Genomic DNA, 56,819 nt, shown 5'->3' on the forward strand with positions numbered 1-56,819 from the left:
ACTGAGGTTTCTAGCCCTTACCATGAATCTCACAGCCAGCAACAAGCATCTGAACCGCTGTATGAGGTCAAAGAATATATTTATGAGCCAGACGGTGCTTTAATTCGTGCGCATCTTCTCAGCGAAATTATTCGTACCACCGACGCAGAACTTATTGACGAACATATTGCGTATCTGACAAGTTCACATCCTCTGCAGATACGAGGCGTTAAAGGATACCGTGTAGAACAGATACTCCCGATTAACGACAAACATCTCAAACGCTGGGTACGTGAAAATAGCATCACGACACTCACCATTAAAAAACGGGGAGTAGATATTTCTCCTGAACAGCTACGTATCAAACTCCTTGGAGCCCAAAAAAATACCAAAAAATCGGGGAAAGGGCACCATGGAACACTCATTTTAACGCGTATTGGAGAAGGTAAAACTTCTCGACGATTAGCGTTGGCTGTCTCACCTTTATGACGTCATAAGTACGTAATCCGTCTTTTCTGACCTACCATGGAAAAACACCATCACAGGTAGGAGAACGATGATTCCCTTCGCGCCGTCCGCACCATCCACATTAGGGGTAGAGTGGGAGCTTGCCCTTGTCGACGCTCAAACACAAGAGCTATGCTCTCGAGCGCAAGAAGTGCTAGCACTAGTACAGCAAAAAAACCCCGAATTATTGGACAGTGCTCAGGGCCCTCACCTCACGGGAGAGTTCCTCGATAATACGCTAGAACTTGTCACCGGAGTTTGCACAACCGTGGCAGAAGCCATAGAACAGTTACGTCAAGGAGCATTGGCTCTTCAACAGATAACTGACGAGTTAGGGATAGAGTTCTTCTCTGCCGGAACACACCCATTCTCACGTAGTCTTGACCAGCCAGTAGCTTCCAAAGAACGCTATCTCAAGATGCTAGACCGTACCCAATATTGGGGGCGACAGATGGTTATTTATGGTGTTCATGTACATGTTGGCGTCAATTCTCGAGACAAAGCATTACCTATTATCGACGGGCTCACCACCTATTACCCTCATCTACTTGCCTTATCAGCTTCTTCCCCTTTTTGGGAAGGAGTAGATACTGGTTATGCCAGCCAAAGAGCTTTAATGTTTCAGCAGCTTCCAACAGCAGGACTCCCTTTCCACTTCGAGAGTTGGGAAGATTATGAAGATTACCTACAAGATATGCTCCATACAGGGGTCATCGATGATCCGAGCGAAAACCGTTGGGATATTCGCCCAGTACCACATTATGGCACCGTGGAGATGCGTATTTGCGATGGGTTGTCTTCGCTCAAAGATATTGCTGCTATCGCAGCGTTAACCCAATGTCTTGTTGAATCTTTCTCACGAAAGCTTGATAAGGGAGAAAGAATAGAAGCCCTCAAGCCTTGGCATGTTCAAGAGAACAAATGGCGTGCGGCACGCTATGGTTTGGACGCTATTATTATTCAAAATAATCGCAATGATGAACGCCATATACAAGAAGACCTACAAGAGCTCATCGATAGGCTCTACCCTATTGCGCACGATTTAGGGTGCACTGAAGAACTAAAGCATCTTGAGACGATTATAAGTTCTGGAGGAAATAGTGCCAGACAACGTCATGTTGCTCAGTCTTCAGGGGGTAATTTACGTGCAGTAGTCAAAGATTTAGTAGCTCAACGAATACGGGATTCTGCATCGGGTGGCATTCAAGCATAGATTCTTACACTGAAATGATCTGCACAGGTAAGGAGGAGTCTGTCTCGAACTCTAGAGGAGAAGGTTTTATCCCCTCCGCAACGAGACGTGCCCCTAATGCCGCTACCATCGCCCCGTTATCAGTGCATAAAGACAGTTCAGGAACGATTAGTTCTACCGAATGTTCGGCGCAACGTTGAGCAAGAAGTTCTCGTAGCTGTGAGTTTGCAGCAACTCCACCGCCTAAGAGCAATGTTTCTAGCCCTTGTTCAGTACATGCTAATAAAGCTTTGTGGGTGATGACGTCTACTACTGATTCTTGGAAAGAAGCAGCAATGTCGGCAACAGGGACGCTTTCTTCGCGTGCTTGATATCCTTCAATAACTCGCGCAACGGCTGTTTTGAGACCGGAGAAAGAAAAATCGTAACGGTGGGGTCCAGGCGCCTCGGCTGTCCCCATAAATTTTCGAGCAGAAAGTCCACGTGGGAATCGGAAAGCCTGAGGATTGCCAGAACGACTAGCTTGGTCAATAGCGGGACCGCCAGGATAGTTAAGACCTAAAAGTCTGGCTACTTTATCGTAGGCTTCCCCCGCCGCGTCATCGAGGGTAGCGCCGAGAAGACGAACATTCGAGGTGATGTTGTGTACAGCAAGAATTTCGGTGTGCCCGCCAGAGACAAGGAGCGCTCCAAGACCGCGTTCACAGAGCTGTTCGAGCTGGAGTGTGCCGGTTGGTTGGTCAAGCAGTCCGACACCAACATGAGCGACGAGGTGGTTAATACCGTATAGGGGTTTACCGATAGCAGCAGCTAACGCTTTAGCGGCACAGACCCCCACGATAAGAGCCCCAGCAAGACCTGGCCCTGCAGTAACAGCAATAGCGTCTATTTCGTCTAAACCCACTTGAGCTTCGTCAAGAGCTTGCTGTATTGCTGGAATCATTGCTTCGAGGTGGGCGCGAGAGGCAATTTCTGGAATGACTCCCCCGAAGCGGACATGTTCTTCCATGGATGAAGAAACCGTATTGCTCAGGAGAGTTGTTCCTCGTACAATACCAATTCCTGTTTCGTCACAGGATGATTCAATTCCTAGTACAAGAGGTTCTATGCTATTGGTCATGATGCTTTTCTTCTTGGAGAGGTTCGACGGCTTCGAGGTCTTTCATCATTATCAGAGCGTCTACGCCATCGTTATAGTATCGTTCGCGACGGTGTACGGGTAAATACCCTTGAGCTACATATAAGTTTTGAGCAGCAGGATTGTCGGCTCGTACTTCTAACATGACACGTTGTGCCCCCCGAGCGCAGGCTTGTTCATGCAAGGTTTCTAAAAGCCAGGCGCCGTAACCGCAACGTCTTTTGGACGGACAAATAGCTAAGGTCTGGATGTCAGCAGTATCAGCTACGGTCATAACTCCGGCATACCCAATAATTTTGTGGTCTTGTTCTAACACGATGTAGTAACGAGTCGGATGTTGTACTTCTGCTAAGAACATTTCTATCGGCCAAGCATCTACGGGGAAGAGTTCGCACTCTAACCGATGTATTTGTTCGATATCAACAAGTTCTAATTCTCTTAGTACCACAGCTGAGCCATCTGAGGCGGTTCTCGTCTGGTTCATTAGGCGGTTCCTAACGCCACCATAGACTGAGGAACTTTTGCATCAGATTCACGTAAATAGAGTGCACTCGTTTCTGTTTCTAGACGCTGTTCTCCCAGACGCCATGCAGCTTGTAGTAAGTCAATAGCGTCGGGCTGAGATTGAGTAAACTCAGGAACAGCGTTAAGAAGGTTAGAGTATAGTCCGGCACCAGCACCGTAGACTGGCAGATTTTTAAGGTTTTGAGCAGACCCCACCGTTGGTTCACCGCATAGCTGATACCCGCAAGCGGTCAGTTCAAATTCTGCTGAATAGACTTCTCTACGTCGGGCATCAGTAGCGACGAAAAAGCGATGATATTGGTGTTTTTGGGCATGTTCATATGCTGATTCTGCGATAGCGTACAGGCTCATGAGACCGTAGCACCGAATATGGTGAGCGAAGCTGAGTACTCGAGCTGTCATGATTCCAGCACGTAACCCCGTAAAAGGTCCCGGTCCTCTGCCGACGAGCACAGCATCAAGGTTTTCAGCTTTGACGTGAGCTTGTTCTAAGGTTTGGTGCACATATGGAGCCATGACTTCAGCATGTGAACGAGTATCTGAGGTTTTACGCTGGGCTAAGAGCTTGACCCCATCGGCAGTCCATTGGCCGAGGGCGACAGATGCGGTAGCGGATGAATCTAAAGCAAGTACAAACACGTTATCTAGTCTAGCGGTTTCCTTGGCAAAGATTATTGTTGAGCGTTCAAGACAGCCGAGAGTGCTTGCATTATAGCGTTCCAGTTCGTGCTGTCCCACCGAGGCCCGTATCCACGAATCATCATAGTACGTGGCTCTGAGCTGTGTTCATCGGCGTCATCGTCGCTAGAGGTCTGTTGGAACGGGATTTCTCCGTCTCCTCCGGTTGCCCGAATGATGTCTATTTCTAGGCGAGAATCACTGAGGTGTTCGACTTTATGTTCTCCCCACTCAACAACCGTCACCGAACGTTCTAGAGAATATTCGAGGTCAAGGTCATCAATTTCTTCGGCACTGCTCAGACGGTAAGCATCTACGTGGACGAGGTCAGGCCCACCTGGGCGAATACCGTCAGGAAGGTTAGGATGCACTCGAGAAAGGACAAAGGTCGGAGAAATGATTCCGTCACGTACGCCGAGCCCCTGCCCAAGGCAACGTGTAAAAGTCGTTTTTCCGGCTCCTAATTCGCCGTTGAGTAAGATGAGGTCTGCTGGTTGTAGTAGTGGTGCTAAGGCTTCTGCAATCTTTTGGGTGTCTTCTATAGAAGACAGTTCGAAAGTTACGGTCTGGTTCATCATATTCTTTGTTCTGTGTTTTTTAGGGACGGTAGACTCGTGGAACTCGAGCAGAAATACGAGTGACAATCTCATAGTTGATAGTCTGAGCAGCGTCAGCCCAAGCTTCTACAGGCGGGTTTTCACCATCTCCGAAGATGACAACGCGAGCGCCTAAGTATCCGTGCTTATCCTCTGATAATCCGGCTTGGCCAAGATCTATCACCATCTGGTCCATGGCAATTCTTCCAACGACAGTATGGTTTTGTGCTGGATAGCCTTCTCGGTAGATACGCACTGGTGCGTTCTGTGCGATACGAGGAATACCGTCTGCGTATCCCATGGGGATGAGTGCCAATGTTGTCGGTTGTGAGGTGCGGTAGTTGAGCCCGTAAGAGACTCCTTGTCCGGCGGGGACTTCTTTGACTGCACTAATGTATGTTTGCAGTGTCATTGCTGGTTGCAAACCCAGTTCTTGTGAGGTTTTACCCTCAATAGGACTCAGCCCGTAAAGTCCAAGACCGACTCGCACGGTGTTACCGAGTAGTTCTTGTTCGTAGAGTCCTTCTCCTGCGCATAAGGTTCCGGGTGTATTGGCCAAGTGGATGTATTTGGGGTGTAGTCCTAGTGTTTGGGCTTGTTGTATGGCGGCAGAGAAGTTTGTTAGTTGTTGTTGTGTTTCAGTGATACGTTGAGGTTCATCTGCTACAGCGAGGTGTGAGAAGATACCGCAGACGTTGATAAGACCTTGGTCTTGATATTTTTTGGCGCGGACGAAGAATGTTTCCCATTGGTCGGGGGTGCATCCGTTACGCCCTAAACCGGTATCTATTTTGAGGTGGACGTGAGCAGTTTTATTCAGTTGTTCTGCAGCTTGTGCAATGTACTCGAGGTCCCACCCAGAGCTGCCTAGTTGGACGTTATGTGCTATGGCAGCTTTGAAAGGTGTACGGGGTGTGTGGAGCCATGCAATCAGGGGCGCTTCAATCCCAGCTTCTCGGAGTTTGAGAGCTTCGCTAACGTGTACCACTCCAAGAATGTCAGCGCCAGATTCTAACACTGTTTTTGCTACGGGGACTGCGCCGTGTCCGTAGGCGTCTGCTTTGATAATGGCGATTAGTGTTCGGTTTCCAATATTTTTTCGGATGGTTTGAACGTTGTGTCCGATAGCGTGGGTATTGATGATGGCTAGACGTTCGAGGTCGTTTTCATCTGGGTGATATTTTGAGGGTGTTTGTTGCATGGTTGGACTCCTGAGGTTTGTGGTTTTTAGTATCTCATGTTCCTCTGTTGGTGGTGTAGTGCATCCCATTCGTGACGTATCTTAAGGATAAATAGGTGCGTCTGTGTTTATTGTGCAATACAGTAAAAAGGTGCAGCACGATACTACAAAGTTTTTTTCTCAGCTTAGTTTTTCTAACTCTTCTAGGATGCATCTTCATATTATGTCGATGCATACTTCTCCGTTAGATCAGCCTGGCACCGCGGATGCTGGTGGAATGAATGTGTATATTCTTCGTTCTCTTCAGGCGTTGTTGAAGCTGCATCCGGACTTGTCGGTGGAGGTTTTTACGTTAGATACTTCTTCTTCTCCTTCAGAGTCAGTGCAGGTATCTGAATTTTTACCTCGGACACTTATACATAACGTTCGTGTGGATTCTGCTGTAGGCGCAGCAAAAGAACAGCTTCCATTAATCGTCGATGATTTTGCAATGGCTGTATCTCGTTCAGCGGTAAAAAAACCTGATGTGGTGCATTCTCATTATTGGCTCTCAGGTATGTGTGTTCTTTCTTTGCGAGAGATTGCATGGAAGGATTATTCTGTGCCGTGGGTACACACCATGCACACAACCGCCGCCGCTAAGGATGCTCGTTCTGGGCAGGGTGAAGATCGTGAGCCTCAGGCGCGGTACGAGGGTGAGCAGAAGATATGTCGAGAAGTTACATCTTTGGTGGTTAACACTGTTGATGAAGCTCAGCAGATGGTGCGTTGGTATGGGGTGCAGAAAGAGAAGGTTGTCGTCATCCCTCCGGGTGTTGATACTCATGTTTTTCATGACGTAGTACCATCTCGCCGTGCTCATGAGGGTTCTTCTTCTCAATGTTTTCTGGTCTTTGCAGGACGTCCTCAACCGTTAAAGGGTGTGCATATTTTGGTGGAGGCGCTTGCTCTTTTACCTCCTGATATATCTATAAGGTGTGCTTTTATCGGGCAGGGTAGCCCTGAGTATCATCGACAGCTTGTCTCTCGTGCCCAAGAGCTAGGTGTGGATGAGTGTATTGATTTTTATCCTTCATTTCCTCCAGAAAAGTTGGCGGAGTTTTTCCGTCAGGCGGATATTGTAGCGGTTCCTTCCTCTTCTGAGACTTTCGGTTTGGTGGCGTTAGAGGCTCAAGCCTGTGGTGCTGCGGTTTTAGCAAGTGATGTTGATGGTCTCAGAAGCGCTGTTGCAGATGGTGTTAGTGGAGTGTTGGTTGCTTCGCGCACTCCTGAGGCGTGGGCGTTTGCTTTAGAGCGGATGGTTCGTTCGCCACAACGTAGGCGTTTATTGGGGCACAATGGTGTTCAACGTGCGAGGGTGAAAACATGGGAGCATAGTGCAGAAGATATGCTTAGCTTGTATAGAACTCTTATGAGTTTGGCGTAGAAAAGTTTCTGTTTTGTCGAAGGAGCGCAATATGTATCCTCAGGGTGTTGGTGTTCAACATTTTACGATGTCTGATGATGAGTTTATGGCGTATTTAGATGCCTCTAAAATTACGGGTGAGGTTGCGACTCCTCGAGAGAATAATCTCAGCCATGTTCAGGGGTTTATTGACGGTAATGAACATTTAGAGTTTGGGGTGAAATGGACTCGCTCTTGGACGTATGACGATGTTTTTGAGGTGATGACTCGTCGAGTAGGCATCGTAGATGACCCGCAGTATCGTACAGGTCAAGATACTATTAGCGCTCGTTTGTGTGTTGAGGCGTTGCGCCGTTATGCTCGTATTTTTGGTGCTGCGGTCCGTGAGAAGAAGTCGCTTCTTTTTGCGACGGGGCACCCAGCTGGGCTGTTTCCGATTTATGCGCAGATGGCATATGCGGCTCGTTCTCGTGGGGCGCAGGTTCTGAGTATTCGCGAGGGTGAACGGTTTTTAGATGGGGATCTTCGCCAGATTTTTGATGTCGTTGTTTTTGAGCAGTATGGGGGGCTTCAGCATACGCATTTTCCTGGGCCTATGTCTCTTGTGTTGTCTCAATTATCTGAGCGTGGTGTTGTGCCTGATTTGGTCATTGCAGATCACGGTTTAGCAGGTTTTGCGGCTTCTGCTGGTATTGACACTATTGGTATTGCTGATTGTAATGATCCGGGGCTTTTCGTTTCTGCTGAACAAGGTCATATTTTGGAGGTTGTTCCAATGGATGACAATGTTACTCCACATTTATATACCCCTGTTATAGAGTTTATTCTCACAGAAGCAGGGCTTAGCTAAGCGTCAGTTCATCATGTTTGTGTCTATTTACCTTAATAAGATTCATTCTTTAAGGAAATTTTGTCCACATTTATCCTTCTTCTTGATGTGATGCGCCTGTTTACTGCACCTATAGGATTATCATGGGGGAAGCGCAATAACGTCAGATAGCGTATTATTCACATACTGATGTTTTACTAGGAGATACAAATTTTTAGGGGTGTCTCTTAGGTCTTTATGTTAGGGAAATATTCGGGGGAATCTTCAGGTGGCTAGCAATACCATCATTAAACAACGTTGGTCAGAAAACCACGGTCTTAAAACCTGGCAACCTAAAGTTGTTGCGGCCTTATATCTCTGCGATGCTCTGGTGATTACGTTCACCATCATTTTTTCACATATTGTGAGTTTTGGTTTCAATAACGCTGAAGTGCTCGGTCGTTTTGATGCGTCGTGGAATTATACTGCTACGGGTTTTGTTCTTGCCATTTTATGGTTTATCACACTTGATATCTCTAATTCTCGCAATATCCGGTATCTAGGACAAGGAACCGATGAGTATCGTCTAGTTTTCAAAGCTACTACCTATTTCTTCTGCGGCTTAGCTATTTTTTCGTACATGACGAAGGTAGATTTTGCCCGCACCTATATTTTTATAGCCTATCCTCTAGGGGTCGGACTACTATTAGCTGCTCGATGGAGTCTACGTCGCTACCTCGTTCATTGGCGTCGACGCGGACGTGCTCTCACCCGTGTTTTGGTGATTTCGGATACCGAGTCTGGTAAACATCTTTACGATATTTTGACAGAAGCTCAACTTTCAGGTTTAAATCCGGTTGCTTTTTATCTACCTGGATATTCCGAAGGAAAAGTCATCTCCGATGTTGAAGCTCCAATTCTTGGTTATAGCACGGACTCCCAAGAAATTCTTAGAGTATGCGTGGAGAATAATATTCAAGCCGTTGCAGTATCTTCAGGGCATAGGCTCACCCCAAAGCAGTTGAGAACTTTGGGATGGGATCTTGCGGCTTCCCATATTAAGCTTATTCTGGCCCCAGCCATGACTGATATCGCTGGACCGCGTATCCACACCCAGCCGCTTAACGGCGTTCCTCTGATTCACGTATCAACCCCTCGTATGGAGGGTTTCTCTGCCCTTGTTAAACGCACTATTGACATTGTGTGTTCTGCGTTAGGCCTTATTATTTTGGCTCCTTTACTGATTGTTGTCGGTATCATTATCAAGCTAGATGGAGGACCAATATTTTTCTTCCAAGAGCGAGTAGGATACCGTGGTGAGACGTTCAAGATGGCAAAGTTCCGTTCCATGGTGACCAACGCTGAGGAACTCAAAAAAGAGCTAGAAGGTCAGAATCAAGGAAATGGTGTCCTCTTCAAGATGGCAGACGATCCTCGTGTGACCAAAGTTGGAAAGTTCATCCGGAAATATTCCATCGACGAATTACCTCAACTATGGAATGTGCTTGTTGGTGACATGTCCTTGGTGGGGCCTCGTCCTCCATTGGAAACTGAGGTCAATCAGTATGAGGAAGAAGCATATCGCCGTCTACTAGTCAAACCAGGTATTACTGGTCTATGGCAGGTTTCTGGACGATCTGACCTCTCATGGGAAGAATCTATTCGCCTAGACCTATACTATGTTGAGAATTGGTCGATTATTGGTGACTTTATTATTCTCTTCCGCACCGTACGTGCAGTCTTTGCGAAAAAAGGCGCCTATTAGCATTCTTAATATCTTTAAAAAATTGGTGGGTTTCCAGAGCTGGAAACCCACCAATTTTTATTACCATCACAGAGGTATCACAGGAATGTCTCTGAAATAGCCTGCGCTATATATTCTGTCACTAGGCTAGGTGGTGTTGGACCCCCGTATTCGCTACTATGAACCTTCTGCGCTGCCTGATGATGAATTGCTACAGCGCTTGCGGTAACACGCAAAAAATCTACAGCTGACAACGATAATTCTTGTTCTCTGGCATGAGCCTGGTGTGTGGCAAGAAACGAACCGATAATTCCGCTTAGGGTGTCTCCACTTCCTGCTGTGGCTAGCCAACTATGGGGCGCTTGAAGAGCATAACCATGCTCATATTCGGAGTTAGCGATATAGCTAGTATGCCCTTTGAGAAGTACCGTTGCACCCGTTAGCTGAGCAGTGTGCCTAGCCCAGTATCCGGGGTTTTTGAGAATCTCTTGTTGTGGTGGGACTTCTTGTGAGCTGTGCTGATTCCACAACGTTGGGTTAAGCGAAGCAATCCAAGTAAGCATTTGATGCAGTTCGCCAGCGTGAGGAGTCACAATACGAGGAGCCTGAGATGTACCGTTCAGGGCAATAGCTTGAGCAAAATAGGGTAACGCTTGAGCATCTAATACTGCCGGAGTCGGTTCAGCAATGATTCGTTCGAGAAGTTCTTGTCGTTCTTCTCCTGTGGCGCCAGAACCTACACACCACGCGTCAGGGGTAGGCGTCTTGTCACGGTCTGTAGTACATACAGCTTCTGGAACGTGTATATGTATAAGGACGTTGAGGGCTTCAGCCCCAAGGAAGCGCACCATACCCACCCCGCTGTATACCGCAGCTTTTGTGGTCAGCAATCCAGCACCAGGATATTCTGAGCTGCCTGCGACAATACCTAAAACTCCACGAGTGTATTTATGGTCAGAGGGGGTGGGCAGAAGTATATCGCTTTGGAGGTTTTCACGAGAATATGTTTTGTAGTATTCGTCTATGCCTGTTAAATAATCCATATCGACCGTCCATCCTTGAGATCTTTTGAAGTTACTCGGCGCTAGTTACTCTTTTTAAGATGTTCTATGGTTCTGAGAAGTTTTAGTTCTTCGGCGCTAAGATGTTCTGCTATCACCATAGCAGTGGCTATTGGTTCATCGTGGCTTAGCGTTATATGCCAGTGGTTGATAGATAATTTTTCGGCATAGGATTTGACCGTCCCCGACAGAAGCAGTTGAGGCTCTCCGCTAACGTTATTTACGATAGAGCAGTCTTTCCATGACAGCCCTGATGGTGCCCCTAGAGCTTTTGCAACAGCTTCTTTAACAGCAAAACGTGCTGCCAGTGAGCGTATCGGTTTTTGCTGTTCTTCTTCGCTGAAGAGTCGCTGGCGTAATGCCGGTGTTTTATGGATTATTTTTTCGAATCGGTCGATATTGACAACGTCAATGCCTGTCCCAATAATCATCTACTACTCCCCCATGCTTCACCCTAATAAGTCAGGGGGTGGAGAACCATTATTCATGGTTCTCCACCCCCTGAAGAATTCACCTCAACGGTACTACAAGGATTTTGTCCCGTTGATGGTTTGCGATTCTATTCCACTGTCACAGATTTTGCCAAGTTACGTGGCTGGTCAACGTCTAAGCCTTTAGCTCCGGCAAGTGCACATGCAAAGATTTGCAGTGGCACAGTTGCCAGTAGAGGCTGAAGGAGAGCTGGGCACTGAGGGTAGGTGATGACATGGTCAGAGTATGGGAGAACTGCGTCATCGCCTTCCTCTGCAATCACCAAGGTTACTGCGCCACGTGCTCGTACTTCTTGGATGTTAGAGACAACTTTAGAGTGCAGAGAGTCTCGTCCACGAGGTGAAGGAACAACAACGAAAATAGGTTGTCCTTCTTCGACAAGAGCAATAGGTCCGTGTTTCAGCTCGCCGGCTGCGAAGCCTTCTGCATGGATGTAAGCAATCTCTTTGAGTTTAAGAGCGCCTTCAAGTGCCACGGGGAACCCGACGTGACGGCCGAGGAACAACACAGACTTAGCATCTTTCATGGAGATACCAAGGTCTTTGATTTGTTGTTCTTTAGTGAGAAGTTCTTGAATTTTCTCGGGCATCGCTTGCAACTCGCTCAAGACCTGCTGAATCTCATCTTTGTACATATTGCCACGAAGCTGAGCAAGGTAAAGACCTAGCAGGTAGGCTGCTGCAATTTGTGACAAGAACGCTTTCGTTGAAGCTACAGCAATTTCTGGCCCGGCGTGGGTATATAGTGCCGCGTCAGATTCACGTGGCAAGGTTGAGCCGGTGGTGTTGCAGATAGAGACAACTTTTGCGCCTTGTTCTTGTGCGTGTCGTACTGCCATCAGAGTATCCATCGTTTCCCCTGATTGTGAGAGAGAAACAACAAGGGTTTTCTCATTAACGATGGGGTCACGGTAACGGAACTCGTGTGCTAGTTCAACTTCTGTGGGGATACGGCACCAGTGTTCGATTGCGTAACGTGCCACCTGTCCAGCGTATGCAGCGGTACCGCATGCTACAACGATAATTTTATCGATAGAGCGAAGGATACTGTCATCAATCTTTAGTTCGTCGAGAGTAAGGTTTCCGTTTTCGTCAAAACGCCCCATAAGGGTGTCTCGTACAGCAGCTGGCTGTTCATGGATTTCTTTTTCCATGAAGGATTCGTATCCGCCTTTTTCTGCTGCGGCAGCATCCCACTCAATATCGAAAGGTTTACCTTCTGCGGGGTTTCCTTCGAAGTCGATAATAGAGTAATCATTTCCCGTGATGGTTACGATTTGGTCCTGTCCCATTTCGACGGCACGCTTGGTGTAGTCGATAAAACCAGAGACGTCAGAGCCGAGGAAGTTTTCGTTTTCGCCGAGTCCAATGACCAATGGTGAGTTACGACGAGTCGCTACTACGCGGTCAGGGAAGTCCGCGTGGATAGCAAGAATGGTGAAGGCACCTTCAAGCCTATTAGAGGCTTGGCGAATAGCTTCGGTGAGATCTTTTTCTTCGAGGTTGTTATAGATATCAGCAATGAGGTTTGCTGCGATTTCGGTGTCTGTTTCAGATAGGAACTGAACGCCTTTAGCGCTGAGTTCTCCACGAAGTTCTGCGAAGTTTTCGATAATGCCGTTGTGAACGATGGCTAAACGGTTGTTATCAACGACATGAGGGTGAGCGTTAGAGTCATTGGGTCCGCCGTGGGTTGCCCAACGAGTGTGTCCAATGCCGATATGAGAATCTGCAATGGGGTTTTCTTCGACCTCTTGGATGAGGTTAACTAGTTTTCCTGCTTTTTTACGGAACTCGATGCCTGCATCGCCGATAACAGCAACACCGGCGGAGTCGTATCCGCGGTATTCTTGGCGACGGAGCCCTTCAAGGACAACATCATATGAGTTGTGATCAAATTTTTTACCGTCTGGGGTAGAACCCAGACCAACATATCCTACAATTCCACACATACAGCTAATACTACCTGAGAACCGTGAAAATTTTAGGTGTGTGCCACGCGCAGTGTTGGACACTCATTGTTCTTTTATCTTCTGACACGTTCTTGCTAAAGCCCTTATATTGGAGTTTTTCTAGGTGAAGAGAACTAAAATATGTTCAATGAGCTCAGCCCCTTTATTATCGCGACACTCACCGTTTATGGAATTAGATCGTGCCACGTGGTCGCGTCTTTCCTCAGAAATTGAGGTTCCACTTAGCGAATCTGAAATTGAACAATTACGCGGGTTGGGAGAAACTCTCGATGTCGAAGAAGTGCGTAATGTGTATCTTCCGTTGTCTCGCTTATTGAATCTGTATGCCAATTCCACCGCATCTATTAATCGTATGACCAATGATTTTCTTGGGTTATCACAGCGTCGTGTTCCTTTTATTATCGGGGTTGCAGGTTCTGTAGCAGCTGGTAAGTCAACCACCGCACGCCTACTTCAAGCATTGCTTAGCCGTTGGCCTTCTACACCAGATGTTCAGCTTATTACAACAGATGGATTCCTCTATCCCAATGCTGAACTTGAACGCCGTGGAATTATGGCGCGTAAAGGTTTTCCAGAATCTTATGACCGTCGGGCACTTTTGCGTTTTATTGCTGATGTAAAGTCTGGTGTTCCTCAAGTGAGTGCACCAAAGTATTCACATCTGTTCTACGACATCATTCCTGATGAAAAAATTGAGGTAACCTCACCTGACGTTTTAATCGTGGAGGGGCTTAACGTCTTGGCTCCACCTAAATTACGAGGTCAAAGCCAAGCAGCATTGTCATTGAGCGATTTCTTTGATTTTTCTATTTATGTTGATGCTCGAACAAGCGACATTGAACGCTGGTATATTGATCGTTTTTTATCGTTGCGTGATCATGCTTTTCAAAATCCAGATTCATATTTTAATCGTTATGCAGACCTTTCAGATGATGAAGCAATAAAAATTGCAACATCAATTTGGAGGAGCATTAATGAACCTAACCTCTTAGAAAATGTTCGTCCGACAAGAGCACGTGCAAAGCTGATTCTTTCTAAAGGAGCAGATCATAGTATTTCTCGTGTGCTCTTGAGAAAGAATTAATGTTGATGACAGGCTCTCGTTCTTTTGACCGTCGATGGTTTTTATCGGCTGCGGCAGCTCTTCCTTTATGCTCATGTACCTCTCATATTGAACAGGCTCAAGAGCATAAAGAATCATCTCAACGGGGTCAATTGAGGCAAAAACCCACGGTAGGTTCAGACCCGGTAGAGTCGCCACAGGTGGAGGAGCCTTCGTTGAAGGCAGAGTCTTCAGACGATCATTTTCAGTCCGATTCTTTATCTGTTCTCGTGAACAAGCACCACCCGCTTGAACCGATTCACTATCATCCACAGGATTTGGTATCTTTTGGGCCAGTACTACTACGTGCAGAAGCTGCTGAACACGCTCAGGCGCTGTTTCTCGAGGCAACACGGCAGGGGCTATCCCCTACAGCGTTGAGTGGCTACCGATCATATGAAGACCAAGTTAACACCTACAAGCATTGGGTCAACACATACGGTAAGGAACAAGCTGATACTGCCTCTGCTCGTCCTGGGTATTCAGAACATCAAACAGGTTTGGCTCTTGATATTGGTTCAGCCTCAGGAGGCTGCAATCTTGCAGTGTGTTTTTCTCAAACTCCCGAAGCTCAATGGTTTGCTCGTCAAGCTCACCGTTTTGGCTTTATTCTGCGTTTTCCGTATTGGAAGCATGAGTTTACTGGCTATTTCTATGAGTCATGGCATTTTCGATATATCGGGGCTGCTGAGGCTCAACGATACTATCAATCTCACGCTGATTGTTTAGAAACATTTTGGGGTTTTGGTCCGGCTCCTACATACCTCTAAATGAACAAAACTAATATTTTTTTCAAAAAGTAGGATAGGTCAATATCCCATGTCACACCATGTGATGAAATACACCATTTTCAAGAGAAAATATCTTTTCTAAACGTTCAAATTAGTTCAGGACAAAGATACTCTTATATACATGCTTAATGGATTTAAAGATTTTATTACCCGTGGCAATGTCGTCGACCTCGCAGTAGGTCTTATCATCGGCACCGCCTTCACCGCAGTTATCACCGCACTAGTTGAATCTGTCATCATGCCTGCAATCGCAATGCTTGTTGGCTCCCCCAGCTTCGACGATTTCCTCGTATTCGGCGAAATCAAGATTGGTGTATTCCTCACCGCAGTCGTGAACTTCCTCCTCATCGCAGCAGCTGTTTACTTCGCAATCGTTACCCCCATCAACAAGATGAACGAACGTCGCGCAGCTAAAATTGCAGCTGGTGAAGAAGAAGCAGAAGAAGTTGATCCTCAGATCGTTCTTCTCAAGGAAATCCGCGACGCTCTTTCCAAGTAACCTTTATTGAACTAACACAATAAAATACTTAAAAGTTACTCCCCATATCTTGTACAAGATATGGGGAGTAACTTTTTCCCTTTTTCCTTTTGTGCATCAGAACCGTCTGAGGTTCTAATGCATATAGGGGATTCTTATCTATGATGTGTTAGAGAAGAATCCCCTTGCCACTTACAAACCCAGTTCTCGTTTGACGATATCAGCTAAATAGGCTGCTAAACGATCAGCAGTCTCTTGCTCCGAGGCTTCTACCATGACACGAACCAAAGGTTCCGTTCCCGATGCGCGGAGCAAGACACGGCCAGTTTCACCGAGCTCCGCTTCAACCTCTGCAATAGCTTGTTGAAGCTTCTCACAGGTTGCAACACCATCACGGTCGACTCCCGGAACATTAATCAGGCATTGAGGAGTTGCCTTCATGCGGCTAGCCAGTTCTGAGAGAGGAAGGCCTGTACGAACAATTTCTGCGGCAAGTTGCAGACCGGTGAGCACACCGTCACCGGTAGTTGCATAATCACTCATAATGACATGCCCAGATTGTTCGCCGCCAAGGTTGTATCCTTGAGCGTTCATCGTCTCAAGAACGTATCGGTCACCTACAGAAGTACGCTCCAATTTGATACCTTGTTCTCGGAGATATAGTTCAAGTCCCAAAGAACTCATCACTGTTGCAACGAGGGTGCTATCTTTAAGCTTTCCAGCCTCATTCATCGCTACCGCAATGATTGACATGATTTTATCGCCGTCAACAAGGTTGCCTTGTTCGTCTACTGCGATGCAACGATCAGCGTCACCATCATGGGCAACACCAAAATCCGCTCCATGTTTAACGACCATCTCCTGAAGCTTTTCTGGGTGAGTAGAACCAACACCATTGTTGATGTTAGTTCCGTCAGGAGCGGCAGCAACAACCTCGATATCAGCACCTAATATGCGGAAAGCATCTGGCGAAACACCTGAGGCTGCACCGTTTGCGCAGTCGAGGACAACTTTCAGACCGTTGAGGCGTTGATGGCCAGGAATGGTCGAAAGCAAGTGCGTCACGTACCGGTCTTCACCATCGGTGAGAGGACGAATACGCCCCACTTCCCCACCGGTGGGGTACCTGAACTCTTTGGAGCGGTATAGCGCTTCAATCTCATCTTCGATGGCATCATCGAGCTTCTTACCGCCTCGAGCAAGGAATTTAATCCCATTATCTTCAGCAGGATTATGTGAAGCTGAAATCATCACACCAAAGTCTGAACCTGTAGCCCCAACCAAATATGCTGCTGCTGGCGTGGGAACTAAACCAGCATCCCACACATCAACACCAGAGGCAGCAAAACCAGCCATCATCGCAGATCCGATGAACTCACCGCTAATACGGGAATCATGGGCGATAAGTGCCTTGGGTCGGGTACCTTTTTCTACCGTATTGAACCCTAATACGATGGAGGCAGCCTGCGCGAGCTCTAGAGCCATACTTGGCGTAATGAGCTCATTCGCTAGACCGCGTACACCGTCGGTTCCAAATAATCTTTTCGACATCACTGGCTATTCTACGCCTTTTAGTCTAATTATCCTCGTCTTTGAGAATTGGAAATCCTTCTGGATTTTCAGGGTCTTCATCGTCAAAGACTGCAGAAGCAGGACCAATAATCAAAGAATCAACGTTACCAACAACATCTTTATCTTTATTGGGGTAATCAAATTGGCTCAAGACATGACGCATTGCCTCAAGTCGGGCACGTTTTTTATCATTAGATTTAATAACGGTCCATGGAGCATCACCGGTGTCTGTATAGAAGAACATTGCTTCTTTTGCTTCAGTGTAGGCATCCCATTTGTCCAAAGAGGCTAAATCTGTAGGTGAGAGTTTCCACTGACGGACCGGATCGGTACGACGAGAGTTGAAGCGAGCTAGCTGTTCTGCACGAGTCACTGAGAACCAGAATTTGATGAGTTTAATACCAGAGTTCACAAGCATACGCTCTAAATCTGGTACTTCACGCATAAATTCGTAGTACTGCTGCGAGCTACAGTAGCCCATAACGCGTTCGACTCCTGCACGGTTGTACCAGGAGCGGTCCATCATCACGATTTCTCCACCGGCAGGAAGGTGGGCAATATAGCGTTGGAAATACCATTGGGTTTGTTCTATTTCGGTGGGTTTCTCTAGCGCCACAACCCGTGACCCGCGAGGGTTAAGATGTTCGGTAAAACGCTTAATGGATCCACCTTTACCGGCAGCATCTCGGCCTTCAAAGATGATGAGGATTTTTTGTCCGGTTTCTTTAACCCACAATTGTAATTTCAAAAGCTCAATTTGCAGGGCTCTCTTCTCACGTTCGTATTCTTTACGTGAAAGTTTTTTATCGTAAGGGTAACCCTTTTTCCATGCATCAGAGTCACTACTTTGACCTGAAAGTTTCTTCGTCAATGAAGCAATTTCATCTAGCTCAGCTGAATAGTCTTCAACGACAGAAACGCGACGTACCTCTTTTTTCAAAGCAGCTTTAATAGCTTCTTTCTGGTGAGTATCGCTTCCTGAAACTGAAGGTTTTTCAACCTTAGCTTCGGTATTCTCGTTGTTTCCATTGGTAGCTACCATAGCTGCCCTCTCCGTTGAGTTTCTTTTGGTTCCATTCATATTCTAAAGAGCTTTAGAACCAAGACACAGTGTTACTGGCATATACACCCTAATTAGCGGGTGTGTTGGATGAACCAGCACACCCTTTCCATCCTACTCTGCTATCTTGAGGCAGAGGATTTTTTGCTCATAGAATGAAATCAATGGTGAAGAACAATTCCGATACCAGAAAATATATGCTTTGAATACGCCAAAGGCAGGATCTCCTCTTTGGGAGATCCTGCCTTTGAATGGTGTAGCGCTCGAATGCTCTCGTTGCGAAGATTAACGCTTGGAGAACTGTGAAGCTTTACGTGCCTTCTTAAGACCTGCCTTCTTACGTTCGATAACGCGTGCGTCACGGGTAAGGAAGCCAGCCTTCTTCAAGGTAGGACGGTTGTTCTCAACATCGATTTCGTTCAATGCACGTGAGATACCTAGACGCAAAGCACCTGCCTGACCGGAAGGTCCACCACCGTGGATACGTGCGATGACATCGTATGCGCCTTCAAGTTCAAGAATCTTGAAAGGTTCGTTAACCTCTTGCTGGTGCAATTTGTTAGGGAAGTAGTTCTCGAGTGCGCGACCGTTAATGGTCCACTGGCCGGTGCCAGGTACAACGCGAACACGAGCAACTGCTGCCTTACGGCGACCAACTGCTGCACCTGCAACGGTAAGCGCTGGGCGGGATGCTTTTGCCTCTTCTGCTACGGGAGCGGAAGATTCAGAAGTGTAGCTGGTTAGCTCTTCTTCTACTACGATCTGCTCTTCATTCTGAGCCACGATTTCTCCTAATGTTCTTTCGTTGGCCCGAATTACTGGGCGACCTGAGTGATTTCGAAGGTCTTAGGCTGCTGTGCAGCATGCGGGTGCTCTGCACCTGCATAAACCTTAAGATTTTTCAGTTGCTGTGCTGCAAGCTTATTTTTAGGAAGCATGCCTTTAACAGCTTTCTCTACAGCACGAACTGGATTTGATTCCAAAAGTTCTGCGTAAGAAACTGACTTCAGTCCACCCGGGTAACCGGAGTGACGGTAAGCACGCTTTTGTTCTAGTTTTGCACCGGTTAGTGCAACTTTGCTTGCGTTAACGATGATGACAGAATCGCCAGTATCAACGTGAGGAGCAAAAGTCGGCTTGTGCTTTCCGCGCAGCAGTGTTGCGGTCTGGCTGGCAAGACGACCCAGGATTACGTCAGTAGCGTCAATGACGTGCCACTGGCGTTCTACTTCACCGGGTTTCGGAGTGTAAGTGCGCAAAATTTCGCCTTTGTCTCGTTTGAACAGTTGGCGCTTAGTTGGGTATCGCGCCTAATTACTTATATGCGGTCAACAGGGTTTGGGTGAGGACCAAACGCATCTGCTGTTCTTATATCCTGTACGCTTCACAAATACTTGCTCTGCAACTGAGCTATTTCTGAAGGTATTTCAACCAGGACAGAACACGCACAATATATAAAACTATACATGAGCACAGCCAGTTAATCCACAGGAATCTCTTTTAATTTCGAGTTCCCCATCACATCAAAGCTCTCGACGAGCTCTAGCCTGACGAGCTTGCGTTTCAAAAGCTGCTTCTTCAGGATAGGTAATCTCAGATAAGGCCAGCCCCCATGGTGGCGCAAGACGTATCTGAGAGTCTCGCAACGGGTTTTTGACTCTATCCCCTAGCCACTCACCATCGTGAGCACCAGAACCGACCAAAACTGCTGCAGCAATCAACGAACGAACCATATGATGACAAAAAGCATCAGCTCTAATATCAGCACGAATCAGGCCTTGTTCTGTGCGATGAAAGCTCAACTCACGTAGTTGCCGAATAGTTGTTGCCCCCTCACGAGGCTTACAAAATGACAAAAAATCATGAAGACCCAATAACCTCTCACACGATTCATTCATCAAGGCAACGTCCAACGGAGTATCTACCTGCCACGCTAAACGACGATACAAAGCAGAATCCCCAAAACAACTACTCCCATCGTCAATTAGGTAACGATAAGAGCGCCCAGTAGCAGAAAAACGAGCATCAAACGTGTGGCAGATAGCAGACACCGCAAGAATGCGGATACTTCCGTGCAAAAAACCGTTAAAACGAGCAGGCAGTCCCAGCTCTTTTTCAGCCTCAGTGAGCACCCTTCCCAGCACTCCCCTAAGACGACGATTCAACGCCTCAGCCGGCAAGCTTTGGCTCCGCCCAGGAAGACTCTCCCAGCGATTACGCTCAATATCACAATGAACAACCTGATGCGTAGCGTGAACGCCAGCATCTGTCCTACCGCCGACAACCAGACGAACAGGAGTGCGAATAATCATCTCAAGAGCTTGCTCAAGACAGCCCTCAACCGTCACAAGCCCAGGCTGCTTTGCCCAGCCTGCGAAGGGAGTGCCATCATATGCTAAATCGATACGAACACGCTGGTAGTTATCTTCTGCCATATCCACGTATGTCATGATTCTCCTGCACATAGAAAAACTCTGCCGTCCATAGTCTAGCTACGGACGGCAGAGTTTAGCTAAAAGCTATTTGAGGTGAATTATTCAGAAACCTTCTGAGCTGCTTCGCCACCTGCAGGTGCGTAACCTGCAGCTTTAGCGGACTCAGGGGAATCGAACCAGATTTCAGCCTTAGTGCTGGTGTACCAGCGTGAGCCAGGAACGTGATACTTCATGGAATCAGCGTTTCCTTTAACTTCAAAGCCTTCAGGAGCTTCGCCGTTTTCCAAAGGAGCATGTGCGCCAGCAGGAAGAGCGCCGTTATCTGTTGCCGCTTCAGGCGCAGCAGTTTCGGTCTCAACCGGTGCAGATGCTTCTTCAGCAACAGCAGCAGAGTTCTTTGCAACTGTGGTTGCTTCGGCTACAGCAGAAGCAGCGGCTACGGGCTCCATTACCAATTCGATAACAGCCATAGGAGCGTTGTCGCCCTTACGGTTACCGATTTTGGTGATACGAGTGTATCCACCAGGACGCTCTGCCATAGCAGGAGCGATTACGGTGAATAGTTCGTGAACCACGGATTTGTCGCTGAGGGAACGTAGAACACGACGGCGTGCAGCCAAATCGCCTTTCTTCGCGAAAGTAATCAAACGTTCTGCAACAGGACGCATACGCTTTGCTTTAGTAACAGTGGTGGTAATGCGCTTGTGCTCAAAAAGCTGCTGAGACAGGTTGTTGAGCATGAGGCGCTCGTGTGTAGGGCTTCCGCCGAGGCGAGGACCCTTAGTGGGAGTAGGCATAATTATTTCTCCATGGAATTACTGTTCCATCGCTCCTTTGCGAAGAGTGTGGAACCAAGTTTGTGACCTGAGGTTCGTCTCACCGTAGTGAGGGTATCCGAACCGGGATTAGAAATCGCCGTAAGCGTCGTCGTCGTGCAAACGTGAAGCGAGCTCGAAACCGGGAGGTGAGTCTTTCAACGCAAGACCAAGCTCAGTGAGCTTCGCCTTGACTTCATCGATAGACTTTGCACCGAAGTTACGAATGTCCATAAGGTCAGCTTCACTGCGAGCAACAAGTTCACCCACGGTGTGGATGCCCTCACGCTTGAGGCAGTTATATGAACGAACAGACATTTCCAAATCTTCAATCGGAAGAGCAAGATCAGCTGCCATTGATTCGTCTGCAGGAGACGGACCAACCTCAATACCTTCTGCAGCAGTATTAAGTTCGCGGGCTAGGCCGAAGAGCTCTACCAAAGTGCTACCTGCCGATGCCACAGCATCACGAGGAACGATAGCTTCCTTGGTTTCGACGTCCAAAATTAGGGAGTCGAAGTCGGTACGCTGCTCAACACGAGTTGCGTTAACGCGGAAAGTAACCTTCAACACAGGAGAGTAGATGGAATCGACCGGAATACGACCGATTTCGCCATCACCGGTTTTGTTCTGAGCTGCAGAAACATAGCCACGGCCACGTTCAATAATGAGCTCAGCATCAAAGTTTGCGCTGGAGTTTAAGGTTGCAATGTGCAACTGTGGGTTGTGAATTTCCACGCCGGCTGGAACCTCAATATCGCCTGCAGTGAGTTCGCCTTCACCTTGCTTACGCAAATAAGCGACTACAGGCTCGTCATTCTCAGAAGAGATTGAAAGCTTTTTGATGTTGAGGATAATCTCGGTGACATCTTCGGTAACACCAGGCACGGTGCTGAATTCATGCAAAACACCATCGATGCGGATGCTGGTTACAGCTGCACCTGGAATTGATGAAAGCAACGTCCGGCGAAGGGAGTTACCAAGGGTGTATCCGAAACCCGGTTCAAGGGGTTCGATGGTGAAGCGTGAGCGATTTTCCGCTACGACCTCTTCACTCAGAGTGGGGCGCTGTGCAATGAGCACGATGTTTCCTTTCAGTGAGCATCCGCTATATGAGCTCACAGGTTGGGGAAAACAGGGAATAAGGAAGCAGACGAAGCAGTCTGTCCGGTGATCGGTCTATATCTTTTAGGATGAGAAACCGACCGCCCGAGCACTAGAACTCGGGAGAACCGCATCTTCTAAAAATTAGACGCGACGACGCTTCGGCGGACGGCAGCCGTTGTGAGCGACAGGGGTAACGTCCTGAATCGAACCAACTTCAAGACCAGTTGCCTGAAGTGAACGAATTGCAGTTTCGCGACCGGATCCTGGACCCTTAACGAAAACGTCTACCTTACGAACGCCATGCTCTTGAGCTCGCTTTGCAGCAGTTTCAGCAGCCATCTGAGCTGCGTATGGGGTGGACTTACGTGAGCCCTTGAATCCCATTTCGCCAGCAGACGACCATGAAATGACTGCACCAGAGGGATCAGTAATAGAAACAATGGTGTTGTTAAAAGTGGATTTAATATGTGCCTGACCGGCAACAATATTCTTGCTTACCTTGCGGCGGCTAGTTTTACGTGCCGCTGCACGAGTCTTGGGAGGCATTTTTGATTCTCCTACAAAGGTTTGGTGAATACGTTGGTCCAACAAGATGTGATGGACTGAAACAACGTGTTATTACTTCTTCTTACCAGCAACGGTACGCTTAGGACCCTTACGGGTACGAGCGTTAGTTTTGGTGCGCTGACCATGTACGGGCAGACCGCGGCGGTGACGCAGACCCTGGTAGCTACCAATCTCAACCTTGCGGCGAATATCTGCAGCAACCTCACGGCGGAGGTCACCTTCAACCTTGTAGTTACCTTCGATGAAGTCACGAAGCGAAACGAGCTGAGCGTCGCTCAGGTCCTTAACGCGCACGTCAGGGCTAATTCCAGTAGCCTCGAGTGTTTCGTGTGCACGGGTTTTACCCACGCCGTAAATGTATGTAAGAGCTACTTCCACGCGCTTTTCGCGGGGAAGATCGACTCCAGCGAGACGTGCCATATTGGCTGTTCTCCTTATTGATATCAGAGGTCTATGGCATCACTGCCTGGAGGTTATCTCCAGTCCCCGGCCTCTGTGTCCGGAGGTATTCTAAAAACCGATATCTTCAGTTTTCAGAAGCGGTGCCTATTTCATGAACCCGTTTTGAAACGGATGAGCATTCCTCAGAGCTATTAAGTGATTAGCCCTGACGCTGCTTGTGGCGCGGATTTTCGCAGATCACCATGACTTTGCCATTACGGCGAATCACTTTGCACTTATCGCAGATCGGCTTAACGCTCGGCTTGACCTTCATCGCATTCCTTTGCGTTGATTGCAATTATTTGCAGTTACAGTTGGGCGGAATAAGAGGTTTCCCTACATACGTAGAGAACGTTATCCCCTATTTAACGCACGTTAAACGCCGCACGAAGCGACGTTTACTATGCTGTTTATTTATAGCGGTAGACAATACGACCGCGTGAGAGGTCGTAAGGGGACAATTCCACAATAACTCGATCCTCAGGCAGGATTCGAATGTAGTGCTGACGCATCTTGCCTGAGATGTGAGCTAGTACTTTGTGTCCGTTGTCCAACTCAACACGAAACATCGCGTTGGGTAGAGCTTCGACCACAGAACCTTCAATCTCAATGACGCCGTCTTTCTTGGCCATATCCTCCGCTAACGTCGGTGTCTGATGAATCCACATCAGACATTGAACTTATCTTGTGATTTATCTCCACACAGAACACGAGGAACGGTAGAGACAACCAACAATCCAGTGTACGGGATATCTGCTCAAAAGTTAACCCATTTGAGCAATCTTCACGTGATATTGCACTCATTGAGTATATTGCATGGCACAAACTATTCCTGAGCAGCTAGCTGTCCGCATGCTCCGTCAATATCCGACCCGCGAGTATCACGAATCGTCGTTGGAATACCATGAGCACGTAAACGCTCCACAAAATTCTGCTCCACACCTTTACGAGAGGCTGTCCACTTTGAGCCCGGAGTCGGATTCAGCGGAATAGGATTCACATGAACCCAGCCACGTCCTCGCTGGGCGAGCTTCTTCCCCAATAAATCAGCACGCCATCCTTGATCATTAATATCTCGAATTAACGCATACTCAATAGAGATTCGGCGCCCGGTAGTCCGATAATAGCTGTACGCGGCGTCCAACGCCTCATCAACCTTCCAATGAGTGTTAATAGGAATCAGCTCATCGCGTAGTTCATCATCAGGAGCGTGCAAAGATAATGCAAGAGTAATCGGAAGCTTCTCCATCTCAAATTTACGCATACCTGGCACAAGCCCCACGGTAGACATTGTAATACCGCGAGCAGAAATACCAAGACCTTCTGGAGAAGGATCGATTAAACGATGCACCGCACCCATCGTACGTTTATAGTTTGCAAGAGCTTCGCCCATACCCATAAACACGATATTCGACACTCGTAAGGGGCGAGTATCCTCAGCACCATCACCAGCTTGTTCAAGGCCTTTCATCTCTTTGAGGTAACGAGCACCAGCAACCACCTGTTCAACAATTTCTGCAGTTGAAAGATTGCGAGTTAACCCTTGCTGCCCTGTAGCACAGAATGGACAGTTCATACCGCAACCAGCCTGCGAAGAAATACACATCGTCACACGATTCTCGTATCGCATAATGACAGATTCGACCATCGCCCCGTCGAAAAGACGATGAACCACTTTAAGCGTATTACCCCGATCGGCTTCAAGAGTGCGTACCGGAGTTAGAAGCTGTGGCATTGCTTCCGAAACCATTTTTTCACGATTAGCAGCAGGTAAATCCGTCATCAAAGCAGGATCGCTCACCAAACGTTCAAAATAATGTTTTGACAATTGTGCTGCACGAAATGGTTGATAACCAAGTTCCTCTAAAAAAGCGCGACGGCCTTTCATATCAAAATCAGCAATATGACGAGGAGGTTGCTCACGACGTGGGGCACGTAAAGCAATGGTTCCAGGAGCAGGGCGGACATTTGAAATCTCCACCAGAGTTTTTGTGTGAGTTGTACTCATAATATCTTTCTTCATATCTCACCGTATATGGCAGATGAGATTCAATGTGTGATGCGTTCTTCTCTCAAGCAAGCTAAGCGGGGATAGGTTTGACGGTAACACCAAGTTTGGAAAGTTCTTCAGCACCGCCGTCTTCTGCAGTCAAAACCCAAATGCCTTCAGAGTGAAGAGCTACGCTGTGCTCCCATTGACAAGCATCGCCGCCATCAGCGGTAACAATGGTCCACTCATCAGCAAGAGTTCGAGTATCAATTCCACCGGTGACAAGCATCGGTTCAATAGCCAACGCCATCCCCTTCTTCAAGCGGGGGCCTAGATCTCGTGCAGCATAGTTCAGTACTTCGGGAGCCATATGCATTTGGGTTCCGATACCATGTCCAACAAAGTCTTCAATAATTCCGTATTTGTCGCCTGTCTCTGAACGAACAAAATTTTCGATGGCTAAACCGATTTCTCCCACTTTGCGTGCTGTTGCCATCGCAGCGATACCGTGCCACATTGCGGCACGAGTTACTTCAGATAGTTCCCGACGTTCTTGGCTAACTTCTCCGATTAGAGAAGTTCGAGCAGAATCACCATTCCATTTTTTACCGTACGGATCAACGACGATAGCGCCGCCGTCAATAGAAATCATGTCACCAGAAGCTAAGACCCTATCTCCTGGGATACCGTGAACAACCTCATCGTTGACTGAAGTACAAATAGTTGCAGGGTAATCGTAATACCCTAAAAAGTTTGACGTAGCGTTATGTTCTTTCAACACATTCCGAAAAACGACGTCAAGTTCAGCAGTACTTACTCCAGCTTTTGCAGCCTGAACAGCAGCATCTAGTGCACGAGAGGTAACCACTCCAGCTTGAGCCATCCAACGAAGTTGTTGGTCTGTTTTATATTCAATGCGTCCCATCAGAACATCCTTTCCTCAACACTGTGTCAGCACACAACACAGGTACTTATGATTCTTTTAAGCTGTTGTGCCCCCGGAACATGTCGGGGGCACAACAACGTATCAGAATGTTATTTCTTCAAGGCCTCAAGAATACGAGTCGTTACGTCGTCAATTTCGCCAAGACCATCTACTTCTTGAATCAAGGAACGCTCACGGTAGACAGAAAGCAAGGGTGCAGTCTGTTCCTCATATACCTTAAGACGGTGACGAATGACTTCTTCCGTATCGTCGGTGCGTCCTTGTTCAGCAGCGCGCCCAAGAAGACGTTCTACGAGTTCATCGTTATCAGCAATGAGCAAAAGTACCTGGTCAATTTCTTGCCCAAGTTCTTTGAGAATATCATCGAGTTCAGTCACCTGAGCAGTATTGCGAGGGTATCCGTCGAGAAGGAAACCATCTCGAGCATCTTCTTCAGATAGACGAGCACGCACCATGTTGTTGGTGACGGAGTCTGGTACGAGGTTTCCAGCGTCGATATAGCTTTTTGCTTCTTTTCCAAGAGGAGTTTCTTCCTTAATGTTTTTACGGAAGATGTCACCGGTTGAGATAGCAGGAATATTGAGCTTTTCTGCAATGCGAGCAGCTTGGGTTCCTTTACCTGCACCGGGAGGTCCAATGATGAGCAAACGATTCATCGTAGCAATCCTTTGTAATTGTGTTGTTGTAGCTGAGCGTCAATCTGTTTCACGGTATCCAAACCAACGCCAATAACAATGAGCAATGAGGTACCGCCAAATGGGAAGTTCTGGTTTGCGTTAAACAGTACCAACGCAGTAAGCGGAATCATCGCGATAGTTGCCAAGTACAAGGCACCTGGCAAAGTAATACGGTTTAGAACATATGAAAGATATTCTTGGGTGTCTCGTCCTGCACGAACTCCAGGGATAAAGCCACCGTATTTCTTCATATTTCCGGCAACTTCTTCGGTGTTGAAGGTGATAGAAACATAGAAATATGCGAAGCCTAGAATCATGAAGAAGTAGAGAATCATGTAAAGAGGGTGATCTCCTCGAACAAGATAGGTGTTAATCCAGTTGACCCATTCTGGAGGAGCAGTACCGTCACGAGGAGTGTTGAAATTCGCAATCAAACCAGGAACAAGAAGCATAGACGAAGCGAAAATCAGCGGGATAACGCCGGCCATATTCACTTTCAAGGGGATATACGTTGAACGAGTTTGTACCGTCCGACGACCAACCATGCGCTTTGCATATTGGACGGGGATACGGCGCTGTGATTGTTCAACGAAAACAACGGCGATAATGACGACGAATCCTATAGCACAGATGGCGGCAAAGACCCCCCACCCTTGAGATTTAGCGATGCTACCCAAGGAAGTCGGAAATTGCGCTGCAATAGAGGTGAAAATCAGCAAGGACATGCCGTTACCGACGCCTTTTTCGGTGATTTGCTCACCTAGCCACATGATAACGCCTGTTCCTGCGGTAAGAACGATGATAATCAGAAGGATATGCGCCAGGCTCTCATCAGGAATAATAGGAAGTGGACACTCCCCTAGCAAAGTTCCAGTACGAGCCAAAGTAACAATTGTGGTTGCGTTCAATAGGGCAAGACCAATTGTCAGATAACGGGTGTACTGGGTCAGTTTGGTTTGTCCCTGTGGCCCTTCTTGATGGAGTTGTTCAAAGCGTGGAATAACGACCCTCAACAACTGCACAATAATAGAAGCAGTAATATAAGGCATCACGCCAAGAGCAAAAATTGACAGCTGCAGCAATGCGCCACCGCTAAAGAGGTTCACCACATCATAAACGCCTCCGGTAGTATTACCGAGCGCTAGACATTGCTGAACGTTGCCGTAAGAGATACCTGGTGCTGGAATGAAAACACCAAAACGGTACACTACGATAATGCCCAGGGTGAACAGCAGCTTACGCCGCAAATCGCGGGTTTTAAAAGCCCGACCGAACGCGCTAAGCACATGTCCTCCTGTAAATATAAGTTGGGTCAATGCACCGTTTTATTCTGAGCTTTAAACTCATCATGGCACGATGCTGTACACAGTCTCATTTAGTCTAGCTTGTTTAGAGGGTGAACGACATAATCTCAAGACTTAACTTGCCCTAATATCAGCGAAAATGTGGCGAAGAATAACTTTAAAGAGCGAACGGCCTCGCATGCTGTAGCGCGTGCTACATCATGCGAGGCCGTTCGTGTTTTGAGCTAAGCTATATTACTTAACAGTAACGGTGCCGCCAGCTGCTTCAATCTTTTCGATAGCAGACTTGGAAGCTTTATCAACGGTGATGTTGATTTTAACGTTAAGTTCGCCGTCGCCGAGAACCTTAACCAATTCGTTTTTACGAACTGCTCCCTTAGCTACGAGTGCGTCAACGGTAACGTCGCCACCCTCGGGGAAGAGTTCCGCAAGACGATCCAAGTTAACAACCTGGTATTCGGTGCGGAAAGGGTTCTTGAAGCCACGAAGCTTTGGAAGGCGCATATGCAATGGAAGCTGTCCACCTTCAAAGCCAGGACGAACCTGGTAACGTGCCTTAGTACCTTTGGTACCACGACCTGCAGTTTTACCCTTTGAGCCTTCACCGCGGCCTACGCGGGTCTTTGCTTTGTGAGCACCCGGTGCGGGGCGCAGATCGTGAATTTTAATAGCGTCTTGTGCCATCTTTATTTGACCTCCTGAACCTTCACCAAGTGAGCAACGGTGTTAACCATGCCGCAGGTGACGGGGTCTGCAGTGCGAACAACTTTGTTGCCTGGGCGCTTAAGACCTAGGGAACGAAGGGTATCGCGCATGTTCTGCTTCTGTCCGACGTAAGACTTAATCTGAGTAATCTCAAGTTTAGCGTCGCTGGGCTGAATTCGCTTACCGGCCATTACGCACCTGCCTTATCAGACTTGGACTTGAGCAAGAAGTTAGGAATAACTTCATCCTGAGCAAGACCACGGCGTGCAGCAACAGCTGCAGGCTCTTCAAGCTGCTTGAGCGCTGCGACAGTTGCGTGAACAATGTTAATCTGGTTTGAGGAGCCCAAAGACTTGGAAAGCACATCGTGAACGCCAGCTGCTTCAAGAACGAGGCGTACAGGACCACCAGCGATGATACCGGTACCTGCTGTTGCAGGGCGAAGCATAACAACGCCAGCTGCTGCCTCACCTTGAACACGGTGAGGGATGGTGCGACCATCAACGCGAGGAATGCGGAAGAAATTCTTCTTTGCTTCCTCAACGGCTTTAATAATCGCTGCAGGAACTTCTTTAGCCTTACCGTAACCGATACCGACCATGCCGTTACCGTCACCGACGACCATCAAAGCGGTGAAGCTAAAGCGACGACCACCCTTGACGACCTTAGAAACACGGTTAAGGGTTACGAGACGCTCGATGTATTTCTCGCGTTCCTCTTCACGACCACGGTTTCCGCGGCGTTCACCACGGTTGCCACGACGCTCGCCACGGTTGCCGCGGCGCTCTTCACGTGCAGAGGAGTTCTCGGTGGTTTCAACTGCTTCAGCGGTTGTTTCAGTCACCTGAGTTTCCTTTTCATTTACTGTCTGTTCGCTCATTAGAGTGCCAGACCTCCTTCGCGTGCGCCTTCAGCCACTGCTGCTACACGACCGTGGTATTTGTTACCACCGCGGTCGAAGACAACGGCTTCGATGCCAGCTGCTTTCGCACGTTCGGCAACGAGTTCGCCAACGCGCTTAGCTTTTGCAGTTTTATCCATTTCAGCGTTACGCAATTCAGTTTCCATGGTGGAAGCTGATGCAAGAGTGTGACCCTTAACATCGTCAATGATTTGCACGAACATGTGACGGGTGGAACGGGTGACGCTCAGACGAGGACGTACAGCGGTGCCAGATACATACTTGCGAACGCGTACGTGACGACGCTTGCGCGCAGCTGCCTTTGACTTGATAGCCATTATTACTTACCAGCCTTTCCGACCTTGCGGCGGATTTGCTCGCCTTCGTAGCGAACACCTTTGCCTTTGTAAGGATCAGGCTTACGGAGACCGCGGATGTTAGCGGCGACCTGACCAACCTGTTGCTTGTTAATACCAGAAACGGTCAGCTTGTTCGCGCCCTCAACGGTGAAAGTAATTCCTTCAGGAGCTTTCACAGAAATCGGGTGGGAGTATCCCAAAGCGAATTCTAGGTCGGAGCCCTTTGCCATTACGCGGTAACCGGTACCAACGATTTCGAGCTTCTTTGCATAGCCTTCAGTTACACCGACAATCATGTTATTGATGAGGGTGCGGGAAAGACCATGGAGAGCGCGAGAAGTGCGCTCGTCATTCGGACGGGAAACAGTGATTACACCGTCTTCCAAAGCAACAGTGATAGGTGCAGAGATCTCGCGGGACAATTCGCCCTTAGAGCCCTTTACGGTAACCAAGTTGCCATCAATCTTTACCTCAACGCCGGCAGGAACCGAGATGGGGAGACGTCCAATACGTGACATTCTTCTTCCTTTCTCTTCTTACCGACTACCAGATGTAAGCGACGACTTCGCCGCCAACACCCTTCTTCGCTGCCTGCTTGTCAGTAAGCAGACCTGAAGAGGTGGACAGGATTGCGATACCGAGTCCACCGTGAACCTGAGGAAGGTTGGTGGATTTTGCGTATACACGCAAACCCGGCTTGGAAATACGGCGAACGCCTACGATGGAACGTTCACGCGAGGGGCCAAATTTGAGGTTAAGAGTAAGGGTCTTACCGACCTTTGCATCTTCTACCTGGAATTCAGCGATGTAGCCTTCAGCTTTAAGAATTTCCGCAATGCGGCCTTTGAGCTTGGAGTAAGGCATAGATACGGTGTCGTGGTATGCCGAGTTTGCGTTACGCAAACGGGTCAGCATATCTGCGACAGGATCTGTCATAGTCATGGTGGGCTCTTGCCCTTCCTCGTTATGGTTTCCTCTCCCCTACAAGTTTGTAGTTTTAGGAGGGACCTACAACGTAGTCGTTACTTGGTCTTAAAAGGGAAGCCAAGCGCTTTAAGCAATGCGCGGCCTTCGTCGTCAGTTTTTGCGGAGGTCACAATGGTGATATCCATACCGCGGACGCGATCGATGGTGTCCTGATCGATTTCGTGGAACATGGACTGTTCGGTCAAACCGAAAGTGTAGTTACCATTACCGTCGAACTGCTGATCGGATAGACCGCGGAAGTCGCGGATACGAGGCAGTGCGAGAGTAATCAAACGATCGAGGAATTCCCACATACGGTCGCCACGTAGAGTGACGTGAGCGCCGATAGGCTGACCTTCACGCAGTTTGAACTGCGCGATGGATTTCTTCGCGCGGGTTACGAGAGGTTTCTGACCGGTAATTGCGGTGAGGTCGCGAATAGCGCCGTCCATGAGTTTTGCGTCGCGAGCAGCTTCGCCAACACCCATGTTTACAACAACCTTAAGAACCTTGGGAGCCTGCATCACGTTGGAGTAGTTGAACTGCTCCTGCAGAGCTGGGGTAACCTCTTCGTTGAACTTAGTCTTGAAGCGAGGGGTAATCTTGGTTTCGGTCATTAGATGTCCTTACCTGAGCTCTTGGCGTAACGTACGCGAACGGTACGAGTTTTGCCATTACGCTCTTCTGTCTCGAGGCGGAAACCAACGCGAGTCGGCTTTTTGGTCTCGGGATCAACGATTGCTACGTTAGATACGTGAATCGGTGCCTCGACCTTTTCGATTCCACCGGCTGCACCGGTCATCGGGTTTGCCTTGTTGTGCTTGGTGACGATTTTTACGCCCTCAACGAGCACACGGTTGGTCTTCGGGAAGACGCGCAGAACTTTACCCTGCTTACCGCGATCTGCACCTGAGATGACCTGTACGAGGTCACCGGACTTGATCTTAGCCATGAGTTAGAGCACCTCCGGAGCAAGCGAGATAATTTTCATGAACTTCTTATCGCGCAACTCACGCCCAACTGGCCCGAAGATACGGGTACCACGGGGGTCGCCATCAGTATTCTTGATGATGACTGCGGAGTTCTCATCGAATTTAATGTAGGAGCCGTCTGGGCGACGGGTTTCCTTCTTGGTACGGACGACAACTGCTTTAACAACGTCGCCCTTCTTAACGGTACCGCCAGGGATTGCGTCCTTAACGGTTGCGACAATGATGTCGCCAATGCCTGCGTAACGACGGGAAGAACCACCGAGAACACGGATGGTCAGGATTTCCTTCGCACCGGTGTTGTCAGCGACCTTCAGTCGTGACTCCTGCTGAATCATATTTCTCCTGTCGTCTCGCCGGTTCCAGCCGCACGGTATGTTGTGGACTAGCCTTGCGGAACATTTTTACGGGATGTTTGACGCACCGGTCCCTCATCGTTGCGATGCGGGTTGGCGGATACGCCTGGGATTAATCCATGCCAGGAACATTTGGACCCGCTAGTAAAGCGGGCGAACCCCGCTAGTAAAGCGGCATTATGCTTTGGCACGAAAAAATCCGTGGTTAAACGTATGGGTACAAAAACCCATACAAACGAATACTCTAGCACAGTTTTTCTCACCTAAGACAGCCCTTAACCAGAAGATATTCCTGTAATTAACGACACTTAGAATAAACCTTAAAAAGAAGTAGGGCACTCAAAATATTTTTTGAGTGCCCTACCCCTTCAGGATAAGAGTCTTAGCTACAACAAGACTCCTAGTTTCTCAACGAAACACTACTTACTTTTTTGCGCTAGCTTCAAAAGTAGCGTTCTGAGCAAAACGGTAAACGAATGCTGCCATAGCGTCACGCTTGTTGTTTTCATAAGGACGGTAGGTGTTATCTTCCCAGCCCTTGCTGATGCCGTTTTCTTTCATCCATGCGATTTCCTTGTGGAAGATGTCTGCGTTAGAAACATCTTTGAAGGAGTGAGCAGGCTCAGTGAATTCAGGAGAACCAGCTGCACGGTAGAAGAATGCTGCCATAGCGTCACGCTTGATAGGCTCAGAGGGGCGGTAAGTACCATCAGCCCAACCGGTGGTGATACCGGCCTGGTGCAACCATGCAATTTCCTTATAGAACACGTGATCGGTAGGAACGTCCTTGAAAGGAGATTCTTCAGGAGCATGGTAGCGAGGTGAACCAGCTAGACGGTACATGTACGCAGCCATTGCACCACGATCAATGTTTTCGAAAGGACGGTAAGTTCCATCAGACCATCCCTTAGCAACACCGTGCTCGCCAACCCACTGAATTTCGTTGTGGAAGATGACGCTGTCATTGTTGTCCTTGAAGGAAACAACAGTGAAGTCTTTATCGGTAGTCTTGGTTAGCTCAGGGTATCCCTGGAAATCAACCTTAGTGGGCTCAACAACTTTAGCTTCGGAATCCATTGCAGCAGCTGGAGCACCAACGGTGAAATCAAAGGTCACTGAACGACCGTTATCGTTCTGAGCCAGAGAACCACTCAAGAAGGTTACAGAATGTTCAGTTCCAGCAGCCCACTCGTCAGCAGTAGCAGTGGAGTTCTCGGGGGTAGGGAACGGCAAGGTTGCAGTCCAAGAACCGTCAGCGCCAGCTTGAACGACACCGTAGACAGTCTTATTTGGAATAGCTTTTCCGTTGACAGGGTTGGTTACAGGTTCAAGAACGCTTACTCCACCCATGTCAAACTTCGCAGCAAGTACAGAACCTACACCATCTTTAGTGGTCCAACCGGTACCACTAAAGACAAGGTCCTTACCGTTTTCTGCGGTCTTAACTCCGGTTACAGTAGCACCATCAGAGTTGGTGACGGTGTCTTTCTCTGCATGAGAAGCATCAGCTGCGTCATCGGTTTTGACGTCAACAGTGAAACGAGTGAAGGAGTTAGCATCAATGCTGATGTCTTCACCTAGAATCATAGTCTTGTTGCCAGGAGCAGGCTTACCTGTCGCAAAATCAAGTGCGAACGGAACATTAACACCTTCAGCGTAAGTTCCTTTGTCGACAGCGAAAACAGAACCGTCGTTTGCAAGAGCGAGGTCGTTTGTCTTCTCTTCACCGGTGTTGACATCAGCAACAAGTTTTCCTGCAGCTGCGTCAATAACACCTACAGAGCCTTGGCCGAAATCTGCGACGTATACGAGATCACGCTCTTCATCGTTGACAATACCCAATGCACGAGTACCGAAAGGAATGCTCTTCTTGAACGCGTGGGTATCAAGATCATAAACAGTAACGCCAGAGTTCTTACCATCTTTACCCTGCGAAGAAATGTAAATTTCACGCAAGGAATGATCGATAGCCACACCAGAGGGGTAAACATCTGCATCAGGATCATCAGCATGGACAGTAAATTCACCAGCAAGAGTGAAAGTATCCAAGTTAATCAGCTGAACAGTTCCGCTAGAACGCTCTGGAACGTAAAGTAAACCAGCGTTCTCGTCGATAGTGGGGTTCATGGTGAGAACACGGACATCGCTTTCAGGTTTGATAGCGAGGTTCTTAATCTCGTGGCTTGTAAGATCTACAGACCAAACGTTGTAACGTCCAGTGATATATGCCTTGTTGTGCTTGTTGTCAATAATGACAGAACGTGGGTGTTCGATGTCTGGCTCGCTGGCAAGAACGTCATAGTTCGTCCAGAGGAGTTCCATCGTGTCCTGATCATAGACAGAGATTGAATCGGTACGAGTATTAGTAACCCATACGGTGTTGTTAACGTCATCTACGGCGATACCAAAAGCACCCATGTATGAGAAACCAGCTTTAACTCCGGTGCCGGAGCGAGCAGCAGGAAGCTCTGCCACTGCTTCAATTTTCATGGTCTCAGGATTAACTCGAGCAATAGTAGATACGGTGTTGGTACGAAGGAACGAACCAGTAACCCACATCTTGTTATGAGTCTTGGAGTATGCGGCCTGATATTGACCAGGAATACCCTGGGTCTGTTGTGCATCAACACTGATGGAGCGTGCCGGCTCATGCGCCTGAGCTGGAACAACAAAAGAAGATCCAAGCAAAGAGAGCGCGCTCATACCAACTAAAGCAGAAGTAGTGAAGCGATTGCGCTTGTTGAGATTCATAATATTCCCATCGGAGGACTAGGTGTAAAAACCTGAAAGTGTAATCGGTTTGTCCTTCTGAATAAAATCCCTCTACGGGGTTCATGAAGAACCGTAATTAAGGATGTCCTATTTACCTGTTGAGTGCAAGCTAATTTAATAAATAGGTTATATTTTTCATTCCTAATTGACCATTGCTTCAAAAGCCCGTAAACTCAACAACTTTCACGAACTTCACCTCTCACCCTCGATGGCATCGCTGACAACTTTTCATGAAAAGCACTCTCACCACAAAATCTGAGAATATCCTCAATATTCAGCAATAAATACATGACGTTTTATGAACAAAAACCTGACAGATAGTTAAGAAAAATCACTCCTGCATAAGGTCAGAATCTCTTGAACCCGAGACGGTTGAACCAACGACGGATGAATACCCTTAATATGATGAACTCGCACACGAGGAGCCTGCTTCACCCACGCAGAAGCATCCAAGAAAGGCTGATTATCATGAGCAACAGCAATCACAACGGTATCGCCCTCAAACACACGTTGAGTAGAAGAACGCATCAACCGAGTGTGATACCCCATCGTACGAATACACGTCTGAAGGTCTCGCTCCCCCAAATGCCCTAGCGCAGAGCCAGAGCCTTTCAAAAGCTCAACAGCCCGCCCCAAAGACAACGGAGACTCTTCCGTATCAACACCTCCCATACGTAATAACGCACGGTAGGTGTCCTCTTTACTCGGTTCATCCACAGAAGCCCATTGTTGGGCAGGATAACCATCAAGAATCACACACTGTTTAACCTTCATCCCACGAGCGCTTGCCAAAGATGCAACATCCACTGAAACAGTTCCGCCAACAGACCAGCCCACCAGATAAAACGTCGATAGCTCCAAGCTCTCAAGCAAACCAACATAATATAGGGCTAATTCTTCGATGCTCTGAGGCTCAGGATATTCGGGGTCCTCATAATGTGGAGTCTGCAAAAGAATAACTGAAGCATCTTCTGGTAAATGCGCCACATACGAAGAATAGCTCCACCCTAACCCGCCAGCAGGCGCTAAAAAGACCCACGGTATTTGCTCGCGAGCGCCTTCCCTGAGTATTAACACGTGAGAGAACTCTCGACGTTCATCATGGCCTATAGCAGCTAAAAGCTCTCGTGGCGTAGGAGCAGCAAAAATCATTCCTAACGTACAGCTCATACCCAAACGACGCTCTAATACAGCAACCAGCTCTAAAGCTTTCAGAGAATTACCCCCAGCAAGAAGGAAATTCTCTTGAGGTCCGTATTGTTCTACTCCAAGGACTTCTGCAAACAAATCACAGAGTTGCTCTTCTTGGAAAGATTCGGGGGCATCTGAAATTGTTCGAGACAAACCATAATCAACATTTATGAGAGATTTTCTATCAATTTTTCCACTGGCGCTAACCGGCAATTCAGGAAGCACCGCCCAAAGAGTAGGAACCATATATGGAGCAAGACGTTCAGCGCAATCATGACGGACCTGAGCAATAGAATCCTCAACAAGGTTTTCGTCATATGGTTCAGACATCTCATAAATTGCAGCTAATACAGGTTCAGAACCACGATATTCAATACGAGCAATACCCGAACGAACCGCAGCAGAAGCGTTTAAAACACTCTCTACCTCACCTAGTTCAAGACGTTGCCCACCAATTTTGACTTGAGCGTCGTTACGACCGCGATAGGTAATCGTCCCATCTTTATTCCACTGTGCAATGTCTCCCGTCCGATAGCAGCGTTCACCGGTAGAAGGCATCGCCAAAAAGCTACGTTTGTTGGCTTCATCGTTACCGCAATACCCTTGAGAGAGCTGAACTCCGGCAAGTACAAGTTCGCCGGTCACACCTACAGGTACGATAGCGCCCGTCGAATCAACGATATAGCAATGAGTGTTCCACACCGGCTTGCCAATAGGAATAGGTTGACGTTGAGGTTCTTCTGCCGTATCAAAATAGGTCACGTCCACGGCAGCTTCGGTAGGACCATAAAGGTTAAGAGGATAAACACCTAATAGTTGATAAGTGCCCACCACATGTTCTGTTAACAGGGCTTCACCACTGCATACTACATACCGTAGTTTTTTAGAATCATACGCTTGAAGAACACGTGAAGCAGCCGGCGAGTTAAGAAAAAGAGTCAGCATAGCTGGCACAAAATGAACGCAGGTAACGTCTTGTTCACAGATAACCCGTGCAAGGTATACGGGGTCTTTATGCCCTTCCGGAGCAGCAATCAGTACGGTGGCACCTTCTTGTAACGGCCAGTACAGCTCCCACACATGAACGTCAAAAGAAATAGGGGTCTTGTGTAGCACCACATCACCGTAAAAAAGTGGAATCTGATGTTGTTGCCAACGAAGACGGTTATCAATCGCACGATGGGAAATAGCAGCACCTTTAGGACGCCCTGTAGACCCAGACGTGAACAAAATATAGGCAGTATCTTCCAAAGATAAGTATTCACCAGGATAGCGCTCAGACAATATATTTTGTTCCGAAGCTGTCTCCACCAAACAATCCCAGTGGACATCAGGGATTGGTGGTGTCAAGGAACTATCCCAAGAGGGTGTATGAGGCCCGTGGATGATTAAACGGATGTTAGCATCTTGCCCCATAGAGCTGACGCGTTCTGCTGGTAGCTCCGGTAAAAGAGGTACGTATACAGCACCAGCATAGAGCAAACCATATACCGCAATATATTGTTCAATACCACGGTGAAAACGAAGCCCTACAGCATCACCGGCTAAAACCCCATGGGCTTTGAGCGCACACGCAAAAAGCCGTGCCTGAGTATCTAGCTCCGCATAGGTCAGCTCTTTATCACAGTTTAAAGCTTCCGGTTCATCACAATGTATTGCCCCACTTGCTCGTACCGCAATAGCCTCCGGTGTTTTTCTCACCTGATGTTGAAAACGCTCTAAAAGGCTGCAGTACTTTATGGCATGATTCGTGCTATTAAACTTTTCCAGTTCAAGAAGTTCTTCTGCGGTGCATACGCTCAATATTTTTTCATCATCTTCAGCAACAATAGCCTGAGCCCATTCTTTGAGCCAAGACATAAGACGCCTAAGGTGTTGTTGAACCTCATCTACGCTATAAAGAGCAGAGTTAGCATCAATTTCGCAGCTGATACCTTGCCCCCGTCCAGGCATACCGCGAAAACAGAACGTCATATCATCAACAGGTCCGGCGTTGAGGTTATGTAAGATAACACTTCCTTCTGGAACCCGAAAAGACGCATCAAAAGGAACAACATTAATTTGTGCACCAAAAAGACGCCCCTGATGACGTTGAGCTAAACGTTCAAGTTCTTCTTGACGAACGAACGCATAACGCTGGTTGCGTTGCTGTTGCTGCTGAACCTGACGTATTTGTTCTGTCCCCGATAAGCCGGCAGAGACAAGCACCGGTAACACGTTGACTGCGGTACAGCCTATTTGTGCACACGCAGCAGCTAATGGTTGTTGCTGGTCAGGAAGCATCCGGTTCATTTGAGGAACACCCACCGAAACATGCTGGTTATAGCTCACTCGTGTTAGGTATGCCCCAATACCAGCAATGACCACAGTAGGCCACGCAACACGACATTTCTGGCTCACCTCCAGCAAGAGTTTTTCGGTGCATTGTTCCAACTCAGCACGTGCCCTCCACGGATACGGTGAAGCAGACTCACGATAACCGGCAATCGTAGTATCAGGCTGGCAAAGGACTCCTTGCAACGCTTGAGCATTCTCGTCGTATGGTTCTTGGGTATTCCACGGAGGATTTGATGCCCAGAAGTTATATTGCAACTGCTGGATACTATGTGCCTGTTCATCAGCATCAAGGAGAGATTTTAAAGAACCTCGTCTTATCGTAGGTATCGGTTGCCCTTGCCTCAACGTACGATAAATGCTCAATACACGGCTTAAAGCGTTAAAAACAGCAAAACCATCAGCAACACTATGATGAAAGATATGAACCAACCATAAACGTCCCTGCCATAAGATTCCTTGGCTACGAACAGTCTGCCCAGCCGCGAGATCTAGAGGCAAACGCATCAGCTGAAGAGCCCAGCGAGCAACCGGAGCCGGCAAGGATGAATGCCCGTGAACGTATTCCTCGTCTAGGTCTTGACCAGATTCTTGAGAGAGCTCAACGATAGGAAATAGTGGGTTGATCTCAACAAAATCGTCAAGAGATATAAGACGTTGTTGAGGTTTCCCGTCAAAGACTCTTAGCTGTACACGAAAACTTTCATTTTCTTGATACACCTGTTGCAATCCTTGACGTAGCAACTGTATATCTATCTCTTCTGGGCATTCTAGAACCTCGGCAGTGTTATAGCAGGGGTTTTCGGGATCTAGTTCTTGGGCAAAGAAAATACCACGAGCAGAAGAAATCAGCGGTAGCCACTGGTCTTGTGGGGAGGAAGATACACAATCCATCGTTGAGGTGTCTTTTCTCTAAATCCTAATTTTTATGGTGAGCGTTCAGCTGACTGCTGAGAAAGCTATAGAAAAATATAGAAATTAACGGGAACTTAAAAAGGCTGTTGTGGGGTCTGCAACCAATTCGGTAAATTCCACATGAATACCAGCTTGAGCAAGGTCATCTAAGAGAGCAAAAGCACCCATCGAATCCAACCCTAAAGTAAATAAATCTGTTTGGGGTTCATCAAAAGCACGTGCTAGAGAGTCAGCATCGTGAAGGTATTTCTGAAGAATAGAACGTAATGTGTTCTCAGAAGTCATGAGATATTCCTTTCAAAGATTTTTTATGAGTATGACAATGTTTCGAGTAGCTGAGCTCGCACATCTTTTCGAGAAATTTTTCCAACTTTTGTTGTCGGTAAAGAGCGCATCACCTCTACACGTTCAGGAATCTTATATGAGGCAAGTCCCTGCTCTGTGAAAAAGTGTTGAAGCTCTTCACGTGCATTCGCCTCAAAATGTTCTCCGGGATAAGGAACAACTACCAAACAGACGCGTTCGCCAACAGTCTTATCCGGGATTCCTAACGCAATAGCGTCATAGATTTTAGGGTGAGATAACGCCAAATCTTCGATCTCATCAACCGCAATTTTTTCGCCGTTACGGTTAATTTGGTCTTTGGCACGTCCTGTCACTTCTAGGCTTCCATCGGGATGTAATTTCACAATATCCCCAGAACGGTAAAACCCATCTTCAGTGAAACTTTTCTCGTTAATGGCAGGCTCATCATAATAACCACGAATCGTATAAGGTCCTCGAGTCAGTAAATGCCCAGAGACCCCCACCGGAACAGGGTTATCGTGGTCATCCACGATTAGTATTTCATCAAAGGCGCTGATGGGCTTGCCTTGAGTGTTATATCGTAGTTCATCGCTATCCTCTGCACGAGTGTAGTTAACAAGGCCTTCAGCCATACCGAAGACTTGTTGTAAGGTTGCCCCCAGCACAGGTTTAATATTTTGAGCAACAGACCGTGATAGTTTGGCTCCACCCACTTGAAGAAGCTCTAAAGAACTCAAATCGGGGGTACGTCGTTGTGCAGAAGCAATCCACGCTTGCACTAACGGAGGGACTAAAGCCGCAACTTTAACATTCTCTTGAGCAATAAGAGAAAACGCAGTCTGCGGGCTCGGATCTGCAGCAAAGACGATGGTTGCGCCAACATACATTGCCCCAAGGATTCCCGCAGAACTCATCGTAAAATTATGTGAAGCAGGAAGCACCACCAAAAAAGTACTATCACTTCGTAGCTGACAAATCTTTGCAGATTCTCGTACCGAATATAAATAATCAGCATGAGTGCGCGGAATCAGTTTAGAAACACCAGTGGTCCCTCCAGACAGTTGTAAGAACGCGACTTGTTCGCTCTTCCTCTGCGCAGAAGTGTTCATCACAGTTGTTAACTCTTGCAGATGTTCTTGCTCTTCAAGCTCCCACGGATGACAAACGTCATATCCAAGTGGGGGAATTCTCCCCTCATCACGAAGCATCTGAGAGTAAGAAGAATAGACTGCTGATAGGTCCATTCCAGGTACACGAGAAGAAAAGATATGCGCTGCAGCATCAGTCTTACGAGCAAAATGAGATAGCTCTCGCTCCCGATGTGAAGGCATACAAAAGACGGGTAAAGCCCCCGCGTAAAAGATACCGAGCAACGCACTCATATATTCAGCGATATTCGGTAATTGTAAAAGCACCCTATCTCCGGGACGAACGCCTCCAGCACGCAAACGAGAGGCAATATCCCACCCGTGCTGAGAAAGTTCGGCATAGGTCCATCGAATAGTCGGAGGAGTTTTCTCTTCCCATGAAGTATGTGAGTGCCCAACTACAGCAAGAGATTCAGCATGACGCTGGCATTGCTCCACGAAAAATTCGGGGAGTGTCTGATCAATCCATAGGCCTTCTTCTCGATAACGTTGAGCGTACTGCTCTGGTATAGCTGGAGGAGGAATTAAAGCAGAACGAAAAATATTATGAGTCATCATGGTCTTTCCTTCGCGCCATATATTTTTGAGCTCGAATTATTGCCGGAATGAGGTCTCCACGCCAACACGCGTAGTCATGTCCACCGTTAAAAATAGTGAAGTTCACGGTAGCTGGAGTTTTTTGAAGCTGACGAACAAAAACATGGTGAGGAGGCTCTAAAACCCATTCTTGGGCTCCTACCTGAATCTCAAAATACACGTGAGATAAACGTTCTTGGTTGTTTTCAGCCAGAATACGTTGCAAGGAATCAGCAACAACTGGCTGCCATAAAGAAGCAGACTGGGAAATCACAGCACCAACTTCTTGAGGATAATCTAGGGCAAGTAACAAGGAAGAAAGCCCTCCCAAAGACTGTCCCATCACCATCAAAGAGCCACGAGATATACCGATACCATATTGTTCTTCAAGCCACGGAATCAAAGACGATATCAGATACTGCCCCATAGGTGCTGTACCGTCTAACTCAGCCCAACGCCGTTCTCTACCTCCCGAATGCACAAACACTACGTGCATAGGGTCTAATACGCCTTCAGCAAAAGCACTTTCAAGCATCAGTTGAAGACCCATCGACAGCCATACCTCACCGTCAAAGACAAGAGCTATCGGCGAATCTTTTGTCGCGTGAGGTAAAGAGTGTACGAGTATCTGGCGGTCTTCGGGAGCCTGCACCCACTTGGGTTTAGCTAAAGAACGGAGCTGTTCCATCTCCGGTAAATACCGTTGTTCGGGGGCTTCAGATAAAGATACGACGCTTAGTTCTTTACCTGCACGGTTGAGACACCGGTGCTGATTGTATATATCAGCATAACCAGAGTCTAAGGCTGCGCGTAAACGAACCTGCTGCCCTTGTGTAACCCAAGCCGGAGTCTGACCTGCATAAGCGGGAATATAACAATAGGAGGCCCGCCAGTTGGTCTTCATCAAGAAGCTTTTACTAAACCAACCGGTCTTTCCGATAGGTTTCATTAAAGAATCGTCAATATTTTTCTCATCCGTTAGACGATTCACAAAAATCAGCACCTGTTCAGCTTGCCGATCATGGTAGAGGAAGGTCACGATACACTCATCGTCAGACGAAGCTGATTCTATGAGAGGACTCCCCTGCTGAGCAATAGCTAAAAGGCTCTCTGCTGCTTCATCAGTTGTTATTTTTGCGTGGTGAAGATTCTTATGTATCGTATCGATAACAGCAGAAGAAACTTGCGCTAGAGGTGTTGTGCGCGCAATTTTAGGGGGCGTTCGACGAGCGCTTGCTAAGGCTTGCTCTGATGTATCTGCAGCATTGTTTTGGGTAATCTTCGAGATATTCTTCACGGGTATTTTTGCTTCTATACGTGGTTTTCTTGTTCTGCGGCAGGAACAACCATGGGTGTACCGGTGTAGGGGTCTTGCATAATCATGCAATCTAGGTCAAAGACTTTGCGGATGAGCTCTGAAGTAACAATCTTTTGTGGTTGCCCTTGAGCAATAATTGCTCCGTCTTTCATGAGTACAACGTGCGTTGCATAGCGGAAGGCGAGGTTTAAATCATGTAGGACAACAGCGATAGTTCGTCCGCTCCGGTGCAGGCGTTGGGTAAGGTTAAGAACCTCGATTTGATGAGTAATATCTAAGTATGTGGTTGGTTCGTCGAGTAGGATGAGCGGTGTTTGCTGAGCTAAAGTCATCGCAATCCAGACGCGTTGTCGTTGTCCTCCTGAAAGTGCTTCGATAGGGCGATCAGCAAGTTCAAAAACATTTGCAGCTTTCATCGCATCAATGACGATTTGTTCGTCTTCTTCACTCCATGAGCTGAGCAGACTCTGGTGGGGGTATCGTCCTCGAGAAACGACGTCAAAAACACTCACCCCAGAAGGTGCTTGAGGTGTTTGAGGAAGCATGGCAAGAATCTGTGCAATGTTCTTTGATTTCAGACCCGACATCTTTTGTCCGTCAAGATATACTTCACCTTTTTGGTGAGGAATAACCCGCGCAAGAGTTTTGAGGAGCGTGGACTTTCCACAGGCGTTAGGGCCGAGAATAACGGTAAGTTCACCTTCTAAAACCTTGAAGTCTACCCCCTCAATGACGCGATGTTCACCGTAACCGACGGATACATCATGGGCTTCAAGACGTGATGCTACGTGCTGTTCCATAGATTCTTATTTCTTCCGTTCCGTTGCAATGAGGTAGATGAGGTAGAGTCCGCCAAGAGCTCCTGTCACAACGCCTACTTGTAGCGTCATATTGAAGGCGTATTGTCCGATAAGGTCAGAGCCAAGAACTAGAGTAGAACCGGTCAGTCCTGCCGCGAAGAGCGTTCGCTTCTTAGCAATTTTTTGTGCAATATGCGGTGCACTTAGAGCCACAAAAGCTAGCGGACCGGTCACAGAGGTAGCTAAGGATACGAGAATCACTCCAACGAAAAGGGCAAGAACTCGAATGGTAGAAACGTTCACCCCTAATCCGGATGCCACGTTATCACCGTAGTTCAAAATATCTAAAGGGCGAGCAAGTAGGAGCAAGAATGGTACGAGTACGGTAAAGAACACTGCAAGAAAAATGATTTTATTCCAGTTCATAGTGTTCAATGATCCGGCAAGCCATGATGCTGCAGTTTGAGCTTGAGTGAGAGAGGCTCGTACCACCAGCAAAGAATTCACCGCCGAAAGAGTTGCCCCAAGGCCCAAACCGATAAGCACGAGGCGGAACCCTCTTAAACCCGTATGGCGTGTTAAGAACCAGACAGCCAGTGATGTTCCAAAACCTCCTAGAACAGCGCCCACCGCAATTTCTAGTGGTGTGGCGTTACCTAGGATAATGGTGATAAGGGCACCCGTAGCTGCCCCGTTGGTGAAACCGATGATGTCTGGAGAGCCGAGAGAATTTCCTGATATGCCTTGAAAGATTGCTCCAGAAATTCCTAGTGCAGCGCCGACGATGAGGGCAGCGATAATACGTGGAGCACGTACTTCAGTCACAAAATATATGCCGAGCCTGTTACCTTCACCGTAAAAAGCTTGAAGAACTTGTAACGGGCTCAGATGATAATCTCCTTGAAGCATGGCCCAAAAGCTCATGGCAATGATCAGTAATGACAGTGTTAGACAGTAGACCAATACGCGACAGGTTATTTGCCAAGAAACTAAACCAGCAGAAACACTGAGAACTTTTTGACCAGCAAGGTTGTCGTGAATTCGCAAGGGTTTTGACACATTTTTCATAGTGCATCGACCTTCCTGCGTGACATCAACACAATAAATAGTGGGGCGCCCACAAGTGTGGCGATAATTCCTACTTGGGTTTCTTGAGGAGCAATAATGATGCGTGCAATAACATCTGCTAGTAAGAGCCAGAGTGGGCCAACAAGAGCTGAACCGCTAGTCACCCATCGGACGTCATTACCTAACACATAACGAACGATAAAGGGAACAGCTAAACCGACAAAAGAAATCGGCCCAATAGCGGCTGTTGCAGATCCAGCCAGTAAGGTTACCGCCAGAAGCGATAAAAACTGTGTTCTTCTCACATGAACACCCAATGCTATAGCGGCTTCTTCTCCAAGTGATAGAGCATGTACGGCGGGAGTAACGACGAAGGCAAGTATGAGGCCTACCCCAATAACGGGGGCAACAGCATACACAATAGACATATCTCTAGCTTCTAAAGATCCGGCTACCCAGAAACGAAACTCGTTAAATGCGTCTTGATTGCTAAGAATAAGTGCTTGGTTTAAGGCGCTTAATGCAGCAGAGATAGCAACACCGGCTAAAGCTAAACGCACAATAGAACGGCTCGTCCCTTGGCCTAGAAAGTACACGGCTACAGCTGCGATGCTAGCACCGATAAAAGAGGCAATGAGGTAGTGACCGATACTGAGCACTCCCCAAAAAATCACCGATAATACAACGGTTACCGACGCACCAGCATTGATTCCCAATAGGCCAGGCTCGGCAAGGGGGTTACGGGTGAGAGATTGCATGAGTGACCCAGAGACCGCTAAAGCTGCGCCACAAAGAATTGCTAGAAGAGTGCGAGGGATACGCTGTTCCCAAATAATTTTTTCTTCAATGCCAGAAGAGTGGCCGGTCAAGGCTGACCAGATGTCGTGCAAGGTGAGTGAATGCGAGCCGAAGAGAATAGAGAGCACTATTCCGATACAGCTTAATACTACGAATAGTATGATCCAACGGATACGTTGCGTATACCGTACGGTCTGGGCAGGAGAACTCACCGGCCACCCTTTCAGCAAGAGATATTTTATGCTTCGTTACGACGTTTGAAGACAATAACTCCAGCAGCAATCAACGCTGCAAGGAATGCTCCAATACCAATCCAAGGGACACTATTTCCAGATTCTTCAGTTACTTTAGAAGAGTTCTCTTGTGCTACCGCATCAGTAGTTGCAGAAGGTGTTGCCGAAGATGCTGAGGGCTTTGCTGAAGAAGAAGCAGATGAACTAGCAGAAGGACTAGATGATGCAGGTTTCTTGTCCTTGTTTTCAGAAGCAGCCATGAGTTTGTCATATTCTTCGCGAGAAATAACGTTTCCGTCTGCGTCGGTGTAGACAATTTCTTCTTCAACATTTTCGTTGCTATCAGAGGAGGCATTATTGTGCTGATGGCCAGAATGTTCTCCAGAAGAGTTCTTCTCGTCAGAATGGTGCTCGGAACTTCCGTTATTGGATGAATCAGAAGTATTGTTACCAGAGTTTTTCTGTTGAGTATTCTGGTCATTCTGGTTCTGTGTGGAGTGATCTCCAGAGCTGTTGTTCTGGTGATCACGCTGGTTTACTTGGTCAGGAGTCAAGCTGATGACGGTGCCTCCTGCAGAGTTTTCATTCACCCCAACAACGGTGAAGACAGGAGACTGATTAGAGTATCCTTTGGTTCCTTGCTGTTCTCCTGAGGCATTACGAATTACTTCGGTTGCCAAGAAGCGTAAGGTGTGTTCTCCTTCTTCGAGGTCACGAGGAAGTAAGAAGGAACCACGAACATTTCCGTTTCCGTCGCTCTTTTGCTGATGAACAACACACGCACCTTGAGCGGCGTCACGAGGGCAAGCCGCGCCGTCATCAACTTTTACACGTACTTGCTCATGTGCGGGGAATCCGCTCACGGTAAAAGATACGGTGTCGCCAGCTCGTACTGTTGTAGGAGATACGGTAGAGCTTGTTCCCGGTGTGTTTGGTGATGCTCCACCGGGAGGAAGAGCATACGCCACACTCATACCCGTCATGAGGGCGAGAACGCTTAGCAGTGCTAGGAAGAATGTTTTTAATGGGGAGAAAAGTTTCATCATTAGATGCCATCTACTTTCACAGTATTATGCGGAGTTAGCGTAAGGGCTTTTTACGAGGAATAGCGACTGCGCCAAGAAGCACAATGCCAGCACCAATTAGGAGCAAATTATTGACAGAAGCCGTGTTATCCCAGAAGGATTTTTCTACCCCAGTGGCTTCAGTTGAGGCGATAGCAGGTGACGAGTGAGGAGCTGGTGAGGCCGAAGCAGATGCTTTTTTCGTGGGTGAGGGAGCTGCCATGGTCTTCTTGTGAGCCTCTTCCCGCTGATTTTTTTGCGCTTGTGCAGTTTTTTCTGCTTGTGCAGCTTGTGCCAGTGAAGCGGCGCGAACAATACGCGTCACTTTCTTCGGTGGTGCCACAGCAATTGTTTCGTAGGAATTTGGTACGGGAGAATAAACAGGCGCTGATGCGTTATTGTACGTAGCTCGAGATAAAGAGGACGTTGTGGCACCAGTATTATGCTGGGTGGAAGAACCTTCGGTAGCTGGCACAGTACCATTTTTAGTGTTCTCGCCGCCAGTAGCAGAATCATGATGTTCTGGGTTCATCGGCGTGTGTGGTTGTTCTGTGGCAGGCGTTTGAACAGAATTCTTTTGCTCGTTTGTGGTGTGCTCCAGTTCTGCCCAGCCAAGAAGCTGACCAAAGGTAGCTTGTTCGCCGTCTTGAACCACCATTTTGTAGTGTCCGGCAGGTAGGCCTTCTTCTAAGGTGTATTCCATGGTTCGGTTGTCGTCTAGTTGAACCCATCCACTAGACCATGTTGCGCGAGAAGAACCGTCAATATAGGGGGTAATGTGCACCCACTGTCGTGGTTGTGCATGAGGAACATGAACGGTCACTTTCCTTTGAGATTCTTTGACGGTAACCTCGTTCTGCGTTTGAGCGGTTAGCTCACTATCAGAGAGCACATCTGGCATGGTCGTTGGTGAATATGCACCGACAATGAAGTCAAGGACGCCAGGACCACCGTAGGAAACATGGATGTCTCCTGCTTTAAGAGAGCCTGACAGTAGACGCAATGAGTGTGCGCCTTCAGTAAGTGCCGGTGAGCTATCTGAACCGTCTGCTTGCGGAAGTTGAATGTGCGCGTCAATTTCTCCGGTTGTGGGGTTTGCATCCACGATAGTCCAAATAGTTTTGTTGGAATGTACGGAGGTATCTAGACGTGAGATAGCGGCATCGTCAATTTTGATAGCTAGTCGTGCTGCTCCTGTACCATTTTCGTTACACCATCCTTTTCCTAGGAGGTGTAATGTTCCTCCTGGTGCGACAGTGTCCTTTTCAAAATGTGCGCTTGGCTTAGTTTCGGAAGAAACACATTTTTCGGTAGGTTCTTCTTTTTGGGGTGGTTGTGCAGCTACACCGTTGACAGGAATTGGTTGAGATTTTGCTGAACGACGAGTATCGCCAGGGGCAAAACGACCTGAGAGCGCTTGAACGGCGAGGTATTGACCGGTAGAACCATTTTTTAAGGCTTCAGGTACGTCAAAGGTAATGTCGAAAGAGCCGTCTGGTTTGACAAGAGAGATACCTTTTTCTTCGTTGACCTGTTGTGCATCTGGCATTACTAGCATCCATGCGGTGTGGTCATTACCGAGGTCAAATAACCCTAAGGATCCTAAGTATTGTGCTTGTGCAGAGTTATCGGGGCGTTCGTAGAAAGTTCCGTCGCTGCTGGACTCCAGTTTTAGAACGACGACGGACCCTTCAGTTCCATTTTCTTTAAGCCAGCCTGTTCCTGTGATGCGCATTTTTTCGCCAGTTGTATAGGGGCGAATATTAAGTTGAGCGTCCCCGACCTGAAGGTGTGTCCATGAGGACTGGTCTTCGGTGTCTTGAGGCGCATAAGCAACAGTGAAATCTACCATCGCGTTGCCTGGGACGTCTTGCGGTCCGAGAGAGCCGACGAGTGCGGTGAGATTATGTGTAGTTCCTTCTGCCCAGTCGGCTTCTTTTACTGTGCTATTTGAGGGTGATGGGAGAGGAACTTTAGTTTCAAAGCTTCCATCTTCTTGAGCTACTACGACAAAGTTAACTGTTTTGTTAGGGATTTTTTTGCCGGTGAGGGGGTGTTCAATAGATTCAAGATTAGTGACACCTCCAGCATCGAATTTTAGGGCGACAACAGCGCCGCGGCCTTCTGCTGCTGAGGTGAATCCACGACCAATAACGGTAATTTTGCCCTCAGCGTCTGCAGTTGAGCTCACGGAGAGTGTTTTTGTTGCTGGTGTTTCTTGGGCGATAGCGGTATTTCCGGAGAGGGAGTATGTTGGGGCAATCGCGGGAGCGCCAACTAACGCAGCGGCCAAGGCGGCTACTGCTGTATAACGAGTGACCTTAGTCAATGAAGAGTTAGTTTGCATGGGGTACGTCCATCAAGGTAGTGGGTTTGAAAATTGTTGCTAGAGGATGGTGTTGTGGGAGTTTTATAAGAGAGATTTTTTGACGTCTTCGACGATGCCTCGCATCAGTAGCGGGCCTCCAGTAGATGTCCATTGTGATCCGTCAACCAGAATGATGTGGTTTTCTCGGTAAGCTCGTAAATCGGTAAAGCCTGAGGTTTGTTCTGCTCTTTTGAGGGCTTCTTGTGCGCCTTCAAGGTCTGCGGTGGAGTCTGAGTGTGGGTTCTCTTGACTAGCTCCACCGAGAGTTCCAAGGAACATGTAGTCAGCATCGATGCGTGCCATGTTCTCTAGGGAGACTGGCTCTGAGTGCCCGCGTCCTAGTATGTCTTGGTCGTGAGGGCGTTTGAGCCCTAAAGATTCGAGGGCTTGTCCTGCCGGAAGTTCTTTGAGGATGAGGGAGGGTCCGCTCCCCTGCCATCGGACGATAGAGAAAGTTTTATCAGCGTAACGGTCTTTAAGTTCTGCGGCAGTCTGCGCTACGTAAGTATCGTAGTCTTCGATATATTTCTTTCCTTCGGGAACTTTGTTGACAGCGTTGCAGACATTTTCAAAGTTAGTTTTCCAGGGGCCTCCGGCATAACCGCAGAAGACTACCGGTGCGATTTGTCGCAGAATCTCGAGAATGTCTGGTCTGTTGTTGATGCTGGTTCCGTCGGCAAGGATGAGGTCGGGTGATGTTTTGCCGATGGCCTCGTAGTTGAGTTCGGAGACTGAACCTAGTAGCTCAATGTCGGAGGCTTTTTCGTAGAGGTAATGAGGGACGGTGGATTGTCCGCGGCCGGCGACGGTTCCGATAGGTTTTAGTCCAAGCGCTAAGGTTGCATCTAGTGTAGGTTCTGAAAGGGTGATGATGCGTTGTGGGTTGATAGGGACCTCAACTTCGAGCCCTTCAACGTCGGTGACAGTGCGTGTTTCTGAGGAGTTGTGGGTTGTGGTGGGGTCTTCTTTAGAGGAAGATCCGCAGGCGCTCAACAATAGTGCTGAGACTCCTGCTGTTCCTAAGAAAAAACGCCGGTTAATTGAAGTCATTGTTCCGCCCCATAGTTGACCATAACCAATATATAAACAAAGCCTAACCTTATCTTTAAATAAGGCTAAGACACAAAGGTTTTTAACCTATTTCGTAATATTTTTCTGGCCTTATTGGGTAATTCTGCGGGTGCGGGCTATTCTCCTCAGCGTTCCTTATATGTACGTTCAGATATATCTCAGCTCAATGTGGTGTAGAGCTTTTTGCAGGTGCTTAAACGAAAGAGTCCTCTCTTCCGGTTTCCCGGAAGAGAGGACTCTTTCGTATGTTCGCAGAGAACTATCTGAAAAGACTATTTAGCTTTTTCGATAATCTCGACAACGCGCCAACGCTTGGTAGCGGAGAGCGGACGAGTCTCTGCCAAAAGAACGAGGTCACCAATACCAGCAGAGTTCTGCTCGTCGTGTGCCTTGATCTTTGAGTTACGGCTCATAACTTTGCCATATAGCGCGTGCTTTACACGATCCTGGACTTCTACAACTACGGTCTTGTCCATTTTGTCGGACACTACGTAGCCGCGGCGAGTCTTGCGGTAGCCGCGCTCTTCGTTCATTACTTCACTCACTTGGCTTCACCTTCGGTTGCGGGACGAATACCGAGTTCACGCTCACGCAACACGGTGTAAATACGTGCAATATCGCGTTTTACGGAACGGATACGACCGGGATTTTCAAGCTGACCGGTGGCTGCCTGGAAACGGAGGTTGAACAGTTCCTCCTTCGACTTGCGTAGCTCTTCTACGAGAGCCTCATCTGAGAGCTCAACGAGCTTGTCGATGCTGAGATCTTTTGATCCAACTGCCATTTCGCTTACTCACCACCTTCACGACGCACGACACGTGCCTTCATCGGGAGCTTGTGGATTGCGAGGCGCATAGCTTCGCGAGCCACTTCTTCGGACACACCGGAGAGTTCAAACATGACTCGACCGGGTTTTACGTTTGCGACCCACCACTCGGGTGAACCTTTACCGGAACCCATACGGGTTTCAGCAGGTTTCTTGGTCAAGGGACGGTCAGGATAGATGTTAATCCATACTTTACCGCCACGCTTGATGTGACGAGTCATTGCGATACGTGCAGCTTCAATCTGACGGTTGGTTACGTATGCAGGAGTTAGTGCCTGAATACCCCACTCACCAAAAGTAACTTCGGTACCGCCTTTGGCCATACCAGTACGCTTGGGATGGTGCTGCTTACGATATTTTACTCGACGGGGAATAAGCATTTATGCCTCACCGTTTTCTGCAGTCTTGGCTTCGGTGTTCACCGAAGCGTTGTCGTTGCGACGTTCGCGACGAGGTCCGCGGTTGCCACCACGACGACGGTCGTTACCACGACGGTCGCCACGGCCACGCTGTGCGGAAGCCTGCTGAGCAGCAAGTTCCTTGTCGGTAAGATCGCCCTTGTAGATCCAAACCTTCACGCCGATACGGCCGAAGGTGGTCTTTGCTTCGAAGAAACCGTAGTCGATGTTCGCACGAAGGGTGTGCAATGGCACGCGACCTTCACGGTAGAACTCGGAACGGGACATTTCAGCACCGCCAAGACGGCCGGAGCACTGGATACGGATACCCTTTGCGCCTGCACGTTGTGCGGACTGAATTGCTTTCTTCATTGCACGGCGGAATGCCACGCGAGAGGTGAGCTGTTCTGCGATGCTCTGAGAAACAAGCTGAGCAGAAAGTTCAGGCTGAGCAACCTCAAGGATGTTGAGCTGAATCTGCTTGTTCGTTAGTTTCTCAAGCTCACCGCGAATACGGTCAGCTTCTGCACCACGGCGACCAATCAAGATACCTGGACGTGCAGTGTGGATGTCCACACGAACACGATCACGGGTGCGCTCGATTTCTACCTTTGCGATACCTGCGCGCTCCAAATCTTTAGCGAGGAGCTCGCGAATTTTGACGTCTTCACGGACGAAGTCCTTGTAGCGTTCGCCTTCCTTGTTGGAGTCTGCGAACCACTTGGAGACGTGTCCGGTGGTGATGCCAAGTCGGAAACCGTTGGGGTTAATTTTCTGACCCATTTATCGGTCCTCCTCCTTCTCCGGGGTTGCTACAACCACGGTGATGTGGCTGGTGCGCTTGTTGATGCGGAATGCACGGCCCTGTGCTCGCGGCTGGAACCGCTTCATCGTAGGACCTTCGTCAACAAATGCTTCGCTGATGAAAAGCTCTTCTTCCTTGAAAGGAAGTCCCGCAGCAGTTGCTTTGGAACGAGCATTTGCCATAGCAGATGCAACAATCTTGTAAACCGGTTCTGAAGCGCCCTGAGGAGCGAACTTCAGAATTGCCAGAGCCTCTTCCGCTTGCTTACCACGGATCAGGTTGACGACTCGGCGTGCCTTCATAGGCGTGACGCGTACATAGCGCGCTGATGCCTTAGATTCCATTGCCTATCTTTCTTTCGTCTATTGCCGAAAGGAAAACGTATCTAATATCGGATATCCGATATTAGCGACGCTTACCCTTACGGTCGTCCTTCACGTGGCCACGGAAAGTGCGGGTCGGTGCAAACTCGCCGAGTTTGTGTCCGACCATTGACTCAGTGATGAACACGGGTACGTGCTTGCGTCCGTCGTGCACTGCGATGGTATGTCCGAGCATGTCGGGAATAATCATCGAGCGGCGGGACCAAGTCTTAATAATATTCTTGGTGCCCTTCTCGTTCTGAGCTGCAACCTTTACATAAAGGTGCTGATCAACGAAAGGGCCCTTCTTCAAACTACGAGGCATGTGTCAGGCTCCTTAGCGCTTCTTGCCAGTACGACGGCGACGAACAATGAGCTTGTCGCTTTCCTTGTTAGGTCGACGGGTACGACCTTCGGGTTTACCGTTCGGGTTAACCGGGTGACGACCACCTGAGGTTTTACCTTCACCACCACCATGTGGGTGATCAACAGGGTTCATAACAACACCACGAACGGTTGGGCGGATGCCCTTCCAACGGTTGCGGCCTGCTTTACCCCAGTTGATGTTGGACTGTTCAGCGTTGCCGACAGAACCAACAGTTGCACGGCAGCGAACGTCTACGTTGCGAATTTCGCCGGAAGGAAGACGCAACTGAGCGTAGCGACCTTCTTTAGCAACGAGCTGGATGGAAGCGCCAGCAGAGCGACCCATCTTTGCTCCGCCGCCGGGGCGAAGTTCAACAGCGTGAATAACGGTACCCACAGGAATGTTGCGTAGTGGCAAGTTGTTACCGGGCTTGATGTCCGCAGACGGACCGGATTCAACGATGTCGCCCTGCTGCAAACGGTTAGGAGCAACGATGTAACGCTTTGTACCATCAACATAGTGAAGCAATGCGATGCGTGCGGTACGGTTTGGATCGTATTCGATGTGTGCAACGCGTGCGTTAACACCATCTTTGTCGTGACGACGGAAGTCGATCAAACGGTACTGACGCTTGTGTCCACCGCCCTTGTGGCGAGTGGTGATACGACCGGTGTTGTTACGGCCGCCTTTTTTAGGAAGCGGACGAACCAGGGATTTTTCCGGGGTTGAGCGGGTGATTTCGGAGAAATCGGAAACGCTCGAGCCACGGCGACCAGGTGTCGTCGGCTTGTGTTTACGAATACCCATTTAGTATTTCTTTCCTTCGCTAAAGTGGTCTCCGCAGGACTATGCCTGCGGACCGCCGAAGAGGTCGATTGAGCCTTCTTTGAGGGTTACAATCGCACGCTTGGTGTTCTTACGAGTACCCCAGCCAAAGCGAGTGCGCTTGCGCTTGCCTTGACGGTTAGCGGTGTTTACGGAAGCAACCTTGACACCGAAGATTTCTTCGATAGCCTGCTTGATTTCCAGTTTGTTGGAGCTAGGAGCAACAACGAAGGTGTATTTACCTTCATCGAGCTGGCCGTAGCTTTTTTCCGACACGACGGGAGCGATAATCACGTCGCGAGGATCTTTGAAAGTAGAGACGCTCATTATTTAGCGGCCTCCTTCTTAGCCTTAGAAGCAACTGCGACGAAAATGTCGAACGCATCCTTGGTGAAAACTACGTCATCAGAGATGAGAACATCGTAGGTGTTCAGCTGGTCTGCATAGAGGACGTGAGTGTTCTGAAGGTTACGTGCTGACAGTGCTACAAGATCTTCTTTGCGGTCAATCACCAAAAGAACGTTCTTACGGCTGGTGATGCTTGCAAGAGATGCCTTGATTGCCTGAGTTGAAGGCTTGGTGCCTTCAACGAGGTTCTCTACAACGTGTACGCGGTCGTGACGAGCGCGATCGGAGAGAGCACCGCGCAAAGCAGCTGCAATCATTTTCTTGGGGGTACGCTGCGCATAGTTGCGAGGGGTTGGGCCGTGTACGACACCACCACCGGTCATATGCGGTGCACGGATGGAGCCCTGACGTGCTCGGCCGGTACCTTTTTGTTTGAAAGGTTTACGACCTGCGCCGGAAACTTCGCCGCGGTTCTTAGTTTTGTGAGTACCTTGGCGTGCTGCAGCAAGCTGAGCTACAACGACCTGGTGAAGCAAAGGAACAGATGCCTGTGCGTCGAAGAGGTCTGCCGGTAGGTCTACCTTGACAGTTTTGACAGCCATTGTAATTAGGCTCCCTTCACAGCGGTGCGAACCAAAACAACGCCGCCCTTAGGACCAGGGATTGCACCCTTAATCAAAAGTACGTTGTTTTCGACGTCTACACCCTGGATAGTCAGGTTCAAAGTGGTGTGGCGTGCTGCGCCCATACGGCCAGCCATGCGCATACCTTTGAACACGCGTGCGGGGTATGATGCACCACCGATAGAACCGGGCTTACGGTGGTTCTTGTGCTGACCGTGAGACGCGCCAACACCCTTGAAGCCGTGACGCTTCATAACACCTGCGAAGCCCTTGCCTTTGGTCTTGCCAACGACATCGACTTTCTGACCTTCTGCGAAGAGGTCCACGGTCAGTTCTTGACCTAGGGAGTACTCTGCAGCATCAGAAGTGCGGATTTCAACTAGGTGGCGGCGAGGGGTTACGCCTGCTTTCTCAAAGTGACCAGCTAGAGGCTTGGTAACTTTACGAGAATCAATTGCACCGAAACCAATCTGAATAGCCTGGTAGCCATCAGTTTCTTGATTACGTAACTGGGTGACAACGTTGGAGTCAGCCTTAACTACGGTAACGGGCACAAATTTGCCGTTTTCGTCCCAGATCTGAGTCATGCCGAGTTTGGTACCCAGCAAGCCTTTCACCTGGCGCTCGAATGTGTTAGTCATGATTAGATGCGATCCTCTACAGCTTGATTTCGATGTTCACGTCTGCCGGAAGGTCAAGACGCATGAGGGCATCAACAGCCTTAGGGGTCGGATCAACAACGTCGATCAGACGCTTGTGCGTGCGCATTTCGAAATGCTCGCGGCTGTCCTTATACTTGTGAGGCGAACGAATAACGCAGTAAACGTTCTTTTCGGTCGGAAGTGGTACTGGACCTACTACCGTCGCGCCTGCACGCGTAACTGTCTCAACGATTTTCCGTGCTGAAGAATCAATGACCTCGTGGTCGTAAGACTTCAGACGGATGCGGATTTTCTGTCCCGCCATCTGTCGGACTCTCTTTCTTGAAGTACTTCCCTGTAACGGGGCGGTCGCCCCTTTTTCTGGCACTTGAGGTAAAGAAAAATATTTTTCTTTCGTGCCGCCTGAATCGAGCTGAATCCTAAAGGGTGTTAGGGTTCCTCAACTCGACCAAGCACCGACCCCCGAACTCGGGCGTGTCGCCTAAATGAGGACAGACAACGGCCTAAGCCTTCGGAACCGGGTCATATTTGGTCTTATCTTCGTTTGTTCCTCCACAAAAGAATCACCCCATTAAGGCATATTTTGCAAAGAAACGACAGATAAGCGCTTGAACAACGTTTACTATTCTCGCAGAGAATAAAAGCATAAGCAACCCCAATACCTAAAAGTGCCGAGTTTCACATGCAAGTTCTATGAGCAGAATAAAGAGGCATAAAACAGGGCCCCTCAGTAAAACTACTGAGGGGCCCTGCCGAGCCATCATCGACAGCTCAAAGTTGAAGTTCTAAAACTTCTGATTGAC

Annotated in this window: 62 protein-coding genes (1 of these 62 cut by a window edge); 8 read left to right on the forward strand and 54 right to left on the reverse strand. The window is 48.3% G+C overall.

Going from position 1 to position 56,819, the window contains the following annotated elements:
* Positions 1-468, forward strand: the 3' end of a protein-coding gene (locus ACN08X_RS00750; RefSeq protein WP_419107637.1) for a THUMP-like domain-containing protein. Its footprint begins 825 nt before the window's first position; the window shows 468 of its 1,293 coding nt (coding positions 826-1,293); its start codon lies off the left edge, out of view; its stop codon occupies positions 466-468.
* A 67-nt stretch (positions 469-535) separates the two neighbouring features.
* Positions 536-1,699 carry a glutamate--cysteine ligase gene (locus ACN08X_RS00755; protein WP_419107638.1) on the forward strand — a complete coding sequence of 388 codons (1,164 nt, stop codon included), beginning with the start codon at positions 536-538 and terminating at the stop codon, positions 1,697-1,699.
* 4 nt (positions 1,700-1,703) lie between these two features.
* On the opposite strand, the gene tsaD is transcribed toward ACN08X_RS00755, so the two are convergent.
* From tsaD to alr, 5 genes are read right to left on the reverse strand one after another with little or no spacing between them, the layout of a single operon-like run.
* The gene (tsaD, locus tag ACN08X_RS00760) at positions 1,704-2,798 is read right to left on the reverse strand and encodes a tRNA (adenosine(37)-N6)-threonylcarbamoyltransferase complex transferase subunit TsaD (protein ID WP_419107639.1); all 1,095 of its coding nucleotides are present in this window, start codon (positions 2,796-2,798) and stop codon (positions 1,704-1,706) included.
* On the reverse strand, positions 2,788-3,300 hold the full coding sequence (gene rimI / locus ACN08X_RS00765; protein ID WP_419107640.1) for a ribosomal protein S18-alanine N-acetyltransferase: 513 nt from the start codon (positions 3,298-3,300) through the stop codon (positions 2,788-2,790). The genes tsaD and rimI overlap by 11 nt, the downstream gene beginning before the upstream one ends.
* Positions 3,300-3,980, reverse strand: a complete 681-nt coding sequence (tsaB, locus tag ACN08X_RS00770) for a tRNA (adenosine(37)-N6)-threonylcarbamoyltransferase complex dimerization subunit type 1 TsaB (protein ID WP_419107641.1) — start codon at positions 3,978-3,980, stop codon at positions 3,300-3,302. The genes rimI and tsaB overlap by 1 nt, the downstream gene beginning before the upstream one ends.
* 32 nt (positions 3,981-4,012) lie before the next feature.
* A complete protein-coding gene (tsaE, locus tag ACN08X_RS00775) occupies positions 4,013-4,597 on the reverse strand; it encodes a tRNA (adenosine(37)-N6)-threonylcarbamoyltransferase complex ATPase subunit type 1 TsaE (RefSeq protein ID WP_419100828.1) in 585 nt (194 codons plus the stop codon).
* 19 nt (positions 4,598-4,616) lie between these two features.
* The gene (gene alr / locus ACN08X_RS00780; RefSeq protein WP_419107642.1) at positions 4,617-5,816 is read right to left on the reverse strand and encodes an alanine racemase; all 1,200 of its coding nucleotides are present in this window, start codon (positions 5,814-5,816) and stop codon (positions 4,617-4,619) included.
* Between the two features lie 202 nt (positions 5,817-6,018).
* Here alr and ACN08X_RS00785 point away from each other — a divergent pair, with 202 nt between their 5' ends.
* From ACN08X_RS00785 to ACN08X_RS00795, 3 genes are all read left to right on the forward strand, one after another.
* Positions 6,019-7,221, forward strand: a complete 1,203-nt coding sequence (locus ACN08X_RS00785) for a glycosyltransferase (protein WP_419107643.1) — start codon at positions 6,019-6,021, stop codon at positions 7,219-7,221.
* 31 nt (positions 7,222-7,252) lie between these two features.
* Entirely contained in the window at positions 7,253-8,050 is a 798-nt protein-coding gene (locus ACN08X_RS00790) for a phosphatase (protein ID WP_419107644.1), read from the forward strand.
* Between the two features lie 247 nt (positions 8,051-8,297).
* Positions 8,298-9,773 carry a sugar transferase gene (locus ACN08X_RS00795; RefSeq protein ID WP_419107645.1) on the forward strand — a complete coding sequence of 492 codons (1,476 nt, stop codon included), beginning with the start codon at positions 8,298-8,300 and terminating at the stop codon, positions 9,771-9,773.
* A 77-nt stretch (positions 9,774-9,850) separates the two neighbouring features.
* On the opposite strand, the gene ACN08X_RS00800 is transcribed toward ACN08X_RS00795, so the two are convergent.
* The 3 genes from ACN08X_RS00800 to glmS all read right to left on the reverse strand — a co-directional run bounded on the left by ACN08X_RS00800 (position 9,851) and on the right by glmS (position 13,256).
* On the reverse strand, positions 9,851-10,795 hold the full coding sequence (locus tag ACN08X_RS00800) for an ADP-dependent NAD(P)H-hydrate dehydratase (protein ID WP_419107646.1): 945 nt from the start codon (positions 10,793-10,795) through the stop codon (positions 9,851-9,853).
* A gap of 41 nt (positions 10,796-10,836) precedes the next feature.
* Positions 10,837-11,244, reverse strand: coding sequence for a holo-ACP synthase (locus ACN08X_RS00805; RefSeq protein ID WP_419105609.1), 408 nt, complete (start codon positions 11,242-11,244; stop codon positions 10,837-10,839).
* 128 nt (positions 11,245-11,372) lie between these two features.
* Entirely contained in the window at positions 11,373-13,256 is a 1,884-nt protein-coding gene (gene glmS, locus ACN08X_RS00810; RefSeq protein ID WP_419107647.1) for a glutamine--fructose-6-phosphate transaminase (isomerizing), read from the reverse strand.
* Positions 13,257-13,404: 148 nt separating this feature from the next.
* On the opposite strand from glmS, the gene coaA reads away from it, so the two are divergent.
* The 3 genes from coaA to mscL all read left to right on the forward strand — a co-directional run bounded on the left by coaA (position 13,405) and on the right by mscL (position 15,669).
* On the forward strand, positions 13,405-14,361 hold the full coding sequence (gene coaA / locus ACN08X_RS00815; protein WP_419100836.1) for a type I pantothenate kinase: 957 nt from the start codon (positions 13,405-13,407) through the stop codon (positions 14,359-14,361).
* Positions 14,361-15,149 (forward strand): M15 family metallopeptidase, encoded by a 789-nt coding sequence (locus ACN08X_RS00820; RefSeq protein ID WP_419107648.1) that lies wholly within the window; start codon positions 14,361-14,363, stop codon positions 15,147-15,149. Before coaA ends, ACN08X_RS00820 begins: the two co-directional genes overlap by 1 nt.
* 142 nt (positions 15,150-15,291) lie before the next feature.
* Complete coding sequence (mscL, locus tag ACN08X_RS00825; protein ID WP_419100838.1) at positions 15,292-15,669, forward strand: large conductance mechanosensitive channel protein MscL; 378 nt, start codon at positions 15,292-15,294, stop codon at positions 15,667-15,669.
* Positions 15,670-15,840: 171 nt separating this feature from the next.
* Here mscL and glmM read toward each other — a convergent pair whose 3' ends face one another.
* From glmM to rpsJ, 46 genes are all read right to left on the reverse strand, one after another.
* On the reverse strand, positions 15,841-17,199 hold the full coding sequence (gene glmM / locus ACN08X_RS00830; protein WP_419107649.1) for a phosphoglucosamine mutase: 1,359 nt from the start codon (positions 17,197-17,199) through the stop codon (positions 15,841-15,843).
* A gap of 25 nt (positions 17,200-17,224) precedes the next feature.
* A complete protein-coding gene (gene ppk2 / locus ACN08X_RS00835) occupies positions 17,225-18,262 on the reverse strand; it encodes a polyphosphate kinase 2 (RefSeq protein WP_419105614.1) in 1,038 nt (345 codons plus the stop codon).
* A gap of 303 nt (positions 18,263-18,565) precedes the next feature.
* On the reverse strand, positions 18,566-19,063 hold the full coding sequence (rpsI, locus tag ACN08X_RS00840) for a 30S ribosomal protein S9 (RefSeq protein WP_419100841.1): 498 nt from the start codon (positions 19,061-19,063) through the stop codon (positions 18,566-18,568).
* Positions 19,064-19,095: 32 nt separating this feature from the next.
* Complete coding sequence (gene rplM / locus ACN08X_RS00845) at positions 19,096-19,539, reverse strand: 50S ribosomal protein L13 (protein WP_419102915.1); 444 nt, start codon at positions 19,537-19,539, stop codon at positions 19,096-19,098.
* A 264-nt stretch (positions 19,540-19,803) separates the two neighbouring features.
* Positions 19,804-20,730, reverse strand: coding sequence for a tRNA pseudouridine(38-40) synthase TruA (gene truA / locus ACN08X_RS00850; protein ID WP_419107650.1), 927 nt, complete (start codon positions 20,728-20,730; stop codon positions 19,804-19,806).
* An 83-nt stretch (positions 20,731-20,813) separates the two neighbouring features.
* Positions 20,814-21,512 carry a 50S ribosomal protein L17 gene (gene rplQ / locus ACN08X_RS00855; RefSeq protein WP_419107651.1) on the reverse strand — a complete coding sequence of 233 codons (699 nt, stop codon included), beginning with the start codon at positions 21,510-21,512 and terminating at the stop codon, positions 20,814-20,816.
* 108 nt (positions 21,513-21,620) lie between these two features.
* Positions 21,621-22,613 (reverse strand): DNA-directed RNA polymerase subunit alpha, encoded by a 993-nt coding sequence (locus ACN08X_RS00860; RefSeq protein WP_419100845.1) that lies wholly within the window; start codon positions 22,611-22,613, stop codon positions 21,621-21,623.
* A gap of 165 nt (positions 22,614-22,778) precedes the next feature.
* Complete coding sequence (gene rpsK, locus ACN08X_RS00865) at positions 22,779-23,183, reverse strand: 30S ribosomal protein S11 (RefSeq protein ID WP_419100846.1); 405 nt, start codon at positions 23,181-23,183, stop codon at positions 22,779-22,781.
* Between the two features lie 72 nt (positions 23,184-23,255).
* Positions 23,256-23,624, reverse strand: a complete 369-nt coding sequence (rpsM, locus tag ACN08X_RS00870) for a 30S ribosomal protein S13 (RefSeq protein WP_419100847.1) — start codon at positions 23,622-23,624, stop codon at positions 23,256-23,258.
* Between the two features lie 181 nt (positions 23,625-23,805).
* Positions 23,806-23,919 carry a 50S ribosomal protein L36 gene (gene rpmJ / locus ACN08X_RS00875; RefSeq protein ID WP_419100848.1) on the reverse strand — a complete coding sequence of 38 codons (114 nt, stop codon included), beginning with the start codon at positions 23,917-23,919 and terminating at the stop codon, positions 23,806-23,808.
* Positions 23,920-24,055: 136 nt separating this feature from the next.
* Positions 24,056-24,277: a translation initiation factor IF-1 gene (infA, locus tag ACN08X_RS00880; RefSeq protein WP_419100849.1), complete on the reverse strand. Its 222-nt coding sequence runs from the start codon at positions 24,275-24,277 to the stop codon at positions 24,056-24,058.
* Between the two features lie 194 nt (positions 24,278-24,471).
* Complete coding sequence (rlmN, locus tag ACN08X_RS00885; protein WP_419107652.1) at positions 24,472-25,653, reverse strand: 23S rRNA (adenine(2503)-C(2))-methyltransferase RlmN; 1,182 nt, start codon at positions 25,651-25,653, stop codon at positions 24,472-24,474.
* A 73-nt stretch (positions 25,654-25,726) separates the two neighbouring features.
* Positions 25,727-26,560 carry a type I methionyl aminopeptidase gene (map, locus tag ACN08X_RS00890; RefSeq protein WP_419105618.1) on the reverse strand — a complete coding sequence of 278 codons (834 nt, stop codon included), beginning with the start codon at positions 26,558-26,560 and terminating at the stop codon, positions 25,727-25,729.
* Positions 26,561-26,670: 110 nt separating this feature from the next.
* Complete coding sequence (locus ACN08X_RS00895) at positions 26,671-27,237, reverse strand: adenylate kinase (RefSeq protein WP_419107653.1); 567 nt, start codon at positions 27,235-27,237, stop codon at positions 26,671-26,673.
* Positions 27,234-28,544: a preprotein translocase subunit SecY gene (gene secY / locus ACN08X_RS00900; protein WP_419105619.1), complete on the reverse strand. Its 1,311-nt coding sequence runs from the start codon at positions 28,542-28,544 to the stop codon at positions 27,234-27,236. The genes ACN08X_RS00895 and secY overlap by 4 nt, the downstream gene beginning before the upstream one ends.
* Before the next feature lie 252 nt (positions 28,545-28,796).
* Positions 28,797-29,246, reverse strand: coding sequence for a 50S ribosomal protein L15 (gene rplO, locus ACN08X_RS00905; RefSeq protein ID WP_419100854.1), 450 nt, complete (start codon positions 29,244-29,246; stop codon positions 28,797-28,799).
* 2 nt (positions 29,247-29,248) lie between these two features.
* Positions 29,249-29,458, reverse strand: coding sequence for a 50S ribosomal protein L30 (rpmD, locus tag ACN08X_RS00910; protein ID WP_419100855.1), 210 nt, complete (start codon positions 29,456-29,458; stop codon positions 29,249-29,251).
* Positions 29,458-30,147, reverse strand: a complete 690-nt coding sequence (gene rpsE, locus ACN08X_RS00915) for a 30S ribosomal protein S5 (RefSeq protein ID WP_419100856.1) — start codon at positions 30,145-30,147, stop codon at positions 29,458-29,460. Before rpsE ends, rpmD begins: the two co-directional genes overlap by 1 nt.
* On the reverse strand, positions 30,147-30,506 hold the full coding sequence (rplR, locus tag ACN08X_RS00920) for a 50S ribosomal protein L18 (RefSeq protein WP_419100857.1): 360 nt from the start codon (positions 30,504-30,506) through the stop codon (positions 30,147-30,149). Before rplR ends, rpsE begins: the two co-directional genes overlap by 1 nt.
* Before the next feature lie 2 nt (positions 30,507-30,508).
* Complete coding sequence (gene rplF, locus ACN08X_RS00925) at positions 30,509-31,045, reverse strand: 50S ribosomal protein L6 (RefSeq protein ID WP_419100858.1); 537 nt, start codon at positions 31,043-31,045, stop codon at positions 30,509-30,511.
* A gap of 25 nt (positions 31,046-31,070) precedes the next feature.
* Entirely contained in the window at positions 31,071-31,469 is a 399-nt protein-coding gene (rpsH, locus tag ACN08X_RS00930) for a 30S ribosomal protein S8 (RefSeq protein WP_419100859.1), read from the reverse strand.
* 80 nt (positions 31,470-31,549) lie between these two features.
* Positions 31,550-32,110: a 50S ribosomal protein L5 gene (gene rplE / locus ACN08X_RS00935; protein WP_419100860.1), complete on the reverse strand. Its 561-nt coding sequence runs from the start codon at positions 32,108-32,110 to the stop codon at positions 31,550-31,552.
* Entirely contained in the window at positions 32,110-32,445 is a 336-nt protein-coding gene (rplX, locus tag ACN08X_RS00940; protein ID WP_419100861.1) for a 50S ribosomal protein L24, read from the reverse strand. The genes rplE and rplX overlap by 1 nt, the downstream gene beginning before the upstream one ends.
* Before the next feature lie 3 nt (positions 32,446-32,448).
* A complete protein-coding gene (rplN, locus tag ACN08X_RS00945) occupies positions 32,449-32,820 on the reverse strand; it encodes a 50S ribosomal protein L14 (protein WP_419100862.1) in 372 nt (123 codons plus the stop codon).
* A 441-nt stretch (positions 32,821-33,261) separates the two neighbouring features.
* A complete protein-coding gene (locus tag ACN08X_RS00950) occupies positions 33,262-35,589 on the reverse strand; it encodes an S-layer homology domain-containing protein (protein ID WP_419107654.1) in 2,328 nt (775 codons plus the stop codon).
* 342 nt (positions 35,590-35,931) lie between these two features.
* Positions 35,932-40,029 carry an amino acid adenylation domain-containing protein gene (locus tag ACN08X_RS00955; RefSeq protein ID WP_419107655.1) on the reverse strand — a complete coding sequence of 1,366 codons (4,098 nt, stop codon included), beginning with the start codon at positions 40,027-40,029 and terminating at the stop codon, positions 35,932-35,934.
* A gap of 84 nt (positions 40,030-40,113) precedes the next feature.
* Complete coding sequence (locus tag ACN08X_RS00960) at positions 40,114-40,335, reverse strand: phosphopantetheine-binding protein (RefSeq protein WP_419100865.1); 222 nt, start codon at positions 40,333-40,335, stop codon at positions 40,114-40,116.
* A gap of 23 nt (positions 40,336-40,358) precedes the next feature.
* Complete coding sequence (locus tag ACN08X_RS00965) at positions 40,359-42,062, reverse strand: (2,3-dihydroxybenzoyl)adenylate synthase (RefSeq protein ID WP_419107656.1); 1,704 nt, start codon at positions 42,060-42,062, stop codon at positions 40,359-40,361.
* On the reverse strand, positions 42,049-43,377 hold the full coding sequence (locus ACN08X_RS00970; RefSeq protein WP_419107657.1) for an alpha/beta hydrolase-fold protein: 1,329 nt from the start codon (positions 43,375-43,377) through the stop codon (positions 42,049-42,051). The genes ACN08X_RS00965 and ACN08X_RS00970 overlap by 14 nt, the downstream gene beginning before the upstream one ends.
* Positions 43,378-43,391: 14 nt before the next feature.
* Complete coding sequence (locus ACN08X_RS00975) at positions 43,392-44,198, reverse strand: ABC transporter ATP-binding protein (RefSeq protein ID WP_419105623.1); 807 nt, start codon at positions 44,196-44,198, stop codon at positions 43,392-43,394.
* 6 nt (positions 44,199-44,204) lie between these two features.
* Positions 44,205-45,266, reverse strand: coding sequence for a FecCD family ABC transporter permease (locus tag ACN08X_RS00980; RefSeq protein WP_419107658.1), 1,062 nt, complete (start codon positions 45,264-45,266; stop codon positions 44,205-44,207).
* Positions 45,263-46,276: a FecCD family ABC transporter permease gene (locus ACN08X_RS00985; protein WP_419107659.1), complete on the reverse strand. Its 1,014-nt coding sequence runs from the start codon at positions 46,274-46,276 to the stop codon at positions 45,263-45,265. The genes ACN08X_RS00980 and ACN08X_RS00985 overlap by 4 nt, the downstream gene beginning before the upstream one ends.
* 26 nt (positions 46,277-46,302) lie before the next feature.
* Entirely contained in the window at positions 46,303-47,343 is a 1,041-nt protein-coding gene (locus ACN08X_RS00990) for a plasmid partitioning protein (protein WP_419100871.1), read from the reverse strand.
* A gap of 34 nt (positions 47,344-47,377) precedes the next feature.
* On the reverse strand, positions 47,378-49,708 hold the full coding sequence (locus ACN08X_RS00995; RefSeq protein WP_419107660.1) for a hypothetical protein: 2,331 nt from the start codon (positions 49,706-49,708) through the stop codon (positions 47,378-47,380).
* Between the two features lie 63 nt (positions 49,709-49,771).
* Complete coding sequence (locus ACN08X_RS01000) at positions 49,772-50,779, reverse strand: ABC transporter substrate-binding protein (RefSeq protein WP_419107661.1); 1,008 nt, start codon at positions 50,777-50,779, stop codon at positions 49,772-49,774.
* A 293-nt stretch (positions 50,780-51,072) separates the two neighbouring features.
* Entirely contained in the window at positions 51,073-51,345 is a 273-nt protein-coding gene (gene rpsQ, locus ACN08X_RS01005) for a 30S ribosomal protein S17 (RefSeq protein ID WP_419100874.1), read from the reverse strand.
* On the reverse strand, positions 51,342-51,584 hold the full coding sequence (gene rpmC / locus ACN08X_RS01010) for a 50S ribosomal protein L29 (RefSeq protein WP_419100875.1): 243 nt from the start codon (positions 51,582-51,584) through the stop codon (positions 51,342-51,344). The genes rpsQ and rpmC overlap by 4 nt, the downstream gene beginning before the upstream one ends.
* Positions 51,585-51,589: 5 nt before the next feature.
* Positions 51,590-52,006: a 50S ribosomal protein L16 gene (gene rplP, locus ACN08X_RS01015; RefSeq protein ID WP_204877182.1), complete on the reverse strand. Its 417-nt coding sequence runs from the start codon at positions 52,004-52,006 to the stop codon at positions 51,590-51,592.
* Positions 52,007-52,807, reverse strand: a complete 801-nt coding sequence (gene rpsC, locus ACN08X_RS01020) for a 30S ribosomal protein S3 (protein WP_419102936.1) — start codon at positions 52,805-52,807, stop codon at positions 52,007-52,009. It abuts the gene before it with no gap.
* The gene (gene rplV, locus ACN08X_RS01025) at positions 52,808-53,173 is read right to left on the reverse strand and encodes a 50S ribosomal protein L22 (protein ID WP_419100877.1); all 366 of its coding nucleotides are present in this window, start codon (positions 53,171-53,173) and stop codon (positions 52,808-52,810) included.
* Between the two features lie 61 nt (positions 53,174-53,234).
* A complete protein-coding gene (gene rpsS, locus ACN08X_RS01030; RefSeq protein WP_419100878.1) occupies positions 53,235-53,516 on the reverse strand; it encodes a 30S ribosomal protein S19 in 282 nt (93 codons plus the stop codon).
* Positions 53,517-53,528: 12 nt separating this feature from the next.
* A complete protein-coding gene (gene rplB / locus ACN08X_RS01035) occupies positions 53,529-54,365 on the reverse strand; it encodes a 50S ribosomal protein L2 (RefSeq protein WP_419100879.1) in 837 nt (278 codons plus the stop codon).
* A 39-nt stretch (positions 54,366-54,404) separates the two neighbouring features.
* Positions 54,405-54,710: a 50S ribosomal protein L23 gene (rplW, locus tag ACN08X_RS01040; RefSeq protein WP_419100880.1), complete on the reverse strand. Its 306-nt coding sequence runs from the start codon at positions 54,708-54,710 to the stop codon at positions 54,405-54,407.
* On the reverse strand, positions 54,710-55,333 hold the full coding sequence (rplD, locus tag ACN08X_RS01045) for a 50S ribosomal protein L4 (protein WP_419100881.1): 624 nt from the start codon (positions 55,331-55,333) through the stop codon (positions 54,710-54,712). Before rplD ends, rplW begins: the two co-directional genes overlap by 1 nt.
* A 5-nt stretch (positions 55,334-55,338) precedes the next feature.
* Positions 55,339-55,995 (reverse strand): 50S ribosomal protein L3, encoded by a 657-nt coding sequence (rplC, locus tag ACN08X_RS01050; RefSeq protein WP_419100882.1) that lies wholly within the window; start codon positions 55,993-55,995, stop codon positions 55,339-55,341.
* 16 nt (positions 55,996-56,011) lie between these two features.
* Entirely contained in the window at positions 56,012-56,320 is a 309-nt protein-coding gene (gene rpsJ, locus ACN08X_RS01055; protein WP_068169589.1) for a 30S ribosomal protein S10, read from the reverse strand.
* Between the last annotated feature and the right edge of the window lie 499 nt (positions 56,321-56,819).

The sequence above is a fragment of the Rothia sp. P6271 genome (assembly GCF_048512995.1).
In the GTDB taxonomy this organism is placed as follows: domain Bacteria; phylum Actinomycetota; class Actinomycetes; order Actinomycetales; family Micrococcaceae; genus Rothia.

Coding starts and splice junctions, on each gene's coding strand:
- ACN08X_RS00975 (WP_419105623.1), bottom strand. CDS start 44,198: ATGGAACAGCACGTAGCATCACGTCTTGAAGCCCATGATGTATCCGTC.
- ppk2 (WP_419105614.1), bottom strand. CDS start 18,262: ATGGTAGCTACCAATGGAAACAACGAGAATACCGAAGCTAAGGTTGAA.
- rpsH (WP_419100859.1), bottom strand. CDS start 31,469: ATGACTATGACAGATCCTGTCGCAGATATGCTGACCCGTTTGCGTAAC.
- rplD (WP_419100881.1), bottom strand. CDS start 55,333: ATGGCTGTCAAAACTGTCAAGGTAGACCTACCGGCAGACCTCTTCGAC.
- ACN08X_RS00785 (WP_419107643.1), top strand. CDS start 6,019: ATGTCGATGCATACTTCTCCGTTAGATCAGCCTGGCACCGCGGATGCT.
- ACN08X_RS00895 (WP_419107653.1), bottom strand. CDS start 27,237: ATGAATCGTTTGCTCATCATTGGACCTCCCGGTGCAGGTAAAGGAACC.
- ACN08X_RS00820 (WP_419107648.1), top strand. CDS start 14,361: ATGTTGATGACAGGCTCTCGTTCTTTTGACCGTCGATGGTTTTTATCG.
- rpsM (WP_419100847.1), bottom strand. CDS start 23,624: ATGGCACGTCTCGCTGGAGTCGATCTTCCCCGCGAAAAGCGCGTGGAA.
- rplO (WP_419100854.1), bottom strand. CDS start 29,246: ATGGCACAAGACGCTATTAAAATTCACGATCTGCGCCCCGCACCGGGT.
- rpsE (WP_419100856.1), bottom strand. CDS start 30,147: ATGAGCGAACAGACAGTAAATGAAAAGGAAACTCAGGTGACTGAAACA.
- coaA (WP_419100836.1), top strand. CDS start 13,405: ATGAGCTCAGCCCCTTTATTATCGCGACACTCACCGTTTATGGAATTA.
- map (WP_419105618.1), bottom strand. CDS start 26,560: ATGGGACGCATTGAATATAAAACAGACCAACAACTTCGTTGGATGGCT.
- rplE (WP_419100860.1), bottom strand. CDS start 32,110: ATGACCGAAACCAAGATTACCCCTCGCTTCAAGACTAAGTTCAACGAA.
- ACN08X_RS00805 (WP_419105609.1), bottom strand. CDS start 11,244: ATGATTATTGGGACAGGCATTGACGTTGTCAATATCGACCGATTCGAA.
- rplB (WP_419100879.1), bottom strand. CDS start 54,365: ATGGGTATTCGTAAACACAAGCCGACGACACCTGGTCGCCGTGGCTCG.
- rpsS (WP_419100878.1), bottom strand. CDS start 53,516: ATGCCTCGTAGTTTGAAGAAGGGCCCTTTCGTTGATCAGCACCTTTAT.
- tsaD (WP_419107639.1), bottom strand. CDS start 2,798: ATGACCAATAGCATAGAACCTCTTGTACTAGGAATTGAATCATCCTGT.
- rpmC (WP_419100875.1), bottom strand. CDS start 51,584: ATGGCAGTTGGATCAAAAGATCTCAGCATCGACAAGCTCGTTGAGCTC.
- rpsK (WP_419100846.1), bottom strand. CDS start 23,183: ATGCCTCCCAAGACTCGTGCAGCGGCACGTAAAACTAGCCGCCGCAAG.
- rplF (WP_419100858.1), bottom strand. CDS start 31,045: ATGTCACGTATTGGACGTCTCCCCATCTCGGTTCCTGCCGGCGTTGAG.
- ACN08X_RS00960 (WP_419100865.1), bottom strand. CDS start 40,335: ATGACTTCTGAGAACACATTACGTTCTATTCTTCAGAAATACCTTCAC.
- ACN08X_RS00980 (WP_419107658.1), bottom strand. CDS start 45,266: ATGAAAAATGTGTCAAAACCCTTGCGAATTCACGACAACCTTGCTGGT.
- rplP (WP_204877182.1), bottom strand. CDS start 52,006: ATGCTTATTCCCCGTCGAGTAAAATATCGTAAGCAGCACCATCCCAAG.
- mscL (WP_419100838.1), top strand. CDS start 15,292: ATGCTTAATGGATTTAAAGATTTTATTACCCGTGGCAATGTCGTCGAC.
- ACN08X_RS00790 (WP_419107644.1), top strand. CDS start 7,253: ATGTATCCTCAGGGTGTTGGTGTTCAACATTTTACGATGTCTGATGAT.
- infA (WP_419100849.1), bottom strand. CDS start 24,277: ATGGCCAAGAAAGACGGCGTCATTGAGATTGAAGGTTCTGTGGTCGAA.
- ACN08X_RS01000 (WP_419107661.1), bottom strand. CDS start 50,779: ATGACTTCAATTAACCGGCGTTTTTTCTTAGGAACAGCAGGAGTCTCA.
- rplV (WP_419100877.1), bottom strand. CDS start 53,173: ATGGAATCTAAGGCATCAGCGCGCTATGTACGCGTCACGCCTATGAAG.
- ACN08X_RS00755 (WP_419107638.1), top strand. CDS start 536: ATGATTCCCTTCGCGCCGTCCGCACCATCCACATTAGGGGTAGAGTGG.
- rpmD (WP_419100855.1), bottom strand. CDS start 29,458: ATGGCCGGTAAGCGAATTCAGCCCAGCGACGCTAAACTTGAGATTACT.
- glmM (WP_419107649.1), bottom strand. CDS start 17,199: ATGTCGAAAAGATTATTTGGAACCGACGGTGTACGCGGTCTAGCGAAT.
- rplC (WP_419100882.1), bottom strand. CDS start 55,995: ATGACTAACACATTCGAGCGCCAGGTGAAAGGCTTGCTGGGTACCAAA.
- rplN (WP_419100862.1), bottom strand. CDS start 32,820: ATGATTCAGCAGGAGTCACGACTGAAGGTCGCTGACAACACCGGTGCG.
- ACN08X_RS00990 (WP_419100871.1), bottom strand. CDS start 47,343: ATGATGAAACTTTTCTCCCCATTAAAAACATTCTTCCTAGCACTGCTA.
- rplR (WP_419100857.1), bottom strand. CDS start 30,506: ATGGCTATCAAGTCAAAGGCAGCTGCGCGCAAGCGTCGTCACGTACGC.
- ACN08X_RS00800 (WP_419107646.1), bottom strand. CDS start 10,795: ATGGATTATTTAACAGGCATAGACGAATACTACAAAACATATTCTCGT.
- ACN08X_RS00950 (WP_419107654.1), bottom strand. CDS start 35,589: ATGAATCTCAACAAGCGCAATCGCTTCACTACTTCTGCTTTAGTTGGT.
- ACN08X_RS00995 (WP_419107660.1), bottom strand. CDS start 49,708: ATGCAAACTAACTCTTCATTGACTAAGGTCACTCGTTATACAGCAGTA.
- truA (WP_419107650.1), bottom strand. CDS start 20,730: ATGACATACGTGGATATGGCAGAAGATAACTACCAGCGTGTTCGTATC.
- rplW (WP_419100880.1), bottom strand. CDS start 54,710: ATGAGCGTCTCTACTTTCAAAGATCCTCGCGACGTGATTATCGCTCCC.
- alr (WP_419107642.1), bottom strand. CDS start 5,816: ATGCAACAAACACCCTCAAAATATCACCCAGATGAAAACGACCTCGAA.
- rplX (WP_419100861.1), bottom strand. CDS start 32,445: ATGGCTAAGATCAAGTCCGGTGACCTCGTACAGGTCATCTCAGGTGCA.
- rlmN (WP_419107652.1), bottom strand. CDS start 25,653: ATGAGTACAACTCACACAAAAACTCTGGTGGAGATTTCAAATGTCCGC.
- rimI (WP_419107640.1), bottom strand. CDS start 3,300: ATGAACCAGACGAGAACCGCCTCAGATGGCTCAGCTGTGGTACTAAGA.
- ACN08X_RS00965 (WP_419107656.1), bottom strand. CDS start 42,062: ATGATGACTCATAATATTTTTCGTTCTGCTTTAATTCCTCCTCCAGCT.
- rpsJ (WP_068169589.1), bottom strand. CDS start 56,320: ATGGCGGGACAGAAAATCCGCATCCGTCTGAAGTCTTACGACCACGAG.
- rplQ (WP_419107651.1), bottom strand. CDS start 21,512: ATGCCTACTCCCACTAAGGGTCCTCGCCTCGGCGGAAGCCCTACACAC.
- tsaE (WP_419100828.1), bottom strand. CDS start 4,597: ATGATGAACCAGACCGTAACTTTCGAACTGTCTTCTATAGAAGACACC.
- rpmJ (WP_419100848.1), bottom strand. CDS start 23,919: ATGAAGGTCAAGCCGAGCGTTAAGCCGATCTGCGATAAGTGCAAAGTG.
- rpsC (WP_419102936.1), bottom strand. CDS start 52,807: ATGGGTCAGAAAATTAACCCCAACGGTTTCCGACTTGGCATCACCACC.
- glmS (WP_419107647.1), bottom strand. CDS start 13,256: ATGTGTGGAATTGTAGGATATGTTGGTCTGGGTTCTACCCCAGACGGT.
- ACN08X_RS00955 (WP_419107655.1), bottom strand. CDS start 40,029: ATGGATTGTGTATCTTCCTCCCCACAAGACCAGTGGCTACCGCTGATT.